This window comes from Trueperaceae bacterium (assembly GCA_036381595.1).
Taxonomy (GTDB): domain Bacteria; phylum Deinococcota; class Deinococci; order Deinococcales; family Trueperaceae; genus DASVCN01.
The window spans coordinates 1-56344 of record DASVCN010000028.1 but is presented as its reverse complement, the minus strand read 5'-3'; the positions used below and the strand labels follow the sequence as shown (position 1 = coordinate 56344).

58 protein-coding genes and 2 tRNA genes are annotated in these 56344 nt (G+C 65.1%); 27 read left to right on the top strand and 33 right to left on the bottom strand.

What is annotated here, in order from left to right:
- Positions 1 to 4: 4 nt before the first annotated feature.
- Together VF168_10700 and VF168_10695 are read right to left on the bottom strand one after the other, a co-directional pair.
- Complete coding sequence (locus tag VF168_10700; GenBank protein HEX7004641.1) at positions 5 to 565, bottom strand: peptidylprolyl isomerase; 561 nt, start codon at positions 563 to 565, stop codon at positions 5 to 7.
- Positions 562 to 1464 (bottom strand): peptidylprolyl isomerase, encoded by a 903-nt coding sequence (locus tag VF168_10695; GenBank protein ID HEX7004640.1) that lies wholly within the window; start codon positions 1462 to 1464, stop codon positions 562 to 564. Before VF168_10695 ends, VF168_10700 begins: the two co-directional genes overlap by 4 nt.
- Positions 1465 to 1648: 184 nt before the next feature.
- Between VF168_10695 and VF168_10690 the strand changes: the two genes are divergently transcribed.
- Positions 1649 to 2776 (top strand): PilT/PilU family type 4a pilus ATPase, encoded by a 1128-nt coding sequence (locus tag VF168_10690; protein ID HEX7004639.1) that lies wholly within the window; start codon positions 1649 to 1651, stop codon positions 2774 to 2776.
- Between the two features lie 156 nt (positions 2777 to 2932).
- Here the strand turns inward: VF168_10690 and dnaE are convergent, their stop codons facing one another.
- A complete protein-coding gene (gene dnaE, locus VF168_10685; protein HEX7004638.1) occupies positions 2933 to 7882 on the bottom strand; it encodes a DNA polymerase III subunit alpha in 4950 nt (1649 codons plus the stop codon).
- Positions 7883 to 7985: 103 nt separating this feature from the next.
- Here dnaE and VF168_10680 point away from each other — a divergent pair, with 103 nt between their 5' ends.
- On the top strand, positions 7986 to 9410 hold the full coding sequence (locus tag VF168_10680; protein HEX7004637.1) for an NAD(P)/FAD-dependent oxidoreductase: 1425 nt from the start codon (positions 7986 to 7988) through the stop codon (positions 9408 to 9410).
- Between the two features lie 96 nt (positions 9411 to 9506).
- Positions 9507 to 9581, top strand: a tRNA-Cys gene (locus VF168_10675).
- 7 nt (positions 9582 to 9588) lie between these two features.
- On the opposite strand, the gene VF168_10670 is transcribed toward VF168_10675, so the two are convergent.
- A complete protein-coding gene (locus VF168_10670) occupies positions 9589 to 10065 on the bottom strand; it encodes a hypothetical protein (protein HEX7004636.1) in 477 nt (158 codons plus the stop codon).
- 3 nt (positions 10066 to 10068) lie between these two features.
- Entirely contained in the window at positions 10069 to 10635 is a 567-nt protein-coding gene (locus VF168_10665; protein ID HEX7004635.1) for a DUF488 domain-containing protein, read from the bottom strand.
- A gap of 205 nt (positions 10636 to 10840) precedes the next feature.
- Here VF168_10665 and VF168_10660 point away from each other — a divergent pair.
- Positions 10841 to 10915 (top strand) — tRNA-Val (locus VF168_10660).
- Positions 10916 to 11225: 310 nt separating this feature from the next.
- Here VF168_10660 and VF168_10655 read toward each other — a convergent pair.
- Both VF168_10655 and VF168_10650 read right to left on the bottom strand, forming a co-directional pair.
- Complete coding sequence (locus tag VF168_10655) at positions 11226 to 12089, bottom strand: sulfotransferase domain-containing protein (GenBank protein HEX7004634.1); 864 nt, start codon at positions 12087 to 12089, stop codon at positions 11226 to 11228.
- Complete coding sequence (locus VF168_10650; GenBank protein HEX7004633.1) at positions 12086 to 13708, bottom strand: GMC family oxidoreductase; 1623 nt, start codon at positions 13706 to 13708, stop codon at positions 12086 to 12088. The genes VF168_10655 and VF168_10650 overlap by 4 nt, the downstream gene beginning before the upstream one ends.
- A gap of 306 nt (positions 13709 to 14014) precedes the next feature.
- On the opposite strand from VF168_10650, the gene VF168_10645 reads away from it, so the two are divergent.
- Complete coding sequence (locus VF168_10645; GenBank protein HEX7004632.1) at positions 14015 to 15004, top strand: glycosyltransferase family 2 protein; 990 nt, start codon at positions 14015 to 14017, stop codon at positions 15002 to 15004.
- A 7-nt stretch (positions 15005 to 15011) separates the two neighbouring features.
- Here the strand turns inward: VF168_10645 and VF168_10640 are convergent, their stop codons facing one another.
- The 6 genes from VF168_10640 to VF168_10615 all read right to left on the bottom strand — a co-directional run bounded on the left by VF168_10640 (position 15012) and on the right by VF168_10615 (position 22293).
- Positions 15012 to 16025 (bottom strand): family 43 glycosylhydrolase, encoded by a 1014-nt coding sequence (locus tag VF168_10640; GenBank protein HEX7004631.1) that lies wholly within the window; start codon positions 16023 to 16025, stop codon positions 15012 to 15014.
- A complete protein-coding gene (locus VF168_10635) occupies positions 16022 to 17218 on the bottom strand; it encodes a family 1 glycosylhydrolase (protein ID HEX7004630.1) in 1197 nt (398 codons plus the stop codon). Before VF168_10635 ends, VF168_10640 begins: the two co-directional genes overlap by 4 nt.
- Position 17219: 1 nt before the next feature.
- Positions 17220 to 18098: a carbohydrate ABC transporter permease gene (locus tag VF168_10630; GenBank protein ID HEX7004629.1), complete on the bottom strand. Its 879-nt coding sequence runs from the start codon at positions 18096 to 18098 to the stop codon at positions 17220 to 17222.
- Positions 18098 to 19033, bottom strand: coding sequence for a sugar ABC transporter permease (locus VF168_10625; protein HEX7004628.1), 936 nt, complete (start codon positions 19031 to 19033; stop codon positions 18098 to 18100). The genes VF168_10630 and VF168_10625 overlap by 1 nt, the downstream gene beginning before the upstream one ends.
- 61 nt (positions 19034 to 19094) lie before the next feature.
- Positions 19095 to 20423: an ABC transporter substrate-binding protein gene (locus VF168_10620; protein HEX7004627.1), complete on the bottom strand. Its 1329-nt coding sequence runs from the start codon at positions 20421 to 20423 to the stop codon at positions 19095 to 19097.
- Between the two features lie 73 nt (positions 20424 to 20496).
- On the bottom strand, positions 20497 to 22293 hold the full coding sequence (locus tag VF168_10615) for a glycoside hydrolase family 2 TIM barrel-domain containing protein (protein HEX7004626.1): 1797 nt from the start codon (positions 22291 to 22293) through the stop codon (positions 20497 to 20499).
- Positions 22294 to 22453: 160 nt separating this feature from the next.
- Here VF168_10615 and VF168_10610 point away from each other — a divergent pair, with 160 nt between their 5' ends.
- Entirely contained in the window at positions 22454 to 23395 is a 942-nt protein-coding gene (locus VF168_10610; protein HEX7004625.1) for a helix-turn-helix domain-containing protein, read from the top strand.
- Between the two features lie 18 nt (positions 23396 to 23413).
- Here VF168_10610 and VF168_10605 read toward each other — a convergent pair whose 3' ends face one another.
- The 4 genes from VF168_10605 to ugpB all read right to left on the bottom strand — a co-directional run bounded on the left by VF168_10605 (position 23414) and on the right by ugpB (position 27400).
- Positions 23414 to 24007, bottom strand: a complete 594-nt coding sequence (locus VF168_10605; protein HEX7004624.1) for a hypothetical protein — start codon at positions 24005 to 24007, stop codon at positions 23414 to 23416.
- 154 nt (positions 24008 to 24161) lie between these two features.
- Positions 24162 to 25097: an ABC transporter permease subunit gene (locus VF168_10600; protein ID HEX7004623.1), complete on the bottom strand. Its 936-nt coding sequence runs from the start codon at positions 25095 to 25097 to the stop codon at positions 24162 to 24164.
- A complete protein-coding gene (gene ugpA, locus VF168_10595) occupies positions 25097 to 25978 on the bottom strand; it encodes a sn-glycerol-3-phosphate ABC transporter permease UgpA (protein ID HEX7004622.1) in 882 nt (293 codons plus the stop codon). The genes VF168_10600 and ugpA overlap by 1 nt, the downstream gene beginning before the upstream one ends.
- Positions 25979 to 26098: 120 nt before the next feature.
- On the bottom strand, positions 26099 to 27400 hold the full coding sequence (gene ugpB, locus VF168_10590; GenBank protein HEX7004621.1) for a sn-glycerol-3-phosphate ABC transporter substrate-binding protein UgpB: 1302 nt from the start codon (positions 27398 to 27400) through the stop codon (positions 26099 to 26101).
- 183 nt (positions 27401 to 27583) lie between these two features.
- Here ugpB and VF168_10585 point away from each other — a divergent pair, with 183 nt between their 5' ends.
- A complete protein-coding gene (locus VF168_10585; GenBank protein HEX7004620.1) occupies positions 27584 to 28495 on the top strand; it encodes a cation diffusion facilitator family transporter in 912 nt (303 codons plus the stop codon).
- Positions 28496 to 28514: 19 nt separating this feature from the next.
- On the opposite strand, the gene VF168_10580 is transcribed toward VF168_10585, so the two are convergent.
- The 4 genes from VF168_10580 to VF168_10565 form a co-directional block, all read right to left on the bottom strand.
- Positions 28515 to 29240, bottom strand: a complete 726-nt coding sequence (locus VF168_10580) for an NAD(P)H-hydrate epimerase (GenBank protein HEX7004619.1) — start codon at positions 29238 to 29240, stop codon at positions 28515 to 28517.
- A complete protein-coding gene (locus VF168_10575; GenBank protein HEX7004618.1) occupies positions 29240 to 29968 on the bottom strand; it encodes a YebC/PmpR family DNA-binding transcriptional regulator in 729 nt (242 codons plus the stop codon). The genes VF168_10580 and VF168_10575 overlap by 1 nt, the downstream gene beginning before the upstream one ends.
- Positions 29969 to 30213: 245 nt before the next feature.
- A complete protein-coding gene (locus tag VF168_10570; protein ID HEX7004617.1) occupies positions 30214 to 30765 on the bottom strand; it encodes a DUF4384 domain-containing protein in 552 nt (183 codons plus the stop codon).
- A gap of 142 nt (positions 30766 to 30907) precedes the next feature.
- Positions 30908 to 31237 carry a hypothetical protein gene (locus VF168_10565; protein HEX7004616.1) on the bottom strand — a complete coding sequence of 110 codons (330 nt, stop codon included), beginning with the start codon at positions 31235 to 31237 and terminating at the stop codon, positions 30908 to 30910.
- Between the two features lie 142 nt (positions 31238 to 31379).
- Between VF168_10565 and VF168_10560 the strand changes: the two genes are divergently transcribed.
- The 5 genes from VF168_10560 to VF168_10540 are packed head-to-tail and all read left to right on the top strand — an operon-like array spanning position 31380 to position 38281.
- Entirely contained in the window at positions 31380 to 32339 is a 960-nt protein-coding gene (locus tag VF168_10560; protein HEX7004615.1) for a DnaJ domain-containing protein, read from the top strand.
- 3 nt (positions 32340 to 32342) lie between these two features.
- Complete coding sequence (locus tag VF168_10555) at positions 32343 to 32762, top strand: helix-turn-helix transcriptional regulator (GenBank protein ID HEX7004614.1); 420 nt, start codon at positions 32343 to 32345, stop codon at positions 32760 to 32762.
- 16 nt (positions 32763 to 32778) lie between these two features.
- Complete coding sequence (locus tag VF168_10550) at positions 32779 to 34140, top strand: dipeptidase (GenBank protein ID HEX7004613.1); 1362 nt, start codon at positions 32779 to 32781, stop codon at positions 34138 to 34140.
- Between the two features lie 6 nt (positions 34141 to 34146).
- On the top strand, positions 34147 to 37542 hold the full coding sequence (smc, locus tag VF168_10545) for a chromosome segregation protein SMC (protein ID HEX7004612.1): 3396 nt from the start codon (positions 34147 to 34149) through the stop codon (positions 37540 to 37542).
- The gene (locus VF168_10540) at positions 37535 to 38281 is read left to right on the top strand and encodes a biotin--[acetyl-CoA-carboxylase] ligase (protein HEX7004611.1); all 747 of its coding nucleotides are present in this window, start codon (positions 37535 to 37537) and stop codon (positions 38279 to 38281) included. The genes smc and VF168_10540 overlap by 8 nt, the downstream gene beginning before the upstream one ends.
- 5 nt (positions 38282 to 38286) lie before the next feature.
- Here the strand turns inward: VF168_10540 and VF168_10535 are convergent, their stop codons facing one another.
- Entirely contained in the window at positions 38287 to 38526 is a 240-nt protein-coding gene (locus tag VF168_10535) for a hypothetical protein (GenBank protein ID HEX7004610.1), read from the bottom strand.
- 119 nt (positions 38527 to 38645) lie between these two features.
- On the bottom strand, positions 38646 to 40961 hold the full coding sequence (locus VF168_10530; protein HEX7004609.1) for a heavy metal translocating P-type ATPase: 2316 nt from the start codon (positions 40959 to 40961) through the stop codon (positions 38646 to 38648).
- Positions 40962 to 41133: 172 nt separating this feature from the next.
- Between VF168_10530 and VF168_10525 the strand changes: the two genes are divergently transcribed.
- The 4 genes from VF168_10525 to VF168_10510 all read left to right on the top strand — a co-directional run bounded on the left by VF168_10525 (position 41134) and on the right by VF168_10510 (position 43972).
- Positions 41134 to 41352, top strand: a complete 219-nt coding sequence (locus VF168_10525; protein ID HEX7004608.1) for a cation transporter — start codon at positions 41134 to 41136, stop codon at positions 41350 to 41352.
- Positions 41353 to 41360: 8 nt separating this feature from the next.
- Positions 41361 to 41699: a metal-sensitive transcriptional regulator gene (locus VF168_10520; protein HEX7004607.1), complete on the top strand. Its 339-nt coding sequence runs from the start codon at positions 41361 to 41363 to the stop codon at positions 41697 to 41699.
- Between the two features lie 198 nt (positions 41700 to 41897).
- Positions 41898 to 43337, top strand: a complete 1440-nt coding sequence (locus tag VF168_10515) for a malonyl-CoA decarboxylase (protein HEX7004606.1) — start codon at positions 41898 to 41900, stop codon at positions 43335 to 43337.
- Positions 43338 to 43531: 194 nt separating this feature from the next.
- A complete protein-coding gene (locus VF168_10510) occupies positions 43532 to 43972 on the top strand; it encodes an Rrf2 family transcriptional regulator (protein ID HEX7004605.1) in 441 nt (146 codons plus the stop codon).
- A 143-nt stretch (positions 43973 to 44115) separates the two neighbouring features.
- Here VF168_10510 and VF168_10505 read toward each other — a convergent pair whose 3' ends face one another.
- The 5 genes from VF168_10505 to VF168_10485 all read right to left on the bottom strand — a co-directional run bounded on the left by VF168_10505 (position 44116) and on the right by VF168_10485 (position 45720).
- Entirely contained in the window at positions 44116 to 44526 is a 411-nt protein-coding gene (locus VF168_10505; GenBank protein ID HEX7004604.1) for a hypothetical protein, read from the bottom strand.
- A complete protein-coding gene (locus tag VF168_10500) occupies positions 44523 to 44819 on the bottom strand; it encodes a hypothetical protein (GenBank protein HEX7004603.1) in 297 nt (98 codons plus the stop codon). Before VF168_10500 ends, VF168_10505 begins: the two co-directional genes overlap by 4 nt.
- On the bottom strand, positions 44816 to 45019 hold the full coding sequence (locus tag VF168_10495) for a DUF542 domain-containing protein (GenBank protein HEX7004602.1): 204 nt from the start codon (positions 45017 to 45019) through the stop codon (positions 44816 to 44818). Before VF168_10495 ends, VF168_10500 begins: the two co-directional genes overlap by 4 nt.
- A 114-nt stretch (positions 45020 to 45133) precedes the next feature.
- A complete protein-coding gene (locus tag VF168_10490; protein HEX7004601.1) occupies positions 45134 to 45355 on the bottom strand; it encodes a DUF2249 domain-containing protein in 222 nt (73 codons plus the stop codon).
- A 44-nt stretch (positions 45356 to 45399) separates the two neighbouring features.
- Positions 45400 to 45720 (bottom strand): hypothetical protein, encoded by a 321-nt coding sequence (locus tag VF168_10485; protein ID HEX7004600.1) that lies wholly within the window; start codon positions 45718 to 45720, stop codon positions 45400 to 45402.
- Positions 45721 to 45864: 144 nt separating this feature from the next.
- Between VF168_10485 and VF168_10480 the strand changes: the two genes are divergently transcribed.
- From VF168_10480 to VF168_10470, 3 genes are read left to right on the top strand one after another with little or no spacing between them, the layout of a single operon-like run.
- Entirely contained in the window at positions 45865 to 46101 is a 237-nt protein-coding gene (locus tag VF168_10480) for a DUF2249 domain-containing protein (protein HEX7004599.1), read from the top strand.
- Entirely contained in the window at positions 46098 to 47354 is a 1257-nt protein-coding gene (locus VF168_10475; GenBank protein HEX7004598.1) for a hypothetical protein, read from the top strand. Before VF168_10480 ends, VF168_10475 begins: the two co-directional genes overlap by 4 nt.
- A gap of 46 nt (positions 47355 to 47400) precedes the next feature.
- Positions 47401 to 47697 carry a metal-sulfur cluster assembly factor gene (locus VF168_10470; protein HEX7004597.1) on the top strand — a complete coding sequence of 99 codons (297 nt, stop codon included), beginning with the start codon at positions 47401 to 47403 and terminating at the stop codon, positions 47695 to 47697.
- A gap of 3 nt (positions 47698 to 47700) precedes the next feature.
- Here VF168_10470 and VF168_10465 read toward each other — a convergent pair whose 3' ends face one another.
- The gene (locus VF168_10465; GenBank protein ID HEX7004596.1) at positions 47701 to 48378 is read right to left on the bottom strand and encodes a Crp/Fnr family transcriptional regulator; all 678 of its coding nucleotides are present in this window, start codon (positions 48376 to 48378) and stop codon (positions 47701 to 47703) included.
- A gap of 79 nt (positions 48379 to 48457) precedes the next feature.
- On the opposite strand from VF168_10465, the gene VF168_10460 reads away from it, so the two are divergent.
- Positions 48458 to 49048 carry a DoxX family membrane protein gene (locus VF168_10460; protein HEX7004595.1) on the top strand — a complete coding sequence of 197 codons (591 nt, stop codon included), beginning with the start codon at positions 48458 to 48460 and terminating at the stop codon, positions 49046 to 49048.
- A gap of 18 nt (positions 49049 to 49066) precedes the next feature.
- Here the strand turns inward: VF168_10460 and VF168_10455 are convergent, their stop codons facing one another.
- Both VF168_10455 and VF168_10450 read right to left on the bottom strand, forming a co-directional pair.
- Complete coding sequence (locus VF168_10455) at positions 49067 to 49510, bottom strand: hypothetical protein (GenBank protein ID HEX7004594.1); 444 nt, start codon at positions 49508 to 49510, stop codon at positions 49067 to 49069.
- Complete coding sequence (locus VF168_10450; GenBank protein ID HEX7004593.1) at positions 49507 to 50313, bottom strand: YwiC-like family protein; 807 nt, start codon at positions 50311 to 50313, stop codon at positions 49507 to 49509. Before VF168_10450 ends, VF168_10455 begins: the two co-directional genes overlap by 4 nt.
- 319 nt (positions 50314 to 50632) lie before the next feature.
- Between VF168_10450 and VF168_10445 the strand changes: the two genes are divergently transcribed.
- The 6 genes from VF168_10445 (at position 50633) to VF168_10420 (ending at position 53874) form a co-directional block, all read left to right on the top strand.
- A complete protein-coding gene (locus tag VF168_10445; protein HEX7004592.1) occupies positions 50633 to 51172 on the top strand; it encodes a flavodoxin in 540 nt (179 codons plus the stop codon).
- A gap of 19 nt (positions 51173 to 51191) precedes the next feature.
- Positions 51192 to 51407 (top strand): DUF3565 domain-containing protein, encoded by a 216-nt coding sequence (locus VF168_10440; protein ID HEX7004591.1) that lies wholly within the window; start codon positions 51192 to 51194, stop codon positions 51405 to 51407.
- Positions 51379 to 51945 (top strand): AAC(3) family N-acetyltransferase, encoded by a 567-nt coding sequence (locus VF168_10435; protein ID HEX7004590.1) that lies wholly within the window; start codon positions 51379 to 51381, stop codon positions 51943 to 51945. Before VF168_10440 ends, VF168_10435 begins: the two co-directional genes overlap by 29 nt.
- Before the next feature lie 56 nt (positions 51946 to 52001).
- Positions 52002 to 52244: a type II toxin-antitoxin system prevent-host-death family antitoxin gene (locus tag VF168_10430; GenBank protein HEX7004589.1), complete on the top strand. Its 243-nt coding sequence runs from the start codon at positions 52002 to 52004 to the stop codon at positions 52242 to 52244.
- Positions 52245 to 52262: 18 nt separating this feature from the next.
- A complete protein-coding gene (locus tag VF168_10425) occupies positions 52263 to 52640 on the top strand; it encodes a type II toxin-antitoxin system VapC family toxin (GenBank protein ID HEX7004588.1) in 378 nt (125 codons plus the stop codon).
- Positions 52641 to 52809: 169 nt separating this feature from the next.
- A complete protein-coding gene (locus VF168_10420; protein HEX7004587.1) occupies positions 52810 to 53874 on the top strand; it encodes a site-specific integrase in 1065 nt (354 codons plus the stop codon).
- Positions 53875 to 53984: 110 nt separating this feature from the next.
- Here VF168_10420 and VF168_10415 read toward each other — a convergent pair whose 3' ends face one another.
- Both VF168_10415 and VF168_10410 read right to left on the bottom strand, forming a co-directional pair.
- Positions 53985 to 54809 (bottom strand): isocitrate lyase/phosphoenolpyruvate mutase family protein, encoded by an 825-nt coding sequence (locus VF168_10415; protein ID HEX7004586.1) that lies wholly within the window; start codon positions 54807 to 54809, stop codon positions 53985 to 53987.
- A gap of 81 nt (positions 54810 to 54890) precedes the next feature.
- Positions 54891 to 55391, bottom strand: a complete 501-nt coding sequence (locus tag VF168_10410; GenBank protein HEX7004585.1) for a DinB family protein — start codon at positions 55389 to 55391, stop codon at positions 54891 to 54893.
- Between the two features lie 56 nt (positions 55392 to 55447).
- Between VF168_10410 and VF168_10405 the strand changes: the two genes are divergently transcribed.
- Entirely contained in the window at positions 55448 to 56182 is a 735-nt protein-coding gene (locus VF168_10405; protein HEX7004584.1) for a DUF5694 domain-containing protein, read from the top strand.
- The last annotated feature ends 162 nt before the right edge of the window (positions 56183 to 56344 follow it).

The window sequence follows — 56344 nt, the reverse complement described above, 5'->3', positions numbered from 1 at the left end:
CCGGTCAGGCGGCCTCGAGGATCGTGACCCGCTCTATCCGATCCGGCTCCTCGCGGCCGGGGCGGCTCGGATCCACCCGCTTCAGCTTGTCGAGGACCTCGTCACCGTCGATGACTCGTCCGAAGACGGCATGCCGGCCATCGAGCCAGGGGGTCGCTCCGAACGTGATGAAGAACTGCGAGCCGTTGGTATCGGGCCCGGCGTTGGCCATCGACAACGTGCCTCGGGCATCGTGCTTGAGGCCGGGGTCGATCTCGTCACGGAAGGTGTAACCGGGCCCGCCGCGGCCGGTGCCGGTGGGGTCACCCGTCTGGGCCATGAAGTCCTCCAGCACTCGATGGAAGGGGACCCCGTCGTAGTAGTTGTTGAGCGCCAGGAATACGAAGTTGTTGACAGTCCTGGGGACCCGGTCCTGGAACAGGTCCACGACCATCTCGCCCTTGTTGGTGCTGATCACCGCCCGGTAGTCGTGTCCCTTCTCGATGACCTCGTCCGCAGCACGGAATCTCGTGGTGCGCTCTTCGCTCCTGGGCACGGGCCGGTAGTTCGTCGACTCTTCACTCACTGCTCTGCCTCCTCGGTTTCGCCTGTCCTGGCGAGGATGGTTACATCTTCGAGCGTGTCCGGCTCAGGGAAGAACCCGGCTGCCGGCACCCCGTCGACGCGTCCCACCACCCCGACGTACCCGCCGATGGTGAACGACTGACCGACCGCGGGGATGGCGCCCAACTCCGCTTCGAGATGGTCACGCAGGCTCCGGTCGGGCGGACCGCCCAGATCGACGCCCTGCTCGGCCAGTTCGGAGAGATTCCCATCGAACCGGAGGACCGCGGTCGGCGTCCCCGGATCGACCCGCTGGAGCTCGTCGAGTACCTCGTCCCCCTCGATGACCTTGCCGAATACGGCGTGCCGACCATCGAGCCAGGGCGTGGCGACCAGCGTGATGAAGAACTGGGAGCCGTTGGTGTCGGGCCCGGCGTTGGCCATCGAGACTATCCCCCTCGAGTCGTGGTCGAGCTCGGGGTGGATCTCGTCGGGGAAGGTGTAGCCGGGACCTCCGCGGCCGGTGCCGCTCGGGTCTCCGGTCTGGGCCATGAAGTCCTCCAGCACACGGTGGAACGGCACGCCGTCGTAGTAGTTGTGCAGCGCCAGGAAGACGAAGTTGTTGACGGTCTCGGGAGCGCGCTCCTCGAACAGATCGATTATCATCTCGCCCTTGCTGGTGTCGAGCAGCGCGTGATAGTCGACCCCCTCCTCGAGGACGGGTGCGGCGCCACCGAAGGTGAGTTCGCGCTCCTCGGTAACCGGGGGGATCACCTCGAAGCCGGCCGGCGCCACAGGCGGTGGGGTGTTCTGGACGACTAGTTCAGCCTGCTGCGCCTCGTCACGAGCCTGGCCGTCCAGCCAGATCCCGCCGGCGACGATTATCAGTGCGATCAGTGCGACGGGGAAAACTCTTCCCATTGATCCCTCCAGGCTATCGCTCCGGGCAGTTTAACCGCGGCCGAGCGGGCCGCGGTACCGGCTCCGGTACGAACGGGCCGTCGCTCGCTCCTCGGACTGTGACTTCTGCCGCACCTGAGAAAACGTCGGTGGGACGAGAGATTCCGTAAGTTTCCCGTGAGTCCGTCAAAATACGATGGCCGTTATGAAGTTCCATGAGATGCTGACCTCGTTCGTCGAGAAGGGGGCCAGCGACATCCACTTGCATGCGGGCCTCCGGCCGATGATCCGCGTCAACGGACGACTCATCCCCGTCAGCGATTCGAAGCTCTCCCCGAAAGCGACCGAAGGACTCGTGGCGATGATGTGCGACGAGCGCCAACTCGCCACGTTCAAGGAGATGAACCAGGTAGACCTGGCGTATTCGGTGGCTGGCCTGGGCCGCTTCCGGGTCAACCTCTTCCGCCAACGCGGCTCGGTAAGTGCCGTGCTGAGGGTCATCAACTCCAGTGCCGAGCAGCTGAAGGTGGTGTCGTTGCCGCAGGAGATCCTCGAGTACTTCCGCGACCAGGAGAAAGGGCTGGTGCTCGTCACCGGTCCCACCGGGTCCGGCAAGTCGACTACGCTTGCGCGGATAATCGACGAGATCAACAGGACCCATAACAAGATGATCATCACCGTGGAGGATCCGGTCGAGTTCCTGCACCAGCCCGACAAGTCGGTCGTTGTGCAACGGGAGATCGGCCAGGATGCCCCGTCCTTCGCCACCGCCCTGGTGGCCGCCATGCGCCAGGACCCGGAGGTCATCCTCATCGGCGAGATCCGCGACTACGAGACGGCGGCCGCGGCGATCTCCGCAGCCCAGACGGGTCACCTGGTTTTCTCGACGCTCCACACCCTCGACACGGTCCGGACCGTCAACCGCGTACTCGAGCTGTTCCCGCCGCATGAGCGTGACACGGCCAGGATCCTCTTCGCCGAGTCGCTGGTGGGCATCGTCTCGCAGCGCCTGCTGCCCCGCAAGAACGGCGGCAGGGTCGCGGCGATGGAGATCATGAAGGGCACTCTGCGGATCAAGGACCTCGTCAAGGACGAGGAGCGCTCGCACGAGCTGTACGACGCGTTGCGAGACTCTTCGCTCGACGGGATGCAGCTGTTCGACGATCACCTGGCGCGGCTCTACAACGAGGACGTCATCGACTTCGAGACCGGGCTCCACTCGGCCACCTCTGCCCAGAGCTTCAAGATGGCCGTGACCCAGATCGACCTGCAACGCAAGGCGCGGGCGGGTTCGGAGGAGCGCGAGACGGTACCAGGGCAGCCTGTCGGCTAGTAGCTGATGCCGGGCGCTAGCATGCTGACCGGGTGTTCACAGGCGCCCGGCAAGCAAATTTGTTCCCGGCCCCGGCCAACCCGGACGTCTACTCCGACCACGTGACCCGACACCGGCCTGTCCCGTGGCCCCGGCCGCGGACCCCCTGAGCCAGCTTCAGAAGGGCACGTCGACAGAGGGGGTGGGGGCCTGCTGGGGCGCTCCGAACGCCGGCTTGGCTCTCGGTGCCAGAAGCGCGTCCCGGTCGAGCGTCACCCTCGTCCTGATCCAGGGGCAGCTCTCCTCGAGCAACGCCAGACTCTCCTTCTCGACCCGCAGACCCTCCGTCTGATAGGTGACCGTCCCTCGTGAAGAGGAGAACCTCAGCCGCACCGGGGTCAGGCCGGCGTGCTCGTCCATCAGCGAACGCAACTCCTCCAGCTGGTAGCGGCTCACGTCCTCGAGGTCGAACTCGACGATGGCCATCTCCGGTATCTGACCCCGCTGGTCCCAACGGACCAACCTGTCGGCGACGAGCCGGACCGAGTCGCCGTCTTCCGAGAGCTCGACCACGACCACCGCCGGCGCATCCTCGGCGAGCAGCTCCGCGATCGCCTCGTAGGTGCGGCTGAACGCAACCACCTCACGGGCGCCGCTCTCGTCGGCGATCTCGAACCGGGCCATCATCGTGCCCTTGCGCGTGGGCCGCTTGCTGACGTTCTGGAGGATCCCCGCCAGGGCGACCCGGGCACGGCCCTTGAAATCCGGTTCGGCGCGCTGCCGCTCGAACCACGCTTCCACCCGGTCGACGGGGCAGGAGGCGGCGTCGGCCAGGCCAGGGTAGGAGGCCATCGGGTGCGAGGAGATGTAGAGGCCCAGCGCATCCTTCTCGAAGCGGAGCAGATCGAGTTCCCCGAACGGCTCGCCGTGCACGATCTGGGGCGGCTTGATCTCCTCGGCCCCGAATAGGCTGAACTGGCCCGACTCGGCCTGCTCACGCTGCGCCGCGCCCCACTTCATCGCCGACTCGAGGTTGCGCAACAGGTCCGAGCGGTCGCCGAGACGGTCGAAGGCGCCCGACTTGATCAGGTGCTCCAGCGCCCGCCGGTTGACTAGCGTGGAGTCGATCCGCTGGCAGAAGTCGTGAAGGTCCTTGAAGGACCCGCTCCGCCTGCGCTCCTCGAGTATGTGGTCGACCGCCGCGTCGCCAACGTTCTTGATGCCGTAGAGACCGAAGCGGATGACCTCGCCCACGGGCGTGAAGTCGCTCCGGGACTCGTTGATGTCGGGGGGCAGCACCTCGATGCCCAGGTGCCTCGCGTCGTTCACGTACTGCGCGACCTTGTCGGAGTTGGCGCGTTCGACTGTCAGGAGGGCAGCGGCGAACTCGACAGGGTAGTGGGCCTTGAGGTAGGCGGTCTGGTAGGAGAGTACGCCGTATGCGGCCGAGTGGGAGTTGTGGACGATGATGTCGTTGGCGACGAAGTTGTGGGTACCCGCGATCTCCAGGTCGAACGTCGGTTCGCTGCCGGCGTAGTCGATCGCCACGACTCGCTCCCAGAAGATGTCCTCGCTGCAGGCTTCGGTCGAACCCCACCGCTCGCGTTCCTTGTCTACCGCGTATCTGGCTTCGCTCGGGACCGTATCGACGCCATCCCTCTCGGCAGATACAGCGTTGAGGCGCGCCCGTAAGCATCCAAGCTGTTCTTCCTTGCCGATAATGTGAGGACCGATATGGGTGATGAAGGCTTCGATACTTCGGCGCCCCAGGAGCCGCACCGTATAGCCTGTTCGTCCCTCGCCATAATGGGATCTCTTCTCTGTAATCCTGCTGACGATTCCAAACCGCAGTAGTAGGTGCTGGAGCTGTCGACTAAGGGTGATCGATGAAGTTGCTGCGAAGGGAGTGAGGTCATTGCTACCGGCTACGGAACCGTCACCAGACCAATACCGGCCGATGATTACGGCCAGTGACCGGTTGTCGAGCTGGAATGCCGCCTCCGGAAATCGCTTCTGGGATGGGCCGTGACCTATCAGACCCAACGACTCCAACCACAGGCGAACACCGGAACGTCCTTTGCTCGCGCCGCCCCTCTTACCCGTTCCTGGATACACGTCGTAAACGTCAGCCCGCTCCGGACGCTGCTTAACGCCAGGTTGCGTGTCCGGGAAGTTTCCCGCCGCCTTGAGCATGTCGTCCACGAGAATTTTGTCTCGACTGTAGAGATATACCCCGCTGGGATGGCTCGTGTTCCCCTCTGACAGCACCCAGCCGAGCATTACGAGTTCATGCTCTGGCCAACTGTTGGCGCCTTCGATGGGAAGTCGGCCGGGTGATGCGATCCGATCTCCAACTTCGAGATCTTCCAGATTCTTCCAACCCCCGGGTGTCAGGAAGGGGTGATTACCGGTAGCGGTGATCTCCTTGCCGAGAGACGTAAGCAACCGGAACACCGGTTTCGTGCCGTTGTCAACTACATCGACGACCGCACTTCGGGTCAGAGAGAAGTCAGCCCGCAAACTTACTGCCTGACTACCCGAGCTGCCACGCTCGAACAGTTCCTTGGCCGTCACCACTTCACCCGTCGATAGCGGGATCTTGGTACTGCCGATCACGCACTTGTTGAAGCCATAGTTCGCGAACTTTTCGAGCAGATCGAATATGCTGTTCGCTTCCCTCTTGCTTATCCCCTTCTGCGCAGCGCCCTCTTCGAACAGCTTGCGCTGCTTCTCCATCTCGGAGACCTTCTTCTTGCCCATGGCGCGGCGCAGCAGGTCGGCCTCGCCGAGGCTGTAGCCGGCAACCGCCTGAGCGATCTGCATGATCTGCTCCTGGTAGACGGGGATGCCGTAGGTCTCCTCGAGGATCGGCGCCAACAACTCCTTCGACTCGGGGAACTCGTCGTAGCGCACCTCTTCGGTTCCGTGGTGACGCCGTATGTAGCTGGGGATGTTCTCCATCGGCCCCGGCCGGTAGAGGGCAGAGACGGCGATGAGATCCTGCACCCTGCGGGGCCGGAGTTTCTTGAGGGTGTCGATCATCCCCGGACTCTCGAACTGGAACACGCCCGCGGCGTCACCCTTCGAGAGCAACTGGAACGTCTTCTCGTCGTCGACGGGGAAGTTGTCGGGATCGAGTTCGATGCCACGCGACTCGCGCACGATCTTCACCGCGGCCTCGATGAAGGAGAGGGTCCTGAGCCCCAGGAAGTCCATCTTGAGGAAGCCGAGATCCTCGACCGAGCCCATGTCGTACTGGCAGACGACCGGTCCGTCGCCGCTGCGGAAGACCGGAGCCAGCTCCTGGACCGGGTCGCGGGAGATGATCACGCCGGCCGCGTGGACCGAGGCGTGCCGGGTGAGCCCCTCCAGGCTGCGGGCCACATCCACGTACTCCTTGGCGCCCGCCTCGTAGAGCTCCCGCATCTCGGGCACGTCTTCGAGCGCCTTCTCTATGGGGACCGAGCGGCCGAATACCACCGGCACCAGCTTGCTCACCTTGTCGGCGTCGGCGAAGGGCGCTTCCAGCACGCGGGCGGCATCCTTTATCGCCGCTCGTGATGCCATCGTCCCGAAGGTCGCGATGTGAGCGACCCTGTCGTCGCCGTACTTCCGACGCACGTAGTCGATGACCTCGCCGCGCCTGACGTCGGAGAAGTCGATGTCGAAGTCAGGCATGCTGATCCGGTAGGGGTTGAGGAAGCGTTCGAAGAGCAGGTCGAACTCGAGCGGGTCGATGTCGGTTATCCGCAAGGCGTAGGCGACTATCGAGCCAGCTCCGGAGCCGCGCCCGGGCCCCACGGCGATGCCGTTGTCCTTCGCCCAGTTGATGAAATCGGCGACGATCAGGAAGTAGTCGGGGAAGCCCATGGCGATGATCACGCCAAGCTCGAACTCGGCTCGTTCGAGGATGGTGAGGGCGCGTTCGTCCTGCTTCCTCTCCTTCAGCTTCGCCAGGTGCGGGTACTCGAAGCTGTCGTAGGTTTCGCCCTCCCGCTTGGCCCGCCGGCCCTGTTCGCCGAGCCTGGCCAGTTCCAGCAGGACCGTCTCGAGGGGAGCGTTCGGCGATACGCTCCGGGTCGCATCGAGGGCAGCGCTCGAAGGAAGCTCCTGAGCGGCATCCAGGTAGGCGCGGAAGAACCGCTCGTCGATCTCCTCGTAACGGATCATCAGCCCCTGGTAGGCCTGCACCCGCAGCTGCTCGGCCAGTGTGCGACCTTCGGGTAGCGGCAGCTCGGGCATCTGGTAGACCCGCCTGTCCCCGATCGGCAGGGTCACGTCGCACATCTCGGCGACCCTGAGCGTGTTGGCGATGGCGCCAGGGTAGTCGCTCTCGGGGATGACCTTCGCCATCTCCTCCGGCGTCTTGACGTAGAACTCGTCGCAGGGGAAGCGGAAGCGGTTGGGGTCAGAAAGGGTGGTCTTCGTCTGGATGGCCAGCAGCGCCTCGTGGGCCCTGGCATCTTCACGCCGCACGTAGTGCCCGTCGTTGGTCGCCACCATGCCCAGGCCGTAGCGGTCCGCGAAAGACTTGAGCACCGGGTTGAGCCGCCGTTGCTCCTCGAGGCCGTGGTCCTGGAGTTCGATGAAGAAGTCCTCGCCGTAGATGTCCAGGTATTGCCGCAGCGCCTCTTCGCCCGCCTCCTCGCCAAGATCGAGGATCGAGCGGGGGATCTGCGCGCCCAGGCAGCCGGAGAGCGCGATCACGCCTTCGCTGTACTCGCGCAGGAGCTCGTGATCGACGCGCGGCTTCATGTAGAAGCCCTCGAGCCACGCCCTGGAGTTGAGCTTGCAGAGGTTCCTGTACCCATCGAAGTTCTTGGCCAGCAGGGTCAGGTGGAAGTAGCCGCCGTCGAGCTGCGAGGAGGGGCGACGCTTGTCGAACCGCGACCCCGGAGTGACGTACGCCTCGAAGCCGATGATCGGCTTCACCCCCGCGCCGGTCGCAGCCTTGTAGAACTCGACGGCGCCGTGCATGTTGCCATGGTCGGTCATGGCGACGGCCGGATCGTCGGGGCTCACCTCCTTCGCCCAGGCGATCAGGTCCTTTATCCTGGCGGCGCCGTCCAGCAAGCTGTAGGCGGTGTGTTGGTGGAGGTGGGCAAAGCGTCGCTGCTCCGAGGGCATGACCCAATGGTACCGTCCGGCCGGCGGCACGCGGATGTGCTGCATTGCCGGGTGAGCAACGCCACACCTGCCGTTTTCATCTGCTTGTCAGCTGGGGTTAGTCGTGCCTGAATACGACGCCGCGATAGTGGGCTCGGGCCCGAACGGCCTGGCCGCCGCCATCACACTGGCCAGGGACGGGCGAAGTGTCGCGGTGGTCGAGGGGCACTCTATCCCTGGTGGAGGGATGCGCTCGAGCGAACTCACCCTGCCAGGTTTCGTTCATGACGAGTGTGCTTCGGTCGTGCCGCTCGCCGCCGCGTCCCCCTTCTTCGCCACGCTGCCCCTGGCTCGCTACGGCCTGAGCTTCGTGCAGCCCGAGATACCGCTCGCCCATCCTCTGGGAGATGAGGAGGCGGTCGTACTTCGCCGTTCGATCGCCGCGACGGCCGCCGGCCTGGCCGAGGACGGCGGACGTTGGTCGCGCCTGATGGCTCCACTGGTGGAGGGTCAGGAAGCGATCCTCGGGGATCTGCTGGGTCCTCTTCGGATCCCCCGGCGACCCCTCATCGCAGCGCGTTTCGGCCTGCCCGCCCTGCTGCCGGCCACCTCGTTCGCCCGCGGCTACTTCGGGGGCCGGAGGGCCAGGGCGCTCTTCGCGGGCCTCGCCGCCCACTCGATGCTGCCGCTGGAGCGTCCCGGCAGCTCGGCCGTCGCCCTGGTACTGGCGATGCTGGGCCACGCTTCCGGCTGGCCCTTCGTGGCAACCGGCGCCTCAGCTCTCGCCGACGCCCTGGTCTCGTGCCTCCGCTCTCACGGCGGCCGGTTGGAAACCGGCAGATGGATCGCGGACCTCGAAGAGTTGCCCTCCAGCCGAGTCATCCTCCTCGACCTGACTCCTGGGCCGCTCCTGCGCGTATCCGGCGGCAGGTTCTCTGGCCCCTACCGGAAGCAGCTTGGGCGGTACCGCTACGGGCCCGGGGTCTGCAAGGTCGACTTCGCCTTGCAGGAACCGATACCTTGGCTCGCCCGCGACTGCCGCCGAGCCGGTACCGTTCACCTCGGCGGATCGGCAGAGGAGATCGCCGAGGCCGAGAGGACCGTCTGGCGGGGCGAGCACCCGGAGCGCCCCTTCGTGATCGTGACGCAGCCGTCCCTCTTCGACCCGTCCCGAGCGCCTCCGGGCCGTCACGCCGCCTGGGCCTACTGCCACGTTCCCCACGGATCGGGCCGCGACGTCTCCGGCATCATCGAGCGACAGATCGAACGGTTCGCGCCAGGTTTCAGGGAGTCGATCCTCGCCCGCTCGGTCAGGACCGCTGCCGAACTCGAGAGGTACGACCCGAACTACGTGGGCGGGGACATCAACGGCGGGGTGCAGGACCTCGGGCAGATGTTCACGCGGCCGACGCTCAGCCTTACTCCCTACGCCACCAGCGATCCGCGCATCTTCATCTGCTCCTCCGCGACCCCGCCAGGCGGGGGAGTCCACGGCCTCTGCGGCAGCAGGGCGGCGCGCTTCGCACTGGCGGCCCTCGCCCGAGCATGAGGGGCGACGACTGCACCGAAGAGTCGTTCAGCACGGCACATTCGGCTCATCCCGCGTTGACACCCTTCGTCCGTGCGTGGTAAGTTTGGACGCTCTGGCGCCGTAGCCAAGTGGTAAGGCAGAGGTCTGCAAAACCTCGATTCACCGGTTCGAATCCGGTCGGCGCCTCCAATCTCTTTCAACCGAACGCGGCGATGACCAGCCCCACGGGGATGGACAGGGCGAGGATCGCGGTGACCGAACGGTAGAGGATGATCGGCCACCCGCTGGTCGTCGCACCTCTCGTCCCGTTGTAGAACATGTATAGGGTTCCGGCCAGGAGCACGGCTCCTACGACGGTGAACACTGGCAGGTCGAGCAGGGAACCCGCCAGCACGCAGGCGTTACCGAGGTTGTAACTGCCGATCTCGATGCGGACCGTCCGCGCGTCGGGTGGCCGCACCTGGAGGAACGCCTGGCCGAGTCCCAGCACGAGCTGCGAGAACCCGACGACCAGCGTCAGGTAAGCGACCGACCAGGAAGCTTCATAGGATGGTGCGAAAGCGGAGGCGGCAGAGACGAGCCCGGCGGCAACCACGGCGAGAGCGGCGACCAGTACGAACGGTGCCGCGAGCGGCCAGCGCGCTCCGAACTCGTCCGTCGGCAAGGTTCTCATAGCTCAGTCTAGCGGCGAGTCGGACCTCTCCCCATCGCCGCTGTAATCGAGGTGCCCGTCCACGACCGTGGCTGCCGAGGTATATGGGTGTTCGTCGCGCCTGGTAGGCGAAAGCAGGTGGATGACGCGGTGCCCGCGGACCTTCAGGTAGTCGGCGATCAAGCCGCGGTGGCAGCGCCACCACACCGCCTCGGAACACATGATGGCCAGCCGTTCCTCGTGGGCCAGCTCGAGCAGGCGTCCGATGCCTCGGGTGAACTCTTCCGTGTCCATATAGTCCGCATAGGCGCGGAACGACTCGTTGCGCCAGGCGGTGTGGCGCGAGTCGATCGACGCCTTGCGGCGCCCGCCAAGCTCCGGGAAGTGGCGATACTCGATGCCTGCCGCCTCCAGCGACGCCGCCAGGTTATCGGCCCCGTACCGTGGGAACTTGCGGGAGCCGGGATAGCGGCGAACGTCGGCAACGAGAGTGATGGCGGCGCTCCTCAGCAGCTCTTCGAACTCGTCGTACGGCCTGCTCGAGTGCCCGACGGTCCAGAAAGTGAGCTGTCCATCCGGATTGCTGCTCACTGCTCTCCTCCCATCGCCGGCGGACCCGGTGGGCACCGGCGGCACGAGGCCAAGGCTAACCGAGGAGCCGTTCCACGTTCCCCCGCTGCTTGACACGATCGTGCGCTGGCAGCTTTAATACTCTCCTGGCAGCCTCAGGAACCTGCGTCGCGAACGGTTCCTCGTTCGACGGGAGTCTGACCCGAGGCTAGCCAGCGACGATCGCAGGCGCGTAGCTCAGTGGGAGAGCGCTACATTGACACTGTAGAGGTCGGCGGTTCAATCCCGCCCGCGCCTACCAACCCAAACAGACGGGAGTGACGGGAGCGACCATCAGAAGCGCCCTGCCTTGCGCAGCGCCGGCCCCCCTGCACACCCCTCCGGCGACCCTACGAAGTCGTTTGCATGAATTGTTCCGTATGCATCGGGGCTTCTTCGATGTCGATGCCGATCGGAGAGGGCGGGCAGGAACGCGGATCGCGTCCAGCAGGGCCCTCATCCCATTCAAACGTTTTCGTAGGGAGTCGGGGAGGGTATACCCGGCCCGGGCCCAAGCGGACACGGCATCCGCCTCCGAACCGGAACGGCGTCGGCAAATCGCCGCGTACCAACTAACCGCGCTCGAACTCCGGCTGGACCGAGGCCCCTTGGCCCCAGCCGAGCTGCAGGTCCAGCAGCTGCTCCAGGCGCCTGTTGTGCGGCGCGAAGTACTCCTCGAGTCGCTTCCTGGTAGCCGGAGCCATCCCCGCGCGCTTGCCCTGAGGCGCCGAATTGTGCCGCTCGAAGCGCTTGGGCCTATGCGGTGGGACGCCGAGGAACTCCCAGACCTTCTCGAGGACGCCCTCCGGGTTGGCGGCGAGCTCCTCGGTCTGCAGCACCAGCAGTCGTTCCCGAGGGAAGTAGCGGTACCAGCCTTCGAGGTGCTCCGCGTATCGTCCTCTGCGCAGGTAGCTGTAGTAGTTGATCTCGCGAGCGTAGAAGCTCGGATCCTCCTCCATCCGCGCCAGTAGGGCGCCGGTTCGCGTCTCCTCGGCCGCGAGCGCATCCTCGAAACCCAGTGGTTCGTGCCCCATCCTCACGGTGTGGAGGTAGTGCGAGAAGGCGCGCTCGACCGGGTCGCGAACCAGGAGGATCAGGCGGACGTCGGGCAGCGTCTGGGCGATGTGCCGTGGCGCGTGAGGGTAGTCGAAGTAGCCGGTGCTCGCCTCGAGGGTGGCGGCCGGCCAGGGACGTTCGAGGGGAAAGCGTGAACGGTACCAGTCGAGGCCCTCCGCGAAGTAGATGTCGAAGAAGCCTATCTCCTTGCGTGCCGGCGGGAGCATGCGCGGGTGCTCCAGGATGTAGCGGTAGAGGCTGGTGGAGCCCGCCTTCTGGGAGCCGATCAGCAGGACCGAGGGGAGCATCCGCGCCCCACTGGTGATCGTCCTGAGCGGTCGGTCCAGGCGCCGAGCGACGCGGTTCAGGCGCCCCCTCACTTCGTCTCCGCCGGGGCGAGTTGCACCGCTGCCGGCCGCCGCACCAGATGGTCGGCCAGCCGCAGCGCCAGGGCAACGATCGTGAGCGTCGGGTTGGCGAAGCCGCCGGTGGGGAAGACCGAGGAGCCGGCAAGGTAGAGGTTGGGACTGGCGTGCACTCTTCCGTGGGCGTCGACCACTCCCTTGCGAGGGTCGGTGTGCATCCGCGTGGTTCCCATGTGGTGCCAGCCTCCGGAGACGCCGTCGAAAGGTTCCTCGTTCGCCACGACGCGGCCCAGGCCGCTCTTGCGCAGCTCCTCATCGAGGATCGCCGTCGCACGGCGGACGCTCTCTTCGTCCTGCCGGCTCAGCCTCCACTCGAGGCGTACCCGTTGTTGCCCGAGAGCGTCGCGGTTCTCCGAGAGCGTCATCCGGCTGTCGCGGCCTGGCGCTTGCTCGGTCATGGCGTTCAGCTTCACGACGTTCGGCTGCAGTGGCCTACCGGTTCGCTCCTTCAGCCGCTGACCCGCGTAGCGAACGATGCCCGGCAGGTCGGCCGCGGCTTCCCACAAGGCCACCGGTAGTTCCTTGATCCGGTTCGGTCTGCCGCTCCCCTTCAGGGAGGTCAGTGCTTTGACCGACCTCGTCGGGACGGCCCGCCACATCGGCTTCAAGCCGACGCAGAAGTCGAGCAGCGCCTCACTCCTCAGTGCCCCCTCGCTCAACCGCAGTTTCGCCATCACCGGCCGCCCGGCGTTACGGTGCAGGCGGTAGAGGCCGAGGCGCCCCAGCAGCGCCGGGTCGCGGGGGAGCATCCATCCTGCGCAGAAGTGAGGGTGCTCCATGAAGTAGCGGCCGACGAGGTCGTGCTGGTTCCCCAGGCCGGTCGGCTGAGCGGAGCGGGACACCAGCAGGAGCCGGGCGTTCTCGAGCGTGCCGGCCGCCAGCACGAAGGTGCGGGCACGTACCTCGAACTCGTGCCCTCGGCTCACGATCACGCGCGCGGCCTCGACCTCGGCGCTGCCCGGTCGAGCGACGAGTTCCTTGACCGTGGCGTGGAGGAGGACCCGGACCGACGGTGAGGCCGAGAGCTCTTCCGGGAGCTCACCGGTGAATCGTTCTCGGGGCAGGAAGCGGAACAGGGTGGTCTCCACGACCGCGCGATCCAGCGGCAGCAGCGGGTGGTGCTCATCAACCCAGCGGCCGACGTCGTCGGGGAAGGTTCCGAGTCTGAGGAACTCGTAGGCCTTCCGGTAGTACGGTTCGATCTCCCGGAAGTCGAACGGCCAGCCGCATTCGCGCAGCGGCTCCCGGGCTTCGAAGTCGAGGGGCCTCAACGGTTGAAGCCGCGGGCCCACTTCGCCCTCTCCCAGGTCGATGTTCCACAGGTGACTCGAGCCCCCCAGGCGGCGGTAGCGACCGCTGGCGAGCTGATCGTACGGCTGACCGACGCTCTCACCCTCGCTCAGGTCCTGTCTCGCTGCCTCATCGTCGTTGCCGCCGCACTCGAGGAGGGTTACCGACCGGCCGGCAGCTGAAAGCGCCGCTGCCAGCGTCAGGCCCGCTACTCCTCCGCCTATAATGCAGACGTCGTCCCGCAGCGTCGCTCCGCTCGGGACCTCGTCGGCTGAATTGAGCACTAAAATCTACCCCCAGCACACGTTATGCCGGCCTTCAGCGAGTTGCAGCGGCGACCGTACCTGGACCCTCGGCGAATGCACTTTCGTTCCGTGCAGGAGCGGACCGAACGCCGGGGCTCGACGCCCGGCGTTCGGTTGCGTCCGGAGCATCCACGGGTGACCTCGCAGGGTTCGAAGGCAGTGCCTGAACCCTTCCTACAGGCGCTAGCGGATCGCGCTGTGTGCTCGGTACCTTGGCTATGGAGGCCGACTTGCTACCGTTGGAACCACGCCTCCTGGGTGAAAAACGAGCAGCGGGGGTATGGGGTGCCTGGAAGAAAACTGACGATCGCAATTCCAACGTTCAATCGAGCTCGCCTGCTCGACGAGCAGCTGTGCTGGCTCGCTCGGGCCATCAAGGGTTACGAATCCGAGTGCGAACTACTCATCTGTGACAACGCCTCGACCGACGACACGGCTGACGTGATCGAACGGCATGTCGAACAGCTCGGTGGCGGCGACCTCGCAGTGAGGCACGTCGTCCAGCCGCGGAATGTCGGAGCCATCCGCAACATCATCTACTGCATCAGCAACGCCGGCGGGGAGTACGTCTGGACCGTAAGCGACGACGATGAGATCGACGAGGATGCGGTCGGGAAGGTGCTCGAACTCATCGATGCCAACTCCAACCTGGCGTTGATACTGCTGAACTTCTCGACCAGGCACCACCGAACCGGTAAACGCAAGTTCAGGCGCTGCTTCGAGAACGAGTGTGATGAGAACGTCGAGAACGGCGCTCTGCTGTTCGAGAAGTACCTCGCCGAGCGGCAGCCCTCGCGCTGGGGCGGCCTGGCGCTCACCACCGCCGTGGTCTACCGGAGCCGCGATGCGCGCGAAGCGCTGTCGAGGTGGCCGGATGCCTCCAAGAACCTTACGATGCAGCTTTTCATCAGTGGCTACTGCGCTCGCAACGGCAGGATGGCGGTGACTCACCAGCCCATGCTCGAGATGATCGGCGGCAGGCACTTCTTCGAATCGGACGTGGAACTCTACACCCGCTTCCGCTTCGCTCAGGTCCCCGAGGCGTTCGTCAAGCTCATCGAGATCGGCTACTCGGCAACGCTGCTGCGGCGCAAGATCCTCGAGGTACGCCATGAGGTGAGGTGGCGTTTCGTACTGAAGATGCTCCTTCGCAGGCCGCGACTGATCGCCGTGACCGCCAGGCGCTATCTGGCCAGCCTGATGGCGGCCGAGAGGTTGGCGCGACGGGAAACGCTCAGACGTCCTCAGGCGCCGCTGGTGACCAGTACCAAGTAGCGGCTGCTCAGTCGCCGATCGTCGGAGCGGCCAAGCGCCAGCTGCTGGGTCCGACCCCATCGTGAACGGTGGGCCAGCCATCCTGCCAATCGATAGGGTCGATCAGGGCGGGCCTGCGGGTGGCGCCCCCGGGAAGGAACGGCTCGTCCGGGGAGATCGCGTGATAGACGATCCAGTCGGTGCCGGCGTCGTCTCTGACGATCGCGTTGTGACCCGGTCCCACCCACTCATCGTTGCGGTATAGCACCACCTCCCCGCCGCCGTAGCGCAAGTCGCGTCCGATGGAGTCCTCGTAAGGACCCAGCAACTCGCGTGACCGTCCCACCCAGGTGATGTAGGTACTCGCCGCACCCTCGCAACAGGAACCGGAGGATAGGAAGAGGTAGTAGTAGCCGTTGCGCTCGATCAGGTACGGGGCCTCGAACCGGGTGTCGGCCAGGAGGACCGGCTCACCGGTTGCGCTGCTGCCGGTTTCGTCGAGAGCAACCGCGTGGATGCCGTGGAAGCTTCCCCAGACGAGGGTCCGCTCGCCATCCTCGTACCAGGCGAACGGGTCTATCGAGTTCTCGACCCCTATATCGTCCGAACAGAAGACGGGTCTCCCCAGATCCTCCCACGGTCCCGTCGGGTGCGGGGCGGTGGCCAGGCCGATGCACGGGTTGTCGTCGCCCCAGCGGGAGTAGGAGTAGTAGAGGTAGTAGGTGCCGTCCTGGTAGCTGAGGTCGGGCGCCCAGAGGAAACCACCGGACTTCCAGGCAGGGGGAAGGGTGAAGACGTCGCCAACGAACTCCCAGTCGACGAGGTTCGGGGAGCGGAAGATGGGCAGGAAGTGTTCTACGCGGCCGTCCCAACTGTCCTGGGTGGCGATCAGGTAGAAGAGGCCGTCGTGTGCGCGCAGGACCGTCGGATCCGCGGCCGTGGGGAGCACGACCGGATTGATGTAGGTGGCGCCGGGGGATCGCGCGAAGCTGCCGCCAGCCGTCAGCAACGTGGCGATCATCAGGATCCGTTTAACGATCATGTCTGCGCCCTTGTTCCGGTCGCCCGCTGCCGATAGGCGCGTGAGGCCCCGGTTTCGTGGCGGTGCGCCTCGCTTGGGCGGAGGTGGTAGAGACCGGCGGGACAGACGAACCCGCTGCGTTCCCGCAACAGCGTGTTCCAGTCGATGTGGTCGAAGAGCGGCCACCAGGTGTATCCGATCACCTCTGCACCTCCATCTCGGGCATAGGCGATCTCGCCGAGGTTGTAGTCGATCCAGGCGATGCGCTCCTCTTCGGTGCCGGAGTGGCTCGACTCGGCGATGAACAGGGGAACACCGTAACGGCGCCAGTAATCGAGCAGAGTGGCGCCTACCCCCAACGGCTCTCTGGCCGGTTCGATCCGCATCTCGCCCTCGGGACCTGTTGAGATGTCGTGTTCCGTGTCGGGGTAGTAGTCGAGCCCGATCACATCGATCTCGACCGGCTCGTGGCGAAGGGCCTCAGCGGGATAGCCGGCCTCGTGCAGCCACTCGTACGTCTCGCTGCCCGGCTGGGTGAGGCCCAGGAGCAGATCGAAGGCCGCGTAGCGTTCTTCGGTCCGCTGTCGAGCGACGGCTTTCAGCTCTGGCGAACCGGGGTGGTAGGTATCAGCGCCATCGTTCAGCCAGATCTCGGCCTTGGGGTTGGCCGCGCCGATCGCCCTTATGCCACAGCGCAGAGCCTCGACGACCGCGTGCAGCATGCGTACGAAGCCCTCCCGTCCCTTCAGGTGAGGTGGCCAGATTCCCCAGCCGGCCCGGAAGTAGGTGGTGATGTACGGCTCGTTCAACGGCGTCAGCTTCTCCACCGCGCCGCGGTAGCGTCCGGCGAACTCGCGGCAGAAGCCAGCGAAGGCCGAGGGGAACTCGGGGTCGAGGAAGCCACCTTCGAGCCAGGCGGGAACTCCGAAGTGGACCATGTCCCAGATCGGTTCGAGCCCGACCGACTGGAACTCGTCCACGACCAGGTCGCACCAGGTCCAGTCGAATTCCCCGGGGCGGGGCTCCAGCTCGGGCCAGGTGATCCCGTAGCGGACGGCTGAGGCCCCCACGTCACGCGCCAGCTGCAGGTCCTCGCGCCACCGGTCGCGGTGGCGGGTCCAGCTCAGTTCGTCGACTCCCATGTCGGGGATGAAGGCGTTCTCGATGCCGACGATCCAGCGGAGGTCGTTGCCGATCGATGCCGACTTCGCCACGTCAATCGTCCTTGAGGCCGGTCAACGACATGCCCTTGATGAAGTAGGGTTGCGCCAGCAGGAAGGCGACCAGGACAGGCAGGCTGGCGATGGCGGTGCCGGCCATGAGCTTGCCGTACGCGGTCCAGTAGCGGCTCGAGAAGGTGGTGATGGCGACCGGCAGCGTCTGCATTTCGCCATGAACCACGAACAGGGGCCACACGTAGTTGTTCCAACAGGCCATGAAACTGAAGAGGGCGAGCGCCGCCATCGGAGCGACGAGGAAGGGGAGCAGTACGTAACAGAGGATCTGCAAGCTGTTCGCGCCGTCGAGCCTGGCGGCCTCCTCGAGCTCGCGTGGAATGGAGACGAGGAACTGGCGCATCAGGAACACGCCGAATGCACCTGGAACTCCCGGCCAGATGAGGGCGTTGTAGGTGTCGATCCAGTTGAAGCGGATCATCATCAGGTAGTGGGGGATCAGGAAGATGATGCCGGGCACCATCATGCTGGCCAGCAGGGTCCAGAACCAGACCTGCCGGCCGGGGAACTTCATCCGGGCCAGCGGGTAGGCGGTGAGGACGCCCAGGAGCACGGTCAGCAGGCTGAAGCAGACGCTGGTGAAGAGCGAATTCCAGGTCCAGCGGAGGAATGAAGCGGTGGGCGAGGCGAGGATGTCGCGGTAGTTCTCGAGGGTCGGGTTCTCGGGGATCCACTGGACGGGCCGGGCGACGGTATCGGACTCCGGCTTGAGCGAGGTCGAGGCCATCCAGTAGATGGGGGCGAGGAAGAGGAGCGCGAGGATAGAGAGGGTGAGGAAGCGGCTTATCCCGCGCGGCAGTCGTCGTCGGCTTCGGGTGGTAACGCGCGCGGTCCGTCCGCTGCGTGCGACGGTCGCCATCAGTCGGCTCCTCGGCCGGTATCGCGCAACAGGAGCCGGAACTGGAACACCGAGATGAGCAGCAGCGCCAGGCCGAAGACCATCGACATGGCGGCGGCCGAGGAGAACTGGAAGTTGGTGAAGGCTTCTTCGGTGATATACATCATCACGCTCTGAGTCGAGCGGAGCGGACCGCCGGCGGTGATGACGTGCGACTGGCCGAAGAGTTGGAAGCTGGCGATGGTGCTGGTCACGGCGGTGAAGATGGTTACCGGTGTGAGCATGGGCCAGGTCACGTGCCGGAACTGCGCCCATCTGCCTGCCCCGTCGAGCTGGGCAGCGTCGTAGTAGGCCTGAGGAACAGCGGCGAGGGCTGCAGAGTAGAGCACCATGTTGAATCCGACCGTCCACCAGAGGGTGCCCACGATGATGGGTACCCAGGCCCAGCCGACCGTGGTGAGGAACGGCACCGTGTCGAGCAGCGGCAACTGATCCAGGATCACGTTGATCAGCCCGCTTCCGTTCTCGAACATCCACTTCCAGAGCAGGCCCATTATCGATACCGCCAGGATCGTGGGCAGGAAGAAAACGGTGCGGAAGAAGCCGCGTCCCCAGATCGGCTTGTGGAGCAGCAGGGCTAGCCCGATCGCGCAGGCGATGAGCAACGGCACCGTGATCACGACGAAGAGGATCGTGTTGAGGAGTGTCTTCCAGAAGAACCGGGCCTCGGGGCTACCGGGCGTGAAGAGAGACCGGTAGTGATCGAGTCCCACGAATACCTGTTGGTCCGAGAGCAGATTCCAGCGGTGGAGGCTCACGAAGATGCCGAAACCGATGGGGAAGACGATGAAGATAAGGAAGAGGACCGCGTGCGGCAGTAGATAGAGGTAAGGAACGAGCGGATTACGGTCGTCGAGGCGAAGCAGAGCCGGACGCTTCGGATGGCTGAGGGTCATGGATCTGCTCCTTCCGTCGGATGTCGGGGGTGGCCGGGGCCACCCCCCTCGGTCTCGAAGGTCAATCTCGCGGGGGAAGGCTCTGCAGGCCATCCTCGATTCGCGCTGAGGCCTCCGCGGCAGCGTCGTCGAGCGCCTGATCGACGCTCTTGTCGCCCAGCAGTGCCGCCTCGAAGCCGGCATCCCAGGCCGCACGAAGCTGCGCGACGAACGGGAACCCGGCGAGGATGTAGGTATCGGGCAGAGCGTCGCGGACGGCGGTCATCGGGTGTTCCTGATAGTCGGGATGGTCGGCTACGGCTGGTTGCGTGGGCAGACTGCCCCCGGCAGTCCACTTGAGGTTCTGCTCCGCTTGCGTCATCCAGCTGATGAAGGTGAGAGCCGCCTCGCGCTCCTCGGGATCGCCGCGTCTCTGCATCGGCATCACCAGGTAGGAGGCTCCGCCCCATACCTTGTAGTCACCGGTTCCCAGATTGGGCAGCGGCGCCACGCCGAAGTCGAGGCCATCCTGATTCTGGTACTGGGTCAGCATCCAGACGCCGTTGAAGTTCATCGCCGCCTTGCCCTGACGGAACGCGTCGATCTCGCTCTGCTCGGTAGCGTTGGCAGGCGATACCTGGTGCTCATCGACGAGGTCGACCAGGAACTGGACAGCTTCCTTGCCGCCCTCGGAGTTGAAGTTGACCGCGTAATCTTCCGATGCAGGGCCCACGAACGTGACGCCGTTCTGAGCGGCGACCGAATAGGCGATCGTCCCGCCCATCCAGGGCGTGGGAACCCCGACCGCCCACTGAGCCAGGTCGTCGTGGTCGAAGCCCTCATCGCCAGGGTGCCGTCCGGCCGAATCGACCGTCAGGGCGCGGGCCGCGGCAAGGAACGCCTCCCGGTCCTGCGGCGGGTTCTCGGGGTCGAGTCCCGCCTCCTCGAAGAGGCTCTTGTTGTAGTACATGACGAGCATCACCGAGTGGATCGGCACGCCGTACACAGCCCCGTCGACAGTGCCGATGTTCCACAGCGACTCGTAGAAGCGTTCGGCGTCGATCTCGTGGCTGGAGAGCTCCTCAGGCGTGATCTGGGCCAACGCCCCCCGCATGATGAAGCCGGTGATGACGTCCTCGTTCACGGCCACCACGTCGGGAGCTCGTCCGGCTGCAACCGAAGGCTCTATCTGCTGGAAGAGGTTCCCCCAGGGTATCGCCTGCGGGGTGACCTCGATATCGGGGTGGGTCTCGTTGAACTCGGCGACGAGACCTTCCATCACCGGGAGGTCTGGCCCGGTGAAACCGTGCCAGTAGTCGATCTGGACCTGGGAGAAGGCCACGGTGCCGCACACCAGGCCCACGACCATCAGCAGTGCGAGACGAGCGTTTCGTGTAATCCCCTGTACCATGCTTCCTCCTACCAACTGATGCGACTGGTCGGACGGCCCACCGAGGTTGGTGGCCGCGAGAACCTCATGCTGCTCAGCCCCGACCTCCCTTCGTGAAGACCTCTGCGAGCGAGGACAAAGGAACCTTGGGACGACGATCGGCGAAGAGCAGGCCGTTCTGCTCCTGGAAGGTGTCGCTGAACTGGGTGTAGCAGTAGCCGACCACGGCGTCGCTGGTGGTCAGCGAGGTGACCAGTTCGCCCAGCCTCTGCAGCAGGTCGCTTGCCGAGTCCGCCTCGCTGTAGCCCCAGCCGCCGCCGTCGGCGTCGGCGAACCTGATCCCTCCGAATTCGGAGATCAGGACGGCCGCGGGCGATTCAGCTCCGGCCAGGCCGAGAACCCGGCCGGCCGGCATATTTCCGGCCCCCTGGTCACGTAGGCGGGAGAGGTCGCCGTAGCGGCGGATGAGATCGTCCGGGTCCCGGCTGTAATCGTGGATGGTGAACAGGTCGGTAAGACCGTGCTCCCATCCGTCGTTGTCGACGACCACGCGGCTGCCATCGAGGGCGCGCAAGAGGTGGTAGACCGCCGTGACCAGGTGGCGCTGGGGAGCCGATTTCGGCAGGTCGGGAACCCCCCAGGACTCGTTGAACGGCACCCACACGACCACGCAAGGATGGTTGTAATCCCGCTCGACCGCTTCGGTGCAGGCGTGAACCAGCCTGCTGGAGCTCGTGAAGCCGAAACTGTAGGCGCTGGGCAGCTCGTTCCATACCAGCAGACCCAGCTTGTCGGCCCAGTACAGGTAGCGCGGGTCCTCGAGCTTCTGATGTTTGCGGACGCCGTTGAAGCCCATCGCCTTGGCAAGCTCGACGTCGGCCCTGAGGGCGTCCGGCGAGGGGGCAGCCAGGAGGCTCTCGTTCCAGTAGCCCTGATCGAGCACGAGTCGCTGGAAGTAGGGGCGCCCGTTGAGGAAGAAACGGCCCTCTCTGGCTTCGACGCTCCGCAGGCCGGTATAGCTCTCGACCCTGTCGACCGCCTCGCTGCCCTGCCGCAGCGTGATGGTGAGGTCGAGGAGTGTAGGTCGCTCCGGACTCCAGAGCAGTTCGTTGCGCGCGTCGTCTATCCCGGGGTCGTCGAGGTGGATCGTGTGTCTGGAGCGGCGGGCCAGTAGCGCAGCATCGCTCCGGGCGAGCAGCTCACCGTGGAGCGAAAGTTCGAACTCGACCTCCAGTCCCTCGTGTTCTCCGGCGATCTCGAGCTCGAGGGCGACGGCGAACTCCTCGAGGCGTGGGGTCAGGCGCAGCGACCGGATGTAGCTTCGAGAGACCGGTTCCAGCCACACCGGCTGCCAGATCCCGGTTGTGCGCGGATACCAGATGCTGTGCGGCCGTGGCTGCCAGTCCTGCTTGCCGCGGGGCTGATGCAGATCGGCGGGCGGATCCTCGACCCTCACGAGCAACCGCTGCTCGGCAGAGTCGACGAGCAGCTCGGTTATATCGATGGTGAACGGGGTGTAGCCGCCTTCGTGGACGCCCGCCCGGTGGCCGTTCAGCCACACCTCGGCGCGGTAGTCCACGGCGCCGAAGTGGAGCAACAGGCGCTCATCGGCCCACTCGCCAGGGATCGCGAAGCTGCGGGCGTACCAGACGACCGGCATCTCGTCGCGGACGGATAGACCGGAAAGCTGCGACTCCGGCGGGTAGGGGACCTCGATCCGCTCGTTCCACCGCACCCGCTCCGGTCGGCGTTCCGAGGTACGGGCGAACGACCAGGTACCGTCGAGCGACATCCAACGCTCCCTGCGGAACTGAGGCCGCGGGTAGTCGAAGTCGCCGTCTTCTCTTCGGACGGCGCGCCCTGCCGTCCCTTCGGGAGTCGTGAAGCTCATCGGCTTCCCTTCGCTCACTTTCACGAAACTTGTTGTTACTTAACGACAACTGTATGTGTGGTCACCTGCCCTGGTCAATATGAGCGAGTTCCCCGGGTTGAAAGCCCCGCATTGTCGCGAATATTGTTAGAGGAAATCGTGCGACTTCGAGGGGATATCGATGGACAGAGTGGCCCGGGAGAGGGAGTTGATCTTCCACGAGGACGTTGACGACGAGACCCTTGCACCGCTCTTCAGGGCCCTCGCGTCCAAACCCCGGCTGAGGATCCTGCGGCTACTGGGGGACCGGCTGATGAACGTCACCGAGATCGCCGAGGCACTCGGCGTTCCCATCAGTACAGCGAATTCGCACGTGAGCCTGCTCGAGGGCGCCGGCCTCCTCCTTACCGAGCACCGCCCAGCGGCACGCGGTTCGCAGAAGGTCTGCACCAGGGCGTTCGATCGCCTGCACCTACAGTTGCCCACACACCAGGGAACAGCAGGGAAGCAGGTCGAAACGCACATGCCGATCGGCGCTTACGTCGACTGCAACGTCCAGCCCACCTGCGGACTCGCCAGCGAGACCGGGATCATCGGGCTCTTCGACGACCCGGCCTCCTTCTACGAACCGAGCAGGGTCGATGCGCAGCTGCTCTGGTTCCACCGGGGCTACGTCGAATACCGCTTCCCGAAAAGGCTGCCATCTACAGCGAGGGTCGAAAGCGTGCAGGTGGCGCTGGAGGTGTGCAGCGAGGCGCCTCTCCATCACGACGACTGGCCCTCGGACATCACCGTCTGGATCAACGGCGTGGAGGTGGGAACCTGGACGAGTCCCGCCGACTTCGGCGGTCAGCGCGGACGGTTGACCCCCGACTGGTGGGAGACCCACAGCTCCCAGTACGGGCTGCTCAAATTGTGGCAGGTAACCGAGGCGGGCAGCTTCGTCGACGGCCTCTCGGCGACTGAAATGACGCTGAGCGACCTCGATCTGGAGGCCAGCGAGTTCGTCACCGTTCGCATCGGCATAGATGCCGACGCCCGCCACGTGGGCGGCATCAACATCTTCGGCCGCGCGTTCGGCAACTACCCGCAGGACATCGTGCTGAGGCTCAGGTACGAGTAGAAGCGAGAGAGGAGCGCGCTACTTGGGCCGGCTGTACTCGGCGTGGCGCTCGGCCCGCTCGACCGTCCGCACCGAACCCTCGGCCTCGGATACTCCCTGGGCGTTGCGCAGGTTCACCGTCAGGACTTCGCTTTCCGAGGAGACGAGTTCGCGGTCCTCACGTCCCAGTGCGGCTTCGGTAGGGGTAACGACGGCGTTGTAGATCCTCTGGAAGCCACGTTTCTCGGAGGTCCGCTCCAGGTGGTCGCTCAATCGCGAGCCTCGAACCAGCCGCAGATCCCCTGTCACTATGCAATCGTCGAAGAAGATCGTCACCTGCTTGATGTCGTAGCTGTGCGGGTCGCCCGTTTCGTAGTAGCCGCTCCTGATCCAGAGGATCTGCTCCTTCGGAACGGCGTAGAACGAGGTGGAAGCTATCCGCTCGCTCGCGCGTGGCGGGTCGGCACTCCCCGAACGGTAGACGAGGGCGTTCGTGACTGGAAGGATCGATCTGTCCCCACGGTTGAGGAACTCGGCAACTGCGGCCCCGGGCGTCGGATGGATGAGGCCGAAAATCCGCTTCGTGTAGCAGTAGATATGGGCCTCTAGTGAATCGGTGTTGACAAGCGCCATGCTCGGGGGACTCCTGTTGTTAGGGCTAGACTTCTTCTGCTAACGACCTGCTCCGCTTGTGCCGCGAATCTCTCGGCTCTGACCTCTCCGTGCAGCCTACTGCTGTCGGGAAGATGTTACCACGCAGCTCCTCGGCCACTCCCTCGGTCGACTCCTACTTGTCGGTATCGATGAGCGCCTTCAGGAAGAGCCGCTGGAGCAGCAGGACCACTATCACCGGCGGCAACATCGCCAGCACGGTGAGGGCCATCGCCTCGTGCCACACGGGCAGCGAATCGGCAGCGTTGACGTAGCGCTGGATACCCACCACCACGGTGAGCAGACGGTTCTCCTGGGCGACCAGGAGCGGCCACAGGTACTGGTTCCAGCCGAAGATGAAGAGGATGACGCTGAGGGCGGCGATATTGGTACGGGAGAGGGGTAGCAGGATGCGGGTCATGAACTGCATGGGTCCGGCGCCGTCGATCCGGGCGGCATCGACGAGCTCATCGGGCACTGTCTGGAAGAACTGACGGAACAGGAAGGTCGCGGTCGCCGAAGCGATGATGGGCAGTATCAGCCCCATGTAGGTATTCAGCAAACGCCACTCGAGGTCCACTTCGATCCCGGCTACCGCCTCGAGCAACCTGTCTATGCGGGTTGCCTCCAGCAATGCCTGGAACGGACCGAAGACGTTCGAGACGACATCGTAGGTGGGCACGATCCTCACCTCGACGGGCAGCATGAGCGTTATGAAGATGAGGAAGAAGAAGATGTTGCGGCCGGGGAAGCGGAAGTAGACGATAGCGAATGCCGCGAGGAACGAGACCACGAGCTTTCCCACGGTTATGCCGACCGCCATGATCAGCGAGTTGAGCATCATCGTGGTCGCCGGGATCCGACCGAAACTGGAGCCGCCCTGGAAGAGGACCTTGCTGTAGTTCTCGACCAGCTGGTTCCCCGGGAGAAGCGGGAAGGGCCCGGAGATGAGGTTCTCGATCGGATGGGTGGAGGCGACGAACGCTACCCAAAGCGGGAAGAGGGTGATGACAACGCCAACGATGAGTATCAGGTGGGCGAGGAACCTGAGAAGAGGTGTGCGCTCGACCATCAGTAGTGCACCCTCGCTCCCAGATAGCGGAACTGGATGAACGTCAGGGCGATCACCATCGTCATGAGAACGACAGACTGAGCCGCTGAACCGCCGAGGTCCTGGCTCAGGAACCCTGTCTCATACACCTTGTAGACGAGGATGGAAGTCGCCTGGATGGGCCCGCCCTGAGTGGTGGCATGGATCACGCCGAAGGTATCGAAGAACGAATAGACGGTATTGAGGACGATCAGGAAGAAGGTGATGGGGGAGAGGAGCGGGAAGATGATCGCCCAGAACCGGCGTACGGGGGCCGCTCCATCGATGGCGGCCGCTTCGATCACCGAGTTGGGCACCGCCTGCAGGCCGGCCAGGAAGAACAGGAAGTTATAGCCGATCTGCCGCCATGCTGATGCCATGATCACGAGGAGGAGCGCATCCCCCCCGTCCAGCGCATGATTCCAGTCGTAACCGATCGCCTCGAGCGCGTTCGCGATGATGCCCAGCGAGGGGTTGAACATGAAGTACCAGAGGGCGCCGGCGATAGCCGGCGCCACGGCATAGGGCCACATGAGCAGGCTTCGGTAGGCGTTGCTTCCTTTGAGGATGAAATCTGCGCAGGCGGCGAACAGCAAGCCGCCGGCGAGGGCGATGAGAGTGACGGCAACGCTGAAGATCAGGGTGGTTCCGAACGACTGGAGGTAGAGGTCGTCGCGGAACAGGTCGAAGAAATTCGCGAGGCCTACGAAGCTGCTGTTCAGACCCCAGGCATCCTGCCTCTGCACCGATTGAAGTAGCGCCTTGCCTGCCGGCCAGAGGAAGAAGACAGCGGTGATAAGCAGTTGCGGGAGGAGCAGCCAGTAGGGCAGCCACCTGTTCTTGAAGAAAGATCGCTCGCTCATGAGTTCAACGCAAGATACAGCAGACGGCGCCGGAGAGAAGCTCCTGCGCTTCGACTTCGTGTCGGGAGGGGATGAGTTCGGGACCGGCTCGACACCGGTCCCGAACATCCGAAGTATGGATCAGCGGTTGGCTCGCTCGAACTGACGGAGCAGTTCGTTGCCTCGTTGCACGATCGCGTTGATCGCCTCTTCGGGCGTCTTCTGGCCCGACCAGACGGCCTCGAGCTCCTCGTCCATCACGGTCCGGATCTGCACGAAGTTGCCCAGCCGGATACCGCGCGAGTTGGGCGTGGGTTCGTTCAGCGTGAGCTGCTTGATGGCGGTATCGGTTCCCGGGTTCTCCTCGTAGAAGCCCTGCTCCTGCGAGAGCTCGTAGGCCGCGAGGGTGATCGGGACGTAACCGGTGAACTGGTGCCAGTCGGCCTGCACCTCTGGTGTCGAGAGGTACTCGAAGAACCTGGCTACGCCGCGGTACTCCTCCTCCTCGTGGCCCTGAAGCACCCAAAGGGTAGCGCCGCCGATGATCGAGTTCTGCGGCTCCTCACGGATCCTGGTATCTACCGGCATCATGGTTTGCCCGAACTCGAAGTCGGCTCCAGTGTTGATGGCGCCGTAGCCGGCGGAGGAGTTGAAGAAGAAGACGCACTCCTGGTTGAGGAACATCGGCTCGCCGGCGCTCTCACGACCGGGATACACGAAGGCGTTGTTCTCGGTCATCCGCTGGAGCTGAGCGATGTGGTTGATCACGCCCTCGTTGTCGATGGCCATCTCCGTGCCCAAGCCGCCGTAGCCGTTGTTGAGGGTCGCGAACGGCAGATCGTGCCAGGCGGAGAAGTTTTCGAGCTGGATCCAGGTCTGCCAGGCGCTGGTCATGCCGCACTCCCAGCCGTTCTCGACGGCAGTGTTGGCGGCCGCTTCGAGTTCTTCCCAGGTAGTGGGCACCTCGAGTCCCAACTCGTCGAGAGCGTCCTGGTTGTACCAGAGAACCGGGGTCGATGAATTGAAGGGCAGTGAGAGAAGGTTGCCCTCGTCGGAGACGTAGTAGGAGATCACCGCCGGAAGGTAGGCGTCGGGGTTCCAGCCTTCGGCGTACTTACCCATGAGCTCGTGAACGGGGTAGATGCCCCCTTCAGCGGCCATCATCGTCGCCGTGCCGACCTCGAACACCTGAACGATGTGCGGTTGTTCGCCCGCACGGAAGGCGGCGATCGCACCCGTCATCGTCTCGGCGTAGCTACCCCGGTAGACGGGCGTGACGACGTACTCGTCCTGACTCTCGTTGAAACCGGCAGCGATCTCGTTGACCTTCTCCCCGAGGGCGCCGCCCATGGCGTGCCACCAGACGATCTCGGTCTGGGCGGCTGCCGGCGCCGCCACCAGGGCAGCGAGGGTCAGAACGACAAGCAGACGCATTCTCAGCATTCACTTCTCCTTCCAGATTCGCCCGTGGCCGGAACGGCGCAACGGGCGGGCAAGATTTTTTGCTCCGTGACGATGATAACCCACCTGATGAGAAAAAAGTCACGCATCCGTCCTTAATCGATCGCCACGCGTTCGGCTCCCGGGGAACCGTTTCGGGGGTCCTAAACCGGTAATGCTGTGCTGGTGACGATCATCCGACGTGCGACCCTGGTGACCCTGGCTGCGTCACTGCTGGTGCTGGCGACCAAGCTTGCGGCGTTCATGCTGACGGGGTCGGTCGCTCTGCTCTCCGACGGCGCCGAATCGCTGGTGAACGTAGCAGCGGCGGCAGCGGTCATCTACGCGGTGCGACTCGCCAGGCGCCCACCCGACTACGAACACCCGTACGGACACGCCAAGGCCGAATACATATCAGGGGCCCTCGAGGGGAGCCTTATCCTCGTGGCGGCCGGGGTCATCCTCGCAACCGCGGCTCCCAGGCTCCTCGAACCACCTCGGCTGGAGAGCGTGCGGGTAGGGGTCCTCATGGTAGCCGCCGCGTCGGTAGTCAACGCGGCAACCGCCTGGTACCTCCGGCGGGTGACCAGGCGCCATCACTCGCCGGCTCTGGAGGCGACCTCACGTCATCTGATCACCGACCTGTGGACCTCGGTCGGGGTGGTCCTCTCGGTGGTTCTGGTCGATCTGACCGGGCTCGCACTGCTCGACCCGGTGATCGCACTCCTCGTCGGGTTGCACATAATGCGTGAGGGCTGGAGCGTCACCGCGGGGGCGATGTCGAGCCTCCTAGACATCAGGCTTCCCGAGGAAGAGGAGGGGGCCCTCATGGAGATCCTGCAGCAGGAGCCGGAGGTATTGGGTTTCCACAGGTTGCGCTCGAGGCGTTCGGGGATAAACCGCTTCCTGGAGGTGGACATCTTCGTCGATCCCCGGCTGGACGTGAGGGACGCTCACGATATCGCTACTGCCCTGGAAGACCGGATCGCGGAGGTTCTGCCGAACCTCACGGCCACGCTTCACATAGAGCCCTACCTGGAGGGCAAGCGGGACGTGACGCTGACCCCGAGGGAGGAGTTCGAGCCGGGCCGCACCTGACTCGGGCCGCTCCCGGCTCCTACAGGCAGACTTCGCTTACGAACGCGTTGGCTCGGTAGGCCTCTATCCCCATGTCGGTGAAGAGGGCGGGTGGTAGAGCCAGGTCACCGATGAAGAGCCGCCCGACCGAACCGCCGGGCTTCGTCCCCTGCTTGGGCAGCCCCACGGCGAGCGTCATCGATGCCTCGAGGACGGCGCCGGGAACGGCTCCGTCGTCGGCCTGGAGGCCCGTGGGCGCATCGAGCGACAGGACCGGGCAACTGCCGGCCAGATTGTTGACGACGGTGATGACGTCGAGGGTACGACCACGTGGGGGGCCTTCGAGCCTGGTTCCGATGGCAGCGTCGATGACGCAGCCGTACTTCATGCGCGGCAGGCTGCTCTTGATCTTCACGTTCTCGTAGTGACGGAGCAGTTCGAGCTGTTCTCGAGGTGTGCCGGAGTAGTTCTCGTACTCGTGGGTAGGAACAACCCACACGCGTCGGCCACGAGCTCCCAGGATCCGGGCTGCTGCCAGGCCTCCGCTGCCGTTGTTCCCGCGGCCGGCCACGACCAGTACGGGGCCGTCGGGTGCGAAAGTCTCGACCAGTTCCGTCAGGTTGCGGGCGGTGTGCTCGACCAGCACCCTGCTGTCCAGCCCGTACTTGCCGGTGGCTAGCATCAGAAGCTGCTGCATCTGTGCGGCCGAGAGCTTCGGGAGTTCGTCCCAGCTCACCTGGGGGAAGGCTTCCACCGTTCGCTCCATCAGCCGGCCACGCTAACCGAACCCAGGTCGGCAGTTGTGTACACGTCCTGGACGTCGTCTAGTTCCTCGAGGCTGTCGAGGAAATTGAGTACCTTCTGCGCCTCCGAGTCGGCGAGCTGCGTTTCGGTCTGGGGCACCTTGGTCAACTGGCTCACTTCCGGCTCGATGCCGGCCTTCTGCAGGGCATCGGCCACCGCGTAGAGTTCGGTGGGCGCGGTGAAGATGGTCAGTGCGTCATCCTCGACCTCGAGGTCCACGGCGCCCAGTTCGATGGCCATCTCCTGTGTCCGCTCGCTCGTGTCTGGAACGACTATCACTCCCCGCGACTCGAACTGCCACGCCGTAGACCCGGACATGTTTCCGCCATGCTTGCTGAACACGTGACGAACCTCGGCAGCCGTACGGTTCTTGTTGTCGGTGAGCGCTTCGATCAGCACCGCTACTCCGGCAGGTCCGTAGCCTTCGTAGACAGCCGGTTCGAAATCTCCGCCTTCTGCACCGCCCAGGGCGCGCTCGACGGCACGGTCGATGTTGTCAGCCGGCACGTCGTCGCTCTTCGCGGCCGCCAGGGCGTTCTTGAGGTTCAGGTTGACCGACGGGTCGCCGCTGCCCCCCTCCCTGACTGCGCTCTGGATCGCACGGATATGCTTGCTGATGACCTTGCCGCGGGCCTTGTCGTTAGCGGCTTTCTTGCGCTTGATCTGGGCCCATTTGCTGTGACCTGCCAAGTGCCTCCTCCTAGCTGCAAGCCTCAGTCTACCGCAGCAGAGGGCGTGTTGGCCCGGTTCTTGGCATGAGCCGATCGGTACCGGACCATCGACGAGAGGTCGATCGGGCGGGATCGAAGGAGGCAGCTACCGCCTTCCCGGTGTGCCGCGGGAACTGCCGCGCCGGAACCTCGGCCGGAGTTGCCGCCCACACGCGAACGGGCCCCAGCGTGCGGCCGGAGCCCGTTCGTGGTGTCGAGGTGGGGCTAGCGCACGTAGATGTAGGTCTCGTCGACATCGCGCGTGTCGTAATCGCGCAGATCGACGCTGATGCTCTGCGTCCACGCCTCTTCACCGCGCTGATCCTGATAGCGCACCCGTGAGGGGTCGGTGCGGCTGCCGGTGAACGCCGCACGGATTCGCAGCAGGCCGCGAGGCGGGTCCACGCTGAAGATGTGTCTCCGGTCCGGACCTTCTATCGTCTGGGTCACACCGCCACGGACGAAGATGTTGCGTGAGAACGTGTGGACATAGCCGTCGGGATCGATCGAGGTGAGGGTGATGTAGCCGTCGCTGGTGGTGCGGATATCGAAAGCTATCTGTTCGCCGACCCGATAGGTGGCTCCTTCGCCCTTGGTAGGCGCGAAGTAGGTGATGACGTTGTCGAGAGGGATGCCGAAGGTGATGCGTCCGCTCACCGAGGAGCGTACCGAGGTCTCACCGTCGGTGAGGTAGACGGTGCAGCCGCCTAGCGTGACGATCAGTGCCGTCATGAAGGCGAGCCGGGCGAATACGGAACCTAGCGGTCGTGGCAACATGCCTAAATGTAGCAACTGGGCCGTTGAGGAAGTGTAGGGGTCGGGCTTCATGACTCCTTCAGGAACTCGTGAAAGGAATCACGAACGTCAAGATGGTGCCAAGCATCACGAACTTTCACTTGGTGCCGGCCGTCACGTGCTGCTACTGCTCCTCCACGCCGCCGTCGTTTCGGTCGTAGGTGGTGACGAGATAGGGAAGGTCGCTCTGGTGGTACCGCCCCCGGTCGTCGAACCAGAAGATGTAGTCGCCGCCGCTCGCGCCTCCCGACTCTGGGCTGTCCGCCGCCCTCGTGACCTTGCCGTCCACCGTCCCCTCGAAGATCTCCGAGCCATCGAGGCTGTAGAGGGTGATGTACATGCGGGTGTTGGCGAAGTCCTGAAAGTTCCTTCGGATCCGGTTCTGGGTCTCGTTCCGGCACCCTGCGAGGAGCAGCACGACGAGCACTACTCCGAAGACGATTCTCCTGTTCACTTTCCCTCCTGTTCGCGGCCTTCCGGCCGTATCGAAGGCGATGGTATCTCCGCTGGGACGGCTGCGCCTCAGACGGATGTATGGGGGCCGGCGTGGGGCCCGGGTTCATAGAGGGACGCTCAGATAATGTATATTCCTAGGAGTGACTAGCACCGCCACGAACCCTTACCAGGTGCTGGGTGTCGAGCGGACCGCGACTCAGGACGAGATCAAGTCGGCTTACCGCAAACTGGCGCTGCAGTACCACCCGGATCGGAACCCGGGTGACAAGCAGGCCGAGGAGAAGTTCAAGGCGGTGTCCGAGGCGTACGCCACCCTACGTGACCCCGAGTCGCGAGCCAGGTTCGACCGCTACGGCAACGCCGGTGGCAGGCCCGACTTCGAAACCGTCGATTGGCAGACGATCTTCCGGGAAGCGGAGATCAACGTCGACTGGGATCTGCACCGTGGCATGCCCAAGACCGGCAACGCCGTCTTCGACATGCTCTTCGGCGCCGTCACCGGGATGATGCGTAGCAGCGGTCTGTTGCCGGGAGAGCACCGCGACATCTCGGTCGATCTGCCGGTACCGCTGGCGCGCAGCGGCGGTTCGGTGAGAGTGAGAGTGCCGGGTCCGAGCATCTGTCCCACCTGTCGCGGGAGCGGTCGCGCCCGCGGCGGAACCTGTCCCGCCTGCGGGGGACGCGGTCAGCAGCGTGGCGGGAGCCTCGTCGACGTAGAGGTGCCGCCGGGGGTGAAGCCGGGAACGAAGCTGCGGCTCCGTGGTCTGGGCGGCCCCGGCACTCCGCCCGGAGACGTGTTCGTCACACTCGGGGTCGACCTTCCAGAAGGTGTAGTCCGGCGCGGTGGCGATCTGCTGGCCGAACTGTTCGTCACCGCCTGGGAACTCGACCGTGGCGTCAACAGCGAGGTGCTCGGCATGCCTGTGCGCATCCCGGCCGGTACCAGGGATGGAAGCACTCTCAGGTTCACCTCCGGCGGCCTGGGGGGCGACCTGCTGCTCACGGTGAGGGAGGACCTGTGGCGGGGCCTGCGCAGGATGGGTAAGGATCGGTTGCAGCAACTCACCCGGGGAGGGCTGCCGCTCGCGGCGAAGGAGTGACGGATGGCCGAGGACGACAACAACACGATTGACCGCAACGTCGACAACCAGGCCGCCATCGACCGGGACAAGCCGCTCTACGTGATCAGCGTGGCAGCCGAACTAGTCGACATGCACCCTCAGACCTTGCGCCTCTACGAACGGAAGGGGCTCATCGAGCCGAGCCGCAGCGCCGGCAAGACGAGGCTCTACTCCCAACGCGACATCGAACAGTTGCGAGAGATCCGCCGGCTCACCCAGGAGCTGGGCGTGAACCTCGCCGGGGTGGAGGAGATCATCAAGCTGAGGCGCAAGCTCGACCAGCTCCAGGACAACATGGAGAACCGCATCACCGAGCTCCAGGGCGCCCTCCAGGACCGGATGAAGAGCTTCCGTGAAGCCCTTCCTTCGCCGACTGACGGCTCCGGAGAGAACGAAGGCTGAGGGTATACTGCCCTTCATGCCGTTAGAGTCCTACCTGGCTCGCAACCGTGAGCGCCACCTCGAAGAACTGATCGAATTCCTCCGCATCCCCTCGGTCTCGGCCGACCCGAAGCACAAGGGGGACGTGAGACGGGCCGCGGAGTACCTCAAGGAGCGATTCGACGCGCTCGGCTTCACGAGCGAAGTGCACGACACTCCCGGCCACCCACTGGTCCTGGCCGAACGTCGCGTCGACGAGAACGCTCCCACCGTCCTCATCTACGGCCACTACGACGTGCAGCCGCCCGATCCGTTCGACCTGTGGGAGCACCCGCCGTTCGAGCCGACGGTGACGGACGGCCGACTGATCGCCCGCGGGGCCAGCGACGACAAGGGACAAGTCTACGCCCACCTGAAAGCGGTCGAGGCGCTTCTCGACGCGCAGCCCGGGACGAAGCTCAACATCCTCTTCCTCGTCGAGGGGGAGGAAGAGGTGAGTTCGACGAACCTGGCGCCCTTCATCGAGGCGAACCGTGAACGACTCGCCGCCGATATCGTGCTCATTTCCGACGGGGCCATGCTGGGCCCCGATCAGCCCAGCCTCACCTACGGGCTCAGGGGGATCGTCTACGTGGAGGTCAGGGTGAAGGCGGCCGACCGCGACCTACATTCCGGTGCCTACGGCGGTGCGGTCCCCAACGCCATCAACGCCCTCGCGCGGATGATCGCGGGGTTACACGACGACGAAGGCAGGATCACCGTGCCCGGCTTCTACGACGACGTTCAGCCGATTACCGAACGGGAGCGCGAGTCGTTGGCGAAGTTGCCCTTCGACGAGAAGCGGTTCCTGGCCAACGTGGGCGTGAAAGCCAGCCCGGGCGAAGCCGGCTACAGCGTCATCGAACGGATCTGGACGAGACCGACGCTCGACGTCAACGGCATCGGCGGCGGCTTCCAGGGTGAGGGTTCGAAGACGGTGATCGCTGCTCAGGCGATGGCGAAGATCTCCTGTCGCCTGGTGCCGGACCAGCAGCCGAGGCGGATCTTCGAGCTGCTGAGGGAGCACCTGCGGCGCCTCGCCCCGGCTGGGGTGGAGGTCGAGGTGCGGCATCTCAACGACGGCCCGCCGGGAGTGGTGCCGCTCGAGTCGCCCGCCCTGGAGACCGCCAGCCAGGCGATAGAAGCCGTCTGGGGCAAGAGCCCGGAGTTCGTGCGCACCGGCGGCAGCATCCCCGTGGTCGCGACCTTCCAGAAGGAGCTCGGGGGAGACGTGATCATGCTCGACATGGGCCTCGAGACCGACGGGGCTCACGCTCCCAACGAGCACTTCATGCTGGAGAACTACTTCCGCGGCATCCACACCTCGGCAGAACTGCTGCGGCGACTCGCCGCGGACTAGGCTCGCGTGCGGCTGACTTCGCTGACCCTCCACGGTTTCAAGAGCTTCGGCAACCGCACGACCGTCGAGTTCGCCCCCGGTATCACGGCGATCGTCGGTCCCAACGGATCGGGCAAGAGCAACGTCATCGACGCGCTCAAATGGGCCAGCGGCGGCGGTCGAGCCTCGGAGTTCAGGGCCGGCGAGAAGACCGACCTGATCTTCCATGGAGCGTCCGGCAAGCGGTCGCTGGGCTACGCCGAGGTCGAGCTCGAACTGCGCGGCGGACAGAGCAAGGTGACGGTCTTCCGCAGCCTCCATCGCGACGGTACCGGCAGACTCCGATTGAACGGCAAGAACGCCCGCTTCCTCGACATCGATGAGGAGCTGGCGGGGAGCGGCCTGGGCAAGAGCGGGTTGGCGATCATCGGTCAGGGTGAGGTGAGCGGCGTGCTGATGGCCGATCCCGCCAAGCTCCTGCAGTATGTGGCCGAAGCCGCCGGCGTGGCGAGGCTGGCCGGGAGACGGGAGCAGACCGAGGACCGTCTGGCGACCGCCAGGACTCACCTCGAACGCCTCGAGGACCTGATGCAGGAGCTCGAGCGCCAGATCGGGAGGTTGCAGGAGGAAGCGCAGGGGGCGAAGCGGCACGCCGAGCTGACCCGCGACTCACTGCGCCTCCGCTACACCCTCGCGATGCTCCGCGAAGCGAGCCTGCGCTCGGAGATCGGGGCTCTCAGGGAGGACAAGGGCAAACTCGAGGCCGAAGTAGCCGAAGCCCGCAGCGAACTGGAGGCCGGCCGCGGGGAGTTGAGCGCCAGCCGCCAGGCGCAGAGCGAAAGCGAACGCGCCTACCGCGAGGCGATGGCGCAGAGTGAAGCCCGGCGCGGGGATGTTCGTGTCGCCGCCGCCCGCGTCGAGAACCTGGAGGCGCGCTCGCGCGACCTCGAACTGCAGCGGTCCGCGGTAGGGGAGGAACTCGGCTCTCTCGAACGGCTCGAGGCGCCGCTGGAGCCCGACGTCGACGTCGCGCGGCTGGAGGCGGCGCAGGCCGAAGCAGAAGCCCAGCTCGGGATCGCCCTCGAGGAACGCTCTTCCGCCGAGTCGGAGGCGCGTACCGCCCGTGAGGAGCATGAACGGCTCAGGAATGTCGCCCATGCGGCGGCGCAGCAGAGCGCGGCGCTGGAGAGCCGGCGCGAGGCGTTGCACAGAGAACTCGCCGAGATCGAGCGCCAGGCCGCCGAGCTGGAGGAGCGGGGCCGGGACGGCAGCGAACTCGAGCAGCAGGAGGCGCGGGCGCAGGAGCTGCGTGATCGCCACCTGCGGCTGGGGGAGGAACTCTCGGCCCTGCGCGGCAAGCTGGAGGAGGCGCAGGCGCGTCACGCCAACGCGTTGGCCGAGGCTCAGGCCCGCGGGCGGGCGGCCGAACGCAGCCGCCAGGCGTTCGAGGCCCGCCGCGGCTACGCTCAGGGACCGCGGACCGCGCTCTCCAGCGGGATCCGCGGGATCCACGGCTCGGTCGCCGATCTGCTGCGAGTACCCGACGAGTACCTCGGCGCGGTCGGAGCGGCCCTGGGCCGCCGTATGGAGTACGTGGTCGTCGACAACGCGGGCACCGGCCAGAAGGTGCTCGACGCAGTGCGCAAGGGCGGCGGCTTCGTAACGGTCCTGCCCCTCGACCTGGTGGACGGTCGCGCCGTCCCGCTCGCCGAGCGTCTGCGGGACGAACCAGGAGTGATCGGCATGGCCAGCGATCTCATCGACGCCGACGAGCGCTTCGCCCCGGTGGCGCGCCAACTCCTGGGCAACACGATGATCGTGAGGACGATGGCCGACGCGGTCGCGATCGCCCGCCGAGAGAGATCTCGACCTCGGATGGTGACGTTGGAGGGGGACATCGTCGAGAGCTACGGGGCGATGAGCGGCGGTAAGCGGCAGGCCCAGGCCGGGGTGCTGGGAGCTGCCGCGGAGCTGGAGGATGCCGAGGCGGCTGCCGCCGAGGCGACCGGGTCGGCTCGACGAGCCGAGGCCGAACTCACCGAACTCCAGGCCAGGGCGCGTGACCTCATAGAACGGGAGGCAGAGGGCCGAAGGCTGCTTGACGAGGCTGCGGCCGTTCTCTCGAGGCTGCGTGAGGAGGAGGCCGCCAGACGGGAGCTGCTGGCCGAGGTGGCACGCCGGCACCAGCGAGCCTGCGACGAATTGGAGGGCATGGAAGCGCCACTCTCGCACGTCGACGAGGAGCGGCTGGAGGCGGCTGCCACGGCCCTCGCCGAATGCGAAGCGAAACTCGAGTCGTGCCGGGAGAGGGTAGAGGAGCGCCAACGGGAGCTCGCCGAGAGGCGTCAGGAGCGTCTGCTGGCCGCGGAGCGACAGCAGGCGTTCGAGGCGGCGAGGGCTCAGTATCGTCGCGACCTCGAGCGGCGGGAGGCTCTCGAGGGGCGGCGCCGGACGCTCGAGCAGGAGTCGGAGCGAACCGCGGTCGAACTCGACCGGGCGCGCCAGGCGCTCGAGGAGGCGAGGGCCGCCGTCCCCTCCGACCTCGAGGAGAAGGAGCAGGCGTACCGACTAGCCGCCGAAAGTCTGGCCGCTCTAGAGGAGCGGCTCACCAGGCTCACCGAGGCGCAAGCGGCGAGAGGCGAGGCTCTGGAGAGGATCAACGTCACGCTGGCCCGACGCGAAGCGGCCTGGGAACTCGCCAACGAGGAGCTCGCCGCCTTCCCCGGCGGCATCCCTACGATGGACGGCTCGGAGCGAGCGCTAAAGGCGCAGCTCTCGGACGCCACCGCCGAGCTGGAGGCCCTGGGCGCGGTCAACCACCGAGCCGGACTGGAGCTCGAGCAGGAGGAGGCCCGCCTGGCCTCTCTGCGGGAGGAGTCGGAGAAGGCGCAACTGGCCATCGACGAGCTCGCCACCACTCTCGAGAAGCTCGACAACGAGACGAACACCAGGCTGGAAGCCGGCGTGACCGGGCTGCGGGACGGCTTCCGCAAGCACGTGATCGAGCTGTTCGGCGAGAACGCCGAGGCAGATATAGAAGTCGAGCGCGAGGAGGGCAGGCCGGTGGGCCTGCGCATACGGCTGCAGCCTCCCGGCAAGCAGACCCGCCAGCTCAACCTCCTCTCGGTAGGCGAGCGGACGATGGGCGCGATGGCGTTCCTCTTCGCTCTCATGTCGGGAGGCGGTCAGCAAGGGCTGCCGATAGCGGTTCTCGACGAAGTAGACGCCCCGCTGGATGAGGCCAACATCCGCCGCTACTGCGACTTCCTGACGCGACTCGCGCAGCGAGGCACCCAGTTCATCCTCATCACCCATCAGAAGGCGACCTTCGAGGTGGCCGACGTCATGTGGGGAGTCACCACCGAGCAGGGGGTGAGCCGGGTCTTCTCGATCGCCCGGTCGGAGGCCGTAGCCGTTGGCTGAGGCGCCCTTGCTCGAGTGGCGCGTAGAGCGTCACGAGGTCATCGACTCGACCCAGGAGGAGCTGCGCCGTCGCCTCATCGCCGGGGAGGAGATCGATCGGCTGGTCGTTCGGGCGGGGGCGCAGACGATGGGAAAGGGGCGGCGAGCGGACGAGTGGCGAAGTGGGCCGGGAGGCTCCTACCAGTCGCTGGCGGTGAGCGACTGGTCCGGCTCCCTCCGTTCCTCCTACTTCCCGCTGGCGATAGCGGTCGGCATCGCCGAGGCGTTCCACGACCGAGGCGTCGCCATCGCACTCAAGTGGCCCAACGACCTGCACCTGTGGAACGAGGCTTCTTCCGTGGGGCCCATGTCCAGACTCCCCGGGAAGATCGGCGGGATCCTCTGCCAGTACCTCCGGAACCATCTGTTGGTGGGGGTCGGCATCAACGTTCGCAACGAGCCGCCGCCAGGGGCTGGAGCGCTGCCCGGTCTAGACCCGGCCGATGTGTCCGACCTGGTACTGGCCGCCGTGGCGCGCTCACTCGTGAAGATCGACCCCCGACTTCCCGACCGCTTCGCCCGCTTCGATCCGCTGACGGGGCGGGTCGTGCGGTTGCGGACGGGCGACCGGACACTGCTGGGCCGCTGTGCCGGCACGACCAGCGAAGGCTGCCTGCTGCTGGAGACGCGCGAAGGCCGGGTAGAAGTGAGTGACGGCCACATCGTGGAGATCGATGCGGCCGTCGCCGGGAGCAGCTGAGAAGGTCAGGAGGGAGGTAACGCCTCCACGTCCTCTTCGTTCACGTTGAGTACACCATCGCGCGTCTCGAGCACGAGCTTCTGATATACCTCGTTGCGGCGCAGCAGGTAGCCCGAAAGCAGGCTGCCGCGGCGCATGTGCCGGTAGCCGCTGCCTGCCAGCCACACATAGCTGTCACGTTTCAACCTGTACTCGCGGCTTCGGCCGGAAACACCGGTGAAGCCTTCCGGGGGCACCGTATTCATCACATCACTTCCGCTCTCGAAAGAAATCTCGTATTTAGAACGTTCAGAGTCTAGCGCTCCCAGATGAGGGGCCAGAGAGACATTTGTCCCAACCCTGGCGCTCTCGCCTGGGAGCCGTATCACGCGACCGCACGCTTCAGTTCGACCTCGACCTGCCCACTGGGGGCGCCCATGGGCGCCCGGAAGGTGCGAAGACGCAGAGCGTTGGTGAGTACGAAGACGCTCGAGACTCCCATGGCGGCCGCTGCCAGGACGGGGGAGAGCAGGATACCGAAGAACGGGTAGAGGACGCCTGCGGCAACGGGGATGAGGATGACGTTGTAGAAGAACGCCCAGAACAGATTCTGGCGGATGTTGGTCATCGTCACTCGGGAGAGGGCCAGGGCGTTGGGGATACCGCGGAGGTCGCCCGCCATGAGGATCAGGTCGGCGCTCTCGATGGCGATGTCGGTGCCGGTGCCGATGGCGATCCCGACGTCGGCGCGGGCCAACGCCGGTGCATCGTTTATACCGTCGCCCACGAACGCCACCTTGGCGCCACGCCCCTGGAGTTCCTCTACGGCGGCCACCTTGCCTTCGGGCAGGACCTCGGCGACCACCTCGTCGATGCCCAGACGGCGGGCGATGGCGAGGGCGGTGGTGCGGTCGTCGCCGGTTACCATCACGATCCGCAGACCCTGCCGGTGGAGTTCTGCCACAGCCTCGGCCGAGGCCTCCTGAAGCGGGTCGGACACGGCGGCGACGCCTGCGAGTTTCCCGTCGACTGCTACGAATATCGGGCTCTTGCCGTCGCCGGCGAGCAGGTGCGCCTCCTCTGCGAAAGGTTGCGTTCCGATACCGAGACCGTCCATGTAGCGCGCCGCTCCCAGTTGAACGAGGTGGCCGTCTACCCGCGCCTCGACCCCGTAGCCGGGGACCGCCTCGAATCGGTCGGCGGCGCTCGAGTCAAGTCCTTGCGCCCTCGCGGCCCGCACTATCGCCTCGCCCAGCGGGTGCTCCGAGTACTGTTCGACGCTCGCCATCCAGCTCAGCAGTTGGGAGCGGTCGAAGTCGTCAGCGGGTCGCAGGTCGGTGAGTTCGGGCCTCCCAACGGTGAGCGTCCCGGTCTTGTCGAGCGCGATCACGCCGGTCTCCTGCAACGTCTGCAGGGCCGCGCCGTTGCGGAAGAGCGCCCCCATCTCGGCGGCCTTGCCCGTACCCACCATTATCGACGTAGGGGTCGCCAGACCCATCGCGCAGGGGCAGGCGATTATCAGAACCGCGACCGCGTTGACCAGCGCCAGGGTCAGTGCCGGCTGCGGACCCCAGAGGAGCCAGACGGCGAAGGTGAGCGCTGCGACGGCCAGGACGATCGGCACGAACACCGCCACCACCCGGTCGGCGAGTTGCTGGATCGGCACCTTCGAGCCCTGGGCCTCCTCTACCATCCTCACGATTCGGGCGAGGACGGTATCGCTTCCCACCTGAGTGGCCCTGAACCGGAAGGCGCCGGTCTTGTTCATGGTCCCGCCCACCACCTGGTCGCCTTCACCCTTGCGGACCGGCAGCGGCTCACCTGTGATCATCGATTCGTCGACGTAGGAGGATCCCTCCGATACCGTTCCGTCGACCGGGATCCTCTCGCCGGGTCGAACGGCCAGCATGTCGCCGGTGGCGACCTCATCCACCGGCACTTCGACCGTCTCGCTGCCACGCACCAGAAGTGCGGTCTCGGGCCTCAGGTCGAGCAGCCGGCGGATGGCGTCGCCGGTGCGGCCCTTGGCCCGGGCCTCGAAATACTTGCCCAGCAGGATGAGGGTGATGATCGTAGCTGCCGCCTCGTAGTAGACGTGGGCCGTGCCGATCGGGAGCAAGCCGGGCCAGAAGGTGGCGACGACCGAGTAACCGTAGGCGGCGCTCGAGCCCAACATCACCAGTGTGTTCATGTCGGGCGATCCTTCGCGCAGGGCAGGCCAGCCCCGCCGGTAGAAGCGAAGTCCCGGCCCGAACTGGACCACCGTGGCGAGCAGGAAGAAGAGGTAGTTGAAGATTCGGTCCGGCACCAGGGAGTGGAGCCGAGTGCCCAGCCCCGGGATGATCATCGGAACCATCTCGAGCAGCAGGATCGGCGCGGTGAGGATGGCGGCCACCACGACCGTCCGGCGCAACTTCCGCGACTCCCGTTCGCGCGCTTCGCGCTCGGCGTCGGCCTCCTCGCCGCCTGAGAGCTCCTCACGCACCCCGTAGCCGGCCCGGGTGATCGCCTCCTTCAACTGTTCGAGCCCGACCGAGCCTCCGAAACTCACCGTAGCCTTCTCGGTCGCCAGGTTCACGTTCGCCTCTCGTACTCCGTCCACCTTGAGTAGGGCCCGCTCGACCCTCGTGCTGCAGGCGGCGCAGGTCATGCCCTGTACGCCGAGATTCGTTCGCCTGATATCGTTGTTTTCGTCATCCATCTCGATCGCACCTCGTAGGCCGGTCGCCGACGCTCCCGGAGTTTCTCCGATCCTACCATCCCACCGGGGGTGGGTAGTCTTTGCCCGGGCTACTGTTCCTATCGGAGTCAGCATGCTATTCTCGAAGTCAGACAGTCACCCCACCCGGAGTGGGTGGCGAGAGGAGAACTCGATGACTCAGTTGAAGATCGGTGGGATGTCGTGCGGGCACTGCCAGGCGGCGGTGGAGTCGGCCCTGAAGTCGGTAGATGGCGTGGAGCAGGTGCGCGTCGATCTGGCCAGCGGGACCGCGGAAGTCGAAGGCGACGCCGACCTCGAAGCGCTGGTTGCTGCCGTGCAGGAAGAAGGCTACCAGGCTACCGCAGCGGGAACCGGAACCGCTCGGCACTGATGGACCGGATGGACGCGGCGCAGCCCGGGTCAGCCAACGAAGCTGCCGCGCCTCATGGGGCCGACTGCCTCCACCTGGATGACGAGACTCGCAAGGACGCGGTCAGGCGGCTGAAGGGGGCCCGTGGGCATCTCGAGGGAGTACTTCGGATGCTCGAAGACCCGGGCATCTACTGCGTCGACGTGATGAAGCAGCTCAGCGCTGTCCAGGGCGCCATCAGCAAGGTCAACGAGAAGGTACTCAGGTCGCACATCCGCGATCACGTCTCTACCGCCATCCTCAGAGGCGATACCGAGCAGATCGTCGACGAACTCATGGAGGCGCTCAAGTACCGCGGCGGGCGGTAGTTCAGGCTCAGCACACTCGAACTGCGCGATGCGGCGGTCCTACACGGGGCGGCCGTTCTAATCGCAGTCGCGATCCCGCCACCCACGTTCGACTTCATCCGGTCGGCAGCAACCCTTATCTTGGTGCTGGGGTTCGCCCCGGTACTGAGCTGGAGATCGGGGGACCTGGTTGCCCGACCGGAGGAGGAGGCAGCAGCTGTGGAGATCGAGACCCAGGCCAGGGTACCGCGGCCGTTCTTGAACCGAGCACTAACCAGCATCAGGAGCGTGTGGCGGGAGCTGGCATTCGGCCGGAACTCGACAAGCCGGGCGATCAGGCCCGACCTCCCGGACCCCGACCTCGGGAAACTCCGCAACCTCATGATCGACTGTATCGAGGAGCAAGGGATCGAAACTGCGGCGAGGGCCGAGGCCGCGAAGCTCGGCTACCTGTATCTGACCCTAAGTGAAGTGGGGCGCAAGCGCTTCCTCAGACTGCTTACCGAGGAGTTCGGACTCGATCCGCGACTAGTGTCCACAGCGGTGGAAGCGTACCTGCACGAGCCCGGAAGCGAGAGCTACGCCCGCCTCCAGGAGGCGCTCAGGCCGCCGCGCGTTCATCTCCTCAAGATGTTCAACTCGCTTCCCGAGGGCTTCAAGTTCCTCGTCGATCTCCGCGCCGACCTGCTTTCGTTCCTGAAGGAGGACGCTTCGCTCCGCGAGCTCGACCACGACCTCAAGTCGCTTTTCGAGGCGTGGTTCGACGTAGGTCTGCTCACCTTCGAAGACATTAGCTGGGACTCGCCTGCCTCGCTACTCGAGAAACTGGTGGCCTACGAGGCGGTTCACGCGATACGGTCCTGGGACGACCTGAAGAATCGACTCGACGAAGACCGGCGCTGCTACGCCTTCTTCCACCCGAAGATCCCCAACGAGCCTCTTATCTTCGTCGAAGTGGCGCTTACGAAGGGGATCCCTAGTCGGATCCACGACCTCCTCGATCTGGCCGCTCCGGTGATAGATCCCCATAAGGCCAACACGGCCGTTTTCTACTCGATCTCGAGCACTCAACAGGGTCTGCGTGGAATCAGCTTCGGGAACTTCCTGCTCAAGCAGGTGACCGATCGGCTCGCCCGCCAGCATCCCGGTCTCAGGACCTTCGTGACTCTCTCACCTATTCCCGGCTTCCGGCGCTGGCTGCTGGCCGCGCTGGCCGAGGGCAGGGCAGAGGAGCTGCTCGATGAGGAGGGGCGGGTCGGCAGGTTGCATGCAGCGGTCTCCGGGGCAGAGAGCCTGAGCGAGCTGCTCGAAGGTAACGACTGGTACCAGGACGAGACGATATCGGCCGCCCTGGAGGAACCGTTGATGCGGCTCTGCACGCACTACCTGCTCCATGAACGGAACCAGGTGGGCAAGCCGCGTGACCCGGTCGAACGATTCCATATCTTCAACGGCGCCAAGGTCGAGCGGCTCAACTGGCTCGCTGACACGTCCGAGAAGGGGCTGGCCGAGTCGTTCGGCATGATGGTGAACTACCTTTACGAGATCGACCGCCTCGAGGAGAACTACGAGCTCTTCTTCGCAGGCGAGGTCGCTGCTTCGAACGCGATCCTAAAGCTGGATAGAAGCGATCGGCGTGAAGGCGTTGCCAAGGAATGATAACCGCAGCGGATCGGCAACCCTCCCCGTCACGCCAACGGTGCCTCGCCACGTGCTACTCGGCGCTCTTCATCCGAGTAAGAGGTGAAGGCGGCAGCCTGGTTCACCGTTTACTCCGGGCTGGACAACACAAATCCGCGCACCGTCGATGAGGAAGTGCCGAAACTTGGAGTAGCAAGGGTAAGATAGGGCAGATGGACGCACTACGCACCCTCCTCAAACGGGACGAAAGCTACGCTATCCACGCCGTCATCCAGATCGCCGAGAACCCGGGCATCAGTACGGCCGAGATCGCCGCAAGACTGCAGCTGCCCCCGGCCTTCACCGCCAAGGTCATCCGCAAGCTCGTCCAGGCCGATCTGGTGGAGAGCCGGATGGGCCGCTCCGGCGGTCTCTCCCTCAAGGTCGAGGTGGACCGGCTTTCGATGCTCGACATCATCGAGGGCGTGTCGGGCAAGCTCATCCTCGACACCTGCCAGACGAAGAAGCAGTGCGCTACCCAGCAGCGTGTGGGCGGCTGCAACCTCAAGCTGGCCTGGCTCGCGACCACGCTGCAGATCCGCGAGGTGCTCTCCGAAGTGAAGATGGCGCAACTCTGCAAAGGCGTGAAGCCGGTACTCAGCCAAGCGAGCTGAGTCGACAGCAGGCAGAGAGCCTGCGCGCGTCGTTTGGTGCCGGCCAGGCGCAAGGACAGCGCGACCTGTCCGAGGCGCAGCCCGTCGCCGCTCGTACAAAAAGTGGAGTCGCTGGCATCCGTTCGAGCGCGCTCCAGTCGAGTTCAACCGAGGCCGCGTCCTCCGACGCTACCCCGTTCGGGCAGCAGCAGTTCACCTATGAGGAAGACGAAGAGCAGGCTGGAGAGGTACTCGATCCCGCCCCAGAGCGCGAACAGGGCGGGGGGCAGCGCGAGTCCCCACACGAGCGCCATTCCCAGCAGGCCGATGTTGGCGAGGACGATCTGGGTCAGCGCCAGCCGGGGACGCTTGAACGGTCTGCCGCTGAAGCGCGGCAGAGCATGATAGGCCACGCCGTAAATCATCATGCTCACGAACCCGAGCAGGTTCAGGTGAGCGTGCGCCGGTCGCCACACGTAACCGACTAGACCCGAACCCATCAGCAGCCCCAACGTGTTGGCCAGCAGGAAGTAGGTCAGGGAGCTGGCCAGAGCCACCCGGCTGGCGGTTATCACGAGCCGGGAGTGATGATCCCCAGAACCAGGAAGTTGCCGTCTGCAGCTGCAGCTCCGTGGGCCTCGCCGGGCTCGGCCTGGATCATCGTGCCGGCCTTCGCGTCGATCCTGTTCTCGCCGGCCCAGAGCGAACCGCGCCCCTCGAGGGCGATCATGTGGACTCGCGGTTCGCCCCGGCCCTTCACCTCCTGCCCGTTCGCGAGGCTGAAGAGGACCAGTTTGGCTTCCGCCGAAGAGGAGAGGATCCGCGTGTGCCGTCGGTCGCCGTACTGAGCCTGATCCAGGAGGTTCACTCCTGGTACCTGCTCGTCAATCGCGACAGGACCAGGTCCGCGTCGACCGTTGCCTCCTGGGCGGCCTCACCCAGGGAGAGGCTGCCACCACAGCAGCTGTCGATACCGAACTCATCGAGGACTACGATTGCGTCGGGGGCGAGTTCCAGGATCCGGTTGACCGAAGTCTCGCGCGTTATCTGATCGAGAGGGCTTGCCATAAGCAGATTTTCGCTCCACGGTGCTCTCCCGCTCCATGACCTGGGTCAACCAGACAGCAAGGAGGGCGGCCGCCTGAGACCGCCCTCCCGGAGGCATGAGGAGTTAGCGGTAGCTCAGACCCGGCCTACCTTAACGCGCCATGTCTCAGGTCCCTCCTCGAGATACTCCCAGGAGGCCTGGCCCGGCCGCTCCATCTGGAACTGGTAGTAGAGCGGCTTCGGATCGTGGTCGTTGATGAGCTCGAACGCCTGGCCCGACTCGAGGCCGTCGAAAAGCTTGAAGATCTTCGCGTGACGCTCGCGGGGGATGATCTCACGGACATCGAACTTCTGCACTTCTTTCCTGCCTTCCCGCACCTTGGCCCCAAGGCCCTGGTGCTTCAAGAACGCCCTTTCAGATAACGGACTCCCAGGACGCTGAGCTCACCCTCGCCGGCGATCAGCGCCTTGGTGTCGCCTGCGGATACGTGAACAACGTCGCCCGTTTCGACGGCGTGCTCCTCGGAGCCCTCCCGCACGAAGCCACTTCCGGCGAGAACGCAGAAAAGAGTCTCACTGGCGTCGCTGGCCGGTGCCTCGAGCGTCTGGCCATGCTTGAGGCACAGCAGCATGCTGGCGAGGTTGGTCCCCATGTTGAGAACCTGCGGGGCCGGGCCGTTCTCCAGGAACTTGCGGCGCGCCAGAGCCTTTATGAGGGGCATGGGAACAGCTCCGCGACTTGGCGGTGATGTCGTGCTCGGGCTGTCTGGGACGTTCTCATGGCCGGATCTTGACGCCTCAGGGACCCGCTCCTCCATGACCTGGGTCATGGGAGCTGGGCGGTGAGCGAGCCTAGACTCCGGGCGATGGACGGAGAGATCCTCGACAACCGCGGCCTCGAACCGCCCATGCCAATGGTGCGGACGCTCGAAGCTTACGAGCGCCTGCTTCCCGGCGGGAGGCTGGTGATCCACAACGACCGGGTGCCTATCTACCTGCTTCCTCAGCTGGAGGAGCGGGGCGCTGAGTACCATGTGCACCCGCAGGATGACGGCAGCACGCAGGTAGAGATCCTGAAGCCGGCCGCTAGTCCAGCGCCGTGAATCTCCGAGCGAACGCTGTCCCTTTCTGGGTACCGGCGCGCTTCCTGTTGACGGGGGCAGCATCCCTTGCCGCCGCGGCCACGGCGCTCGCGCTCGACCCGGAACTGCTGCTTGGCTACTACGCAACGCCTGCAGCGCTAGCGGTGGTTCACACGCTAACGCTCGGGTTCGCCTCCATGGTGCTGGTCGGTGCGATGCACCAGCTGATGCCGGTGGTCCTGGTCACGCAGCTGCACTCCGCCCGGTTGGGAACGGTGACCTACTGGCTGCTGTTGGCCGGTAGTGCAGGAGTGGTCATAGGGTTCGCCACGGGGTACCGAGTCTGGCTGCTGGCAACTGGTGGCAGCCTCGCCGTCTGCGGGCTCCTGGTCTTCGCCTACAACGTCTGGCGCACGAGCCGAAGCGCCACCTCGCGGGACGCGGTCGGTGCTGCCATGCTCGCCGCCGCAATGTATCTCACGGCGACGGCCGCAGCCGGAGTCCTCGTAGCCCTGAGCCGGCGGATACCGGCCCTGGCCGACGCGCTCGGCAACCCGACGCTGTTGCATCTTGGGCTCGGCCTCTTCGGTACCTTCTTCCTCGCGATCGCTGGAGCGGGACACAAGTTGCTGGGGATGTTCGTCCTGAGCCACGGCGTGTCGCAGAAGCGGCTGCGTCTCCTCACGGGAGCGGTGCACGTTGGCCTGGCGCTCCTGGCTATCCAGACGTTCACAGGTCTCCCGCTTCTGGAATTCGCCGGGCTCGCGCTCATCGCCGCCGTGATCCTCTTCCTCCTGGACGTGATCGCCATCGTGCGCAAGCGCGTGAGGCGCAAGCTCGGCCTTCCGCTCAGGCTCTTCGTCCTGGCACCCGTGTTGCTGGTGCCAACCGCACTGTTCTCAGCCGTCGGTCCTGCTCCGGCCGCGGTGGCGGCCATACTGTTCGGCTTCGTCACTCTGTCGATAGTCGGGATGTACTCGAAGATCCTCGGCTTCCTCACCTGGCAGCACCGCTACGGAGCATTGGTAGGACGAGCCAGGGTTCCGCTGCTTGGTGAACTTGCTCTCGGTTGGCTGGATCGGTGCACCTTCTGGTGCATCACCGTCTCCGTCCCGCTGGTCGTCGCGACGCGGGTGGTGGCCAGCCCACTCGTGGCCACCATCGGTGCCACGTTGTTCGCGGTCGCCGCCTGGTCCCAGCTGGTTCAGGCGTTCTGGATCGTCTTCGGCGACCACTCGTTGGAAGCGCCTGCGGCGGAACCCGCGGCGGCATGAGGAGGCGACCGGGATCGCAGTCGAGATAACGGAACTCAACCCGGTCGTGCCGGCTTCGCAGGTCCTCGAAGCGCTCGGCGACGTAATCGACCCCGAACTGGGTGTCGATCTGGTCAATCTCGGCCTCGTCTACTCGGTTGCGGTGATAGCCAGGAACATCGAAGCGACCATAAGCCTGACCACGCCCGGCTGCCCGATGCACGGGACCATCGAGAAGGACGTGCTCCTTACCCTGGAACGGCTCCCGGGCGTCGAGTTCGTGGACGTGAAGATCGTCTGGGACCCGCCCTGGTCTCCAGAGATGATGACCGACGAGGGCAGGCGCCGGCTGCACTGGATCTGAGCTCTAACGACCGGCGGAATCGGCCATGGCCCGCAACCCGGCGTCATCGATACCGGTGACCGTGCGCCGCTGCATAGTCACCATCCCGGAGTTCTGCAGTCGCGACAGGTTGCGGCTGACCAGCTCCGGCACCGTGCCAAGTCGACCGGCGATCTCACCGTTGGTCTCCAGCTCGAAGGGAAGACCGGCAGCGGCGCGGTCGAGCAGGTGTCCCGCCAGGCGTTGAACCACCTCCTGGAAGGAGAGCTGCTCGACGAGTTCGACGAGCCGCCTCAGCCTCCTGCCCAGGGTGCGGAGCAGGTGAAGCGCGACGTCCGGCCTCTCCCTAAGAACCTGCTTGAGGGCCGCATCGGGCAGCACCAACAGCTCACACTCCTCCAGCGCCTCGGCGCTCGCCGGATAAACCCCTTCGTCGAAGCTGGGCAACTCGGCCACCGAACTGAACGGCCGCTCAACGGTCAGTACCAGCTCCCGGCCAGACTGCGGCGAGATCACGAATACCTTGAGGGAACCGGTGACTACCACCCGCAGCGCCTCTGCTGGCTCACCGGCCATGAAGATGCTCTGCCCCTTCTCCAATCGCAACCGGGTAGCGATCGCTGCCAGGGCCTCTATGTCCTCGTCGGGAAGTTGAGCGAAGAGGGGGCAACGCGCGAGAACCTGGGCGTTGTCGAGGCGCACCCCTCAAGAGTAACCGGAGTGAAGCAGGAACGGGACTTTCATAACCTGCGCACATGTAGCCTCGGGATGATGATCTGAAGTGAAAGGGGTCAACTCGATGAGCACCCGCAGCACGACCGCAGCCCGTATCTATCCCGAACCGCGCATCAGCAAACTTGTCTTCGCCAGCAAGGCATCGGTACCGTTCTGGACCCTGGTGCGCCTCTACCTGGGGTGGCTGTGGCTCAGCTCGGGACTGGGCAAGGTCACCGACCCTGCCTGGGTGGGACCCGAGGCCGGCGGAGCCGTTCGCGGCTTCCTCGGCCGCGCGCTGACCCTCTCGAGCGGCGATCATCCGAGCGTAGCAGGATGGTACGCCTGGCTCATCGAGAACCTGTTCCTGCCGAACGCCTCAGTCATGGGCCACCTGGTTGCGTTCGGCGAGCTGCTGGTGGGCCTCGCCCTGCTACTGGGCTTCCTCACCGGCGTGAGCGCCTTCCTGGGCGGGTTCCTGAATGCAAGCTTCCTGCTTGCCGGAACCGTCTCGAGCAACCCGGTGATGTTCATCCTGGCGACCTGGTTGGTCCTCGCCTGGCGCGTGGCCGGTTACTGGGGCCTCGACTACTGGGTTTTGCCCTGGCTGGGGGCTCCTCGGGGAAGGAGCCTCAGGCGCAGAACCTCGGCAGGCTGATATGCCTGGCGTGCGATCTCAACCCTGTTCGGTGGCCTCGCGCCTACTCCTCAACTCGAGGATCATCTCCTTGGTCTTCACCCGCGCCTGCATCGCGACCGCGAAGGTGACGATCGCAGCCAACAGCAGCAGGCCCGAACAGATCGACAGCCAGTGGGGAAGAGGATCACCGCTGTACCGCCACCAGGGCTCGGCGATGATGCGAAGTACCAGCCCCGCGTTGAGCAGATAGAAGGTGAGGGCTTCGAGGCCCTCCTGCTTCAGTTGGCCGGGTCTGGGCATCATCCAGTAGGCGACCCCCATAACCATCGACAGGAAGAAACCGATCACTCCCAGATGCACGTGGGTAACGCGGAAGAAACCGGCGAGCGTCGGTTCGATCAGGAACGCTACCCCGAGCAGCCCGGTGAGTACCAGGTACACGAGGGCGGCTTTGACGAGCAGATACTCGTAGCGGCTCACCCGAAGACCGTACCCGCTGCGGTGAGCGCCACGAGGAGTAGCCCGAAAGCAAGCTCCCGCATACCGACGTACTTGGGCTGGGTGGCCCGGCGATACTTCGAGAGGCCCAGCAGTGCCCGGACCGCCAGAACGACGATGGCCATCAGCGCCGCGTATGGGAGGACACCGGTCACGACGGGAGCGGTGACGACCATCAGGGCACCGAACTGAGCAGCGACCGGGACCGTCAAACCGGCCGGGCGGTCGTACTCGAGCCTGAGGCGGGCCCGCACGTAGAGGATCGAGGAGAGGTTACGTGCCAGGAGCAGGAGCCAGATAGCCATGGCAGGCACGAGTTCGCTGCCCCCAGCCAGCAGGATGGTTGGAGCGAGGGCCGAAACGGCGCTCGCCCCGCACAGCTCTGCGCCGAGCGACCGACCCCGGTTGCGGGCATCGAGGACGAGTTGCACCAGCGCCAGCGGGGCGACGACCAGAGCGGGGAAGAGGAAGGCGACCTCTCCTCGAAGCAGAACGGCCGTCAGCAGCGCGGCGCCGGCCACCGGCGCGTAGAAGAGGACGAACCGCAGGGCAAGGCCGGTTCTCGGGTAGGTCTTGCCCCTCCGTCGGTCGGCCAGGACGAGGCTGAGCGGATGTTGGGTGAGAAGCGCGCCCAGGGCAGCGACCCCCAGCGACGCGCCCGCCAGTGAGGGCGCCAGCAGCAGTCCCAGCAAGGCAGGCTCGAGCAGGAACGCCCAGGCGCCGTGCTCGTTCGGGAGAGCAACCGTCTTCAGGGGTACGCTAGGTCTCTTCGCCGTTACCGCCACTAGCTGCCGGCCTCGACGTTCACGCGACCCCCTCACGCCAGACGATGGCTCCAACGGGGCACTCGGCCATCGCTTCGAGGGTGATCGCCAAGATGGGGATGTGCTGCGGGTCGTTCACGATCACAGTGGAAAGGTCGAAGCAGGCGCCGCACTCGGTGCATCTCGCCTCGTCGATCCTCATCTCGCTCGGTCGCCCGCCGGCCGCCGGCTTTCTTCGCCTGCCGCTCTTCACGGAGGCCAGCTTGACTCGCAGTGCGCCGACACAGCCATGACCTGAATCATGGGCAGGAGTCCGGCCCGCGTCTTAGGCTGCTGCTGGATGCGGATGCTGATCGTTTACGGGAGCACTTACGGGGACACGGCCGATGCCGCGGACAGGATCGCTACGAGGGTCGAGACGCTGTCGGGCGTTGAACCGGTACTCCGAGAGGTCGGCCGGACCGACCTGAGCGACCTCGAGTCGTACGACGTCATCCTGGTGGGCTGCTCGACCTGGAACGAGGGCGAAATCCAGGACGACTGGTTCGACAAACTACCCGAGCTCGACTCGCTGGACCTTGGCGGCAAACGGGTGGCGTTGTTCGGGTCTGGTGACCAGTTGGGATATCCGATCACCTTCCAGGACGCCCTAGGGATAATCGCAGAGAAGCTCGAGGCGCGCGGCGCCCAACTCGTGGGTCTCTGGCCGACTGACGGCTACGAGTTCGATGCCTCATTGGCGCTGCGAGGCGACGAGTTCGTGGGCCTGGCGCTCGATTACACCTGCCAGATCGAGCTGAACGAGGACCGGATCGAGCGTTGGACCGCTCAGCTGGTCGAGGAGCTCGGTCTCGTCCCCGCCCTGCCTGCGGCCCTCTGAGCTGCCGTAGTATCGGCCCGTGGGCGAGGTATTCGAGCGTGCGATCGTCGGCTTCCATCAGGATGAGGAGGGTCACTGGGTGGCAGACCTCGAGTGTGGCCACACCAGGCACGTGAGGCACGACCCGCCCTGGGTCACTCGGGAATGGGTGCTCACGGCAGAGGGCCGCAGACGGTTCCTGGGACGCCGACTCTTGTGCAAGACGTGTGCGGAGACGGGTCAGGCCATCAGGTAACTTCAGATCATCGATAGCGCTCGAAGGGGACGCAAGAAACTACTCTTGCTCGTTCAACTCGCGCGTTCGAGGCGACCACCCGCTCGACTCGTTCTCTGCGGTAGGGCCTCTTGCCGAGAGACTGGTCTCCGTACAGACATGGATGGATGTGTATGCGCCCTTGAGAGAGCTGGCCGAATGTGGCGGGTTCGTAGTGCTGATGGGCGTAAGCCTGGACCGGATGACGCTGATTCACCTGGCCGAGGAGCAGGCCGGCCGTACCCTGTTCCGGCGCTGGGCCAACGATCGGAACGGAGAGCCCGCTGCGGCCGCGGTTGGCGGCTGTTCAGAGGGGTTCGGAAAGTTCCAGCCCGTGCTGGAGAGTTGCGCTCGCCGGATGGTCGTGGGGGAGAGTGGCTGGACCGTCTATCCCGCTAGTGATGCGCTCTCCCTGGCTACCGAAGCCATCCGTTCGAACCCGGAAATTACCCACTGCGGTAACCGCGAGTGCGATCGTTGCAACGATGCGGTGCAGGGCGGGCCATTCCTATCAGGTTGAGCCGGCGCCGACGTGTCATAGTGTATACTCTAGAGTGTCACTTGACTGGAGTCGAAATGGAAGTAAAAGCCAAGGAGTTGCGATCTGACACGAAGCGGATCCTGGACGCGGTTGAGCGCGGCGAGGAAGTGATCGTCACCTATCGGGGCAAGCCAAGAGCCAAGATGACGGCCATCGGTGTGAAGAAGAGATCGATGCCCGACTTTGGCAACTCGCCCTTGTTCGGGATGTGGAGTGATCACGAGGCCACGGAGAACGTAGTCGAGTATGTCGATCGACTCCGAAAGGGCCGCTTCTGACCTCGCAGGCAAACCGACATGCTGATCGATACTGACATCCTGATCTGGTATCTGCGTGGCCACGTGCCTGCTGCGAGGTTTCTTCACGACACCAGTGGCATCGCCGCTTCGGCCGTTACCTATATGGAGCTGGTCCAGGGGATGCGAAGCAAGAGTGAGTTACGGACCCTCCAGCGTCAACTCCGGGAATGGGAGCTGCCGATTCATCCCATTTCAGAGTCGATCAGCGACAGAGCATCGTTTCTCGTAGAGCAGCATTTCCTGAGCCACTCGCTGCAGCTCGCAGACGCCCTAATAGCAGGTACCGCTCTCGAACACGGGTTGAAGTTGGCGACCGGCAACGTGAAACACTTCGAGGCTATCGACCAACTCGACATAGTAGAGTTCCACCCTTAATGGCCGTAGGCGAATCGAGGAAGTCAGGTGATGATCTGCGCCTCCGGCCTCTCCCCTGGTCTTGTGGAAACATAATGTGTATTATGATTCCACTAGGAGCGGGTGGGGAAGAGAGCGCCGGGCCTCTGCCTCTGGCGGCCTCGTGAGCGGTTCCAAGAAGGTGGGCGTCGTGGCAAAGTCGAACGAACTGAGCAGATCCCTCACCTCGAGCCTCGAGCGAGCCCGCTCTCTGCTCAGCATGAGCAGTGAGGACCGCAGGCACTTCGCGGCGCGAGCGGTGAACGAGCGCGATCACCAGGCGCTCTGGGAACTCACCGAGGCCTATCTGACGCGCAGGCAGGTCTCACGTCACACGATCAGTTCTTATCGGAAGGGCGTGATGACGCTGCTGGATGCCTGGAGCGGCGTCAACCTGCTGAGGCCCAGGCGGGAGGACGCCGAACTGTACGTCCTCGACCTGATGGCGCCCGACCGGCCCGTCGATGCGAACGACCGGAACAAGTACGAGGACGGCAGGCGGCTCAAGTACAAACCGCTGTCGCCGGCCTCGGTTCGTTCTCGAGTCTCGGCTGCCAAAGCCCTGTACGACGCTCTGCGCTGGACCGAAGTCACGGATGCCGATCCGTTCGACGACGTCACTCTTCCCAAGCTGCGCTCGAAGGCAGTCGAACGGGCGCGCGAGAAGTCGTACACGCCGCAGGAGTTGGCGATGATGGCCAAGGTGTGCAACGACTGGGACGACCGGCTGATCCTGTTGTTGGGTGCCCACGGGGGCCTGCGCGCCTCCGAGATGCTGGCGCTCCGTTGGGAGGACGTCGACCTCCACCGCGGCCGGCTCACGGTGAAGTTCGGCAAGGGCGGGACCACCGCCAGCGTGACGATGAGCGAGCAGCTGCTGGAGAACCTTCGGAAGCTGAGGGGCGCGCTCTTCCCCGCCGGCCGGGCCAGCGGCTTCATCCTCGACACGCGCTCCAGGTCCAGCCTCTACAAACGACTGGAACGCCTCTGGACGGACGCCTTCGTCGTGCAGGGCAAGGAGGTGCCGCCGTTCACCAAGGGAGTTCACGGCCTGCGGCACCATGCGGGCGTGGCTTACGCGCGTGAGACCAGCGACCTGCGCAAGGTCCGCGACCACCTGCGCCACGCCAGCATGTCGAGCACCGAGGTCTACATGGCGGCGGCCGAGGGCACCAACGAGGTCAGGGGATGGCGGATAGGTTTCGATGACGACTGAGCGCTCGATGACGGGCGCTTCGGAAGAGCGGTGAACTCCGGCGATCTTCTCATCGATGGTCGCCAAAGGCGAAAAGGCGTCCGGTAGTCGTGTAGCCAGAGCTTCGAGGATCAGGAGAACAAGCGGTTCGCTTCGTCGTAGGAAAGCTCGACGGCGGTCGAATAGGCGACTGAACCGCCGCGCACCTCGGATGCGATCTTGCGAAGCAGGCCGAAGACGGCCCGTACGGGGCCCGAACCGAGGCTCAGTCGTGCCACGCCCATCTCCTCGAGTTCCGCCGGGGACGGGCAGGCAGGAGTTGCGATGACGTTTAGCGGTCCTGCCAGTTCACGGACGAGAATCTCGATCGTCTCACGGCCGAAGCCTCCCGGTACGAAGATGCAGTCCGCGCCCGCCGCGAGGTAGGCGTTGCCTCTCGTCATGGACTGCTCCAGGCGTTCGGTTTCGTCACCGATGCCCAGCCAGTAGCTGTCCGTCCTCGCGTTGATGACGAAAGGCACTCCGCTCGAACTCCTGACTTCGGCGACCGCGCTCAAGACCTCGCACTGGAACTGGATGTCGACAAGAGTGGGCGGCCCGTCTACCCTGCCATCCTCGAGATTGATGCCGACCGCGCCAGCGGCTACGACCTCGGCGACGTTGGCCGCAATCCGGGAAGGTTCCGCTCCGTAACCCGCCTCGACGTCCACGCTGAGGGGCACCGAGATGCGGCGCGCGATTCGGGCGACGGCTGTCAGGAGCTCGGCCAGTGGCAGCTGCTGGCCGTCCGGATAACCCGAGCTGTACGAGATACCTGCGCTCGTCGTCCCTATCGCCTCGAAGCCGGCCCGCTCGAAGATGACGGCGCTGCCGGCGTCCCACGCGTTGGGCAGGAGCAGGAGCTCCGGCGCGGCGTGGAGCTCGAGAAATCGGCGAGCGAGATCGTGTTGTCGCATGTCCGAAGCATAGTCGCCCAGGCCGTCACCGATGACCGGCACTACAGATCCGGGCGGTGATCATCTATGCCGGATGCGCGGCTACTCTCGCCAGATCGACCAGCTCTTCGACTCGAGTTCCATGCGCTCCTCGGTGGGCCTGCCGGCTCGGCGCAGGAGCGCCAGGATCTGCCCCCGATGGTGGGAGTCGTGAACGATGGTGTGCTCCAGGAAGTGCACGGGATGAGACTCGTAAGCCCCGGTGAACTTGCGGCCCTCGTCCACGGCGCTCGTTACGGCGGCGCGGACCGCAGCGTCGCCGGCGTCGAACGCTCGCTGCAACTCTTCGATGCTCGTGATTGTCAACCAGAAGCTCGACTGGTCGCCGTCCGCCACCGAAGGCACGGACTCGGCGTGCTGCGGGGAGACCTTCGTAAGCCAGCCGTAACGGAATTCGGCCATGTCGGCGAGGTGCTGCCCAACGGTGTAGCCGCCCGCCCCGTCGTCGTGTCCCAGGTCATCCATTTTCAGAGTAGCCAGCGTTGCCCGATTGACCCTGCCGTTGCGATCGAACGCCTCCAGAACGAAATCGATTCCTGACACGGTTGCCTCCTTGCCCGTCCGCACTGTAACCATCATGAAGTTACGCTGCCATAGAGATGGATTCGCGCCCCGCTCAACTCCTGCTCCTGGGAACCTTCCACTTCGGCGACACTATCGACGCCACCAAGGTCGAATTCGATGCCCTAGCGCCATTGAGGCAGCAGGAGATCGTCAGGCTCGTCGAGCGCTTGTCCCGGTTCAAGGCGAACGTGGTTGCTGTAGAAGCAGGCGTGGACGAGCGGGCGGAGTTGAACGAGCGGTACGCTGCCTTCAGAGAGGGCCGGCTCGAACCGAGGGCGAACGAGGTCGAGCAGATAGGATTCCGCCTCGCCGCCCGTTGTGAGCTCGAGAGGGTCACGCCTGTCGACCAAGCGGTCGATATGCCGTTCGACCCGCTCTTCAGGTGGGCAGAAGCGAACGATCCGGAGTTCGTCCGAGACTTCTGGCGTTCGCTGAGGGTGCAGGAGCGACACGACGCCGACCTCGTGAGTAGGTCAACCCTTCTCGAAGCTCTGAACTACTTCAACGACCCCGCGTTCGTCGCCAGAGACCATGCGCGGTACTTGCAGCTCTCCGCGGTCGGTAACCAAGAGAACGACCTGGGAACGAATCTGCTCGCTGCCTGGTATGAGCGGAACGCCACCATCTTCGAGAACCTTACGCGGGTCGCCGAACCCGGAGGCAGGATCATCCTGATCATCGGATCGGGCCACCTCGCAATACTTCGCGACCTCATCAGCCGCTCGCCACAACTGGTCGAGGTCCCCCTCGAGGAATACCTCAGGACTTAGCAGCCAGCTACTCATCGACTGGTTGTCGAGTCGTTCCGCCGGCTTGACCGCTCAGATCGGCTGCCGGCCCGTTCGACACCCTTGTAACCACTCCTTTGCTAACCTCTAGACTTCGGAAGTGACCGCAGCGGAGGAGCAGGTCCTCGAAGTCGTACAGTCGTG

Bases quoted from the DNA above. Each gene is read 5' to 3' on its own strand.
- VF168_10415 (HEX7004586.1), bottom strand. From the start codon at position 54,809: ATGCGACAACACGATCTCGCTCGCCGATTTCTCGAGCTCCACGCCGCG.
- VF168_10510 (HEX7004605.1), top strand. From the start codon at position 43,532: ATGGACGCACTACGCACCCTCCTCAAACGGGACGAAAGCTACGCTATC.
- VF168_10480 (HEX7004599.1), top strand. From the start codon at position 45,865: ATGGACGGAGAGATCCTCGACAACCGCGGCCTCGAACCGCCCATGCCA.
- VF168_10535 (HEX7004610.1), bottom strand. From the start codon at position 38,526: ATGAATACGGTGCCCCCGGAAGGCTTCACCGGTGTTTCCGGCCGAAGC.
- VF168_10495 (HEX7004602.1), bottom strand. From the start codon at position 45,019: ATGGCAAGCCCTCTCGATCAGATAACGCGCGAGACTTCGGTCAACCGG.
- VF168_10430 (HEX7004589.1), top strand. From the start codon at position 52,002: ATGGAAGTAAAAGCCAAGGAGTTGCGATCTGACACGAAGCGGATCCTG.
- ugpA (HEX7004622.1), bottom strand. From the start codon at position 25,978: ATGAGCGAGCGATCTTTCTTCAAGAACAGGTGGCTGCCCTACTGGCTG.
- VF168_10605 (HEX7004624.1), bottom strand. From the start codon at position 24,007: ATGGCGCTTGTCAACACCGATTCACTAGAGGCCCATATCTACTGCTAC.
- VF168_10485 (HEX7004600.1), bottom strand. From the start codon at position 45,720: ATGCCCCTCATAAAGGCTCTGGCGCGCCGCAAGTTCCTGGAGAACGGC.
- VF168_10520 (HEX7004607.1), top strand. From the start codon at position 41,361: ATGGACGCGGCGCAGCCCGGGTCAGCCAACGAAGCTGCCGCGCCTCAT.
- VF168_10530 (HEX7004609.1), bottom strand. From the start codon at position 40,961: ATGGATGACGAAAACAACGATATCAGGCGAACGAATCTCGGCGTACAG.
- VF168_10630 (HEX7004629.1), bottom strand. From the start codon at position 18,098: ATGGCGACCGTCGCACGCAGCGGACGGACCGCGCGCGTTACCACCCGA.
- VF168_10405 (HEX7004584.1), top strand. From the start codon at position 55,448: ATGGATTCGCGCCCCGCTCAACTCCTGCTCCTGGGAACCTTCCACTTC.
- ugpB (HEX7004621.1), bottom strand. From the start codon at position 27,400: ATGCTGAGAATGCGTCTGCTTGTCGTTCTGACCCTCGCTGCCCTGGTG.
- VF168_10600 (HEX7004623.1), bottom strand. From the start codon at position 25,097: ATGGTCGAGCGCACACCTCTTCTCAGGTTCCTCGCCCACCTGATACTC.
- VF168_10525 (HEX7004608.1), top strand. From the start codon at position 41,134: ATGACTCAGTTGAAGATCGGTGGGATGTCGTGCGGGCACTGCCAGGCG.
- VF168_10555 (HEX7004614.1), top strand. From the start codon at position 32,343: ATGGCCGAGGACGACAACAACACGATTGACCGCAACGTCGACAACCAG.
- VF168_10580 (HEX7004619.1), bottom strand. From the start codon at position 29,240: ATGGAGCGAACGGTGGAAGCCTTCCCCCAGGTGAGCTGGGACGAACTC.
- VF168_10620 (HEX7004627.1), bottom strand. From the start codon at position 20,423: ATGGTACAGGGGATTACACGAAACGCTCGTCTCGCACTGCTGATGGTC.
- VF168_10445 (HEX7004592.1), top strand. From the start codon at position 50,633: ATGCGGATGCTGATCGTTTACGGGAGCACTTACGGGGACACGGCCGAT.
- VF168_10570 (HEX7004617.1), bottom strand. From the start codon at position 30,765: ATGTTGCCACGACCGCTAGGTTCCGTATTCGCCCGGCTCGCCTTCATG.
- VF168_10695 (HEX7004640.1), bottom strand. From the start codon at position 1,464: ATGGGAAGAGTTTTCCCCGTCGCACTGATCGCACTGATAATCGTCGCC.
- VF168_10670 (HEX7004636.1), bottom strand. From the start codon at position 10,065: ATGAGAACCTTGCCGACGGACGAGTTCGGAGCGCGCTGGCCGCTCGCG.
- VF168_10690 (HEX7004639.1), top strand. From the start codon at position 1,649: ATGAAGTTCCATGAGATGCTGACCTCGTTCGTCGAGAAGGGGGCCAGC.
- VF168_10425 (HEX7004588.1), top strand. From the start codon at position 52,263: ATGCTGATCGATACTGACATCCTGATCTGGTATCTGCGTGGCCACGTG.
- VF168_10610 (HEX7004625.1), top strand. From the start codon at position 22,454: ATGGACAGAGTGGCCCGGGAGAGGGAGTTGATCTTCCACGAGGACGTT.
- VF168_10640 (HEX7004631.1), bottom strand. From the start codon at position 16,025: ATGATCGTTAAACGGATCCTGATGATCGCCACGTTGCTGACGGCTGGC.
- VF168_10625 (HEX7004628.1), bottom strand. From the start codon at position 19,033: ATGACCCTCAGCCATCCGAAGCGTCCGGCTCTGCTTCGCCTCGACGAC.
- dnaE (HEX7004638.1), bottom strand. From the start codon at position 7,882: ATGCCCTCGGAGCAGCGACGCTTTGCCCACCTCCACCAACACACCGCC.
- VF168_10550 (HEX7004613.1), top strand. From the start codon at position 32,779: ATGCCGTTAGAGTCCTACCTGGCTCGCAACCGTGAGCGCCACCTCGAA.
- VF168_10615 (HEX7004626.1), bottom strand. From the start codon at position 22,293: ATGAGCTTCACGACTCCCGAAGGGACGGCAGGGCGCGCCGTCCGAAGA.